This window comes from Myroides sp. C6-3 (assembly GCF_050522425.1).
Taxonomy (GTDB): Bacteria; Bacteroidota; Bacteroidia; order Flavobacteriales; family Flavobacteriaceae; genus Flavobacterium.
In genome coordinates this window covers 1-57,671 of record NZ_JBMVQP010000016.1, presented here as the reverse complement: position 1 = coordinate 57,671, position 57,671 = coordinate 1, and the positions used below count along the sequence as shown (strand labels likewise).

Sequence of the window (57,671 nt, the reverse complement as noted above, 5' to 3'; positions counted from 1 at the left end):
GCGAAACAAAAGCGTAGAAAAAGAGAAGCTATAGTGATCCTCAACACGTACCATCGGTTTGATGTAATAAGGTTGATTAAACGTGCAATTAATTACTTCTATAGCTTGATAATAAATGAGCTGAATCTCTGCAGAGGCAAAATGTGTTCTGCCTTTATCTGTATCGGTGTCAGAAGCGTTCGCTAATTCTTTAGTAAGGTGACATTTTCCATTACAAGCGAGCTCCGGTTTGTCTTTATTTACACAAAGTTCATTTTTAATATAATCATATAGTACCACATACTCCACAACAGGCAGTACCGGTTTGAAGAACATAAATAGGGATAATATGATTGTCGCAATTTTCACCTTACAAATGTCTATTATATTTTCAAAACAACAAAATTTGAGCGTGTTTCTGTGAATTATTGGATTGAAAAAGTAAATAGGACAACTAAGAGTATTACTGCTTTTGGGGTAAAGATAAAAAAAGAGGTAGAAACCCTGTGGGCTCTACCTCTTCCAGATTAAAACAATTGGTATGTTTTTTTATTTAGCTTCTAACGCTTTTAATTTATCATTCATCTCAAGTGCTCTATAAATGTTTTTCAACGTATTGATTGCCTCATCATTAGTAGGGTTAATAGTCAATACTTTTTCTAAATCATTCATAGCATCGCGATAAAGTGCTTTTTTCTCTTTTTGCAATTGCTCATATTTTTTATTATCAGCAGCAGACATCCCCAAGCTATTCATTTTGTTGGTAATTTCTTCGTCTGGTTGCAATTTAATGAAAGCCATATTTAAATATGCGTTTTCATTTTTAGGGTTGATGCGAATCGCTTGTTCGTAGTATTTTTTAGCATCTTCTATTTTACCTGCTTGGTAACTAGTAACACCTAAATTATACAATAAAACGTCATCATTCGGGTTTTTAGCCAAAGCCTCTTTTGCAATTTCTTCGTATTTCCCCATGTTGTTAGACTTCAAATACAAATCCATTTGTGTTAACATTAAGTTCGTGTCATTTGGATTTGATTTTCTAGCCTCGATTACTGCTTTTTCAGCCTCATCATATTGCCCTTCTTGGTAATAGATTAACGCTAAGTTTTTAATAATCTCAGGGCGTTTAGAATCTTCTTTTACAAATTTTGGATCAGTGTGAGAACCTTGTTTTACAAGCACATCTCTCATCTTAGAATCTTTACCAAAATTTTGAACCTCTCCTGTTGCTTTATCCACAGCAGTGTAGTAAGATTCATTTCCGTTGTATCCTAAATCGATTAATTCTTTATAGTATGAAGTCGCAGTAGAATAGTCTTTTGAGTTAATTGCTGTTGAAGCAGCGTAGTATAAATAAATCGTATCTTGTTTATTGATATCGTAAGCTTGTCTAAACTTTTTAGTAGCTCCTTTATAATTAGAAGAGTTGTTTTCCTCAATCGCTTTGTTGATTACTTTTGATGCAACAATTCCCAACTCTTCATTTGCTTGTTTAGCAAATTTATTGTTTTTGTCAATAGCTTCAATTGCTTTATAAGCACTCACCATTTTATCCACATTAGCATCAAAATCTTGCTCTTTTTCGATTTGTTGATAAGCTAAGTTTGATTTTAAATAGTAAAATTGAATTTTTTGCTCATTCGTTGCACCACCTAATACAGCTTCAACTGCATTTAACGCTGTTGTAGCTTCTGTAACATTTCCTTTTTTTACAGCTTTCTCAGCGTCTTTTAGCTCTTTCTTTTGAGCCATAGATAGCCCAGAGATCATTAGGGCAGCCGCTAAATAAACATATTTTTTATTCATAACTCTGTCGTTTTTATTGTTTTATTCTTGATCTTCTTCTGTTTGTTCATTCACATCTTCTGTAACATCTAACACGCTTCCATCAATTTCCACAAATTCTTGTTCCTCTTCATCATCTTCTTTCATCACCTTACAAACTGCAGCAATTGAGTCATTGCCTTTGATGTTGATTAAACGAACTCCTTGTGTAGCGCGACCCATAACACGTAAATCAGATACACGCATGCGAATCGTTAAGCCCGATTTATTGATAATCATTAAATCATCGGCATCAGTAACCACGTTAATTGAAACCAATAATCCCGTTTTATCACTGATATTCATGGTCTTAACCCCTTTACCTCCACGGTTTGTCTCACGGTATTCTTCTAAAGCCGAACGCTTACCATATCCATTCTCAGAAACCACTAAAATCTCACTGTCTAAATCGCTAACAGATACCATTCCGATTACCTCGTCTTTGTCATCTGCTAAGGTAATTCCACGAACACCAGACGCTGTTCTTCCCATTGGGCGGGTTTTCTCCTCATCAAAGCGAACCAATTTACCAGATTTCACAGCTATTAGAACTTTACTCTTACCGTCAGTTAATTTTGCTTCTAGCAATTCATCATCTTCTTTGATCGTAATCGCGTTAATTCCATTTTGTCTTGGGCGCGAATATTGCTCTAAAGGTGTTTTCTTCACTTGACCTTGCTTGGTTGCCATGATCACATAGTGGTTGTTGATGTACTCTTCGTCTTTCAAGTCTTGTGTACAGATAAACGCCTTTACTTTATCGTCATTCTCAATGTTGATCAAGTTTTGGATGGCACGACCTTTACTAACTTTCGTACCCTCTGGAATTTCATAAACTCTCATCCAGAAACACTTTCCTTTTTGTGTAAAGAACAACATATATTGGTGGTTTGTAGCCACATACATATGTTCTAAGAAATCTTGATCTCTTGTACCTGCCGACTTTTGACCTACTCCACCTCTGTTTTGAGTTTTGTATTCAGAAAGCGGTGTACGCTTAATATAACCCGCATGTGAGATCGTAATTACGACTTGCTCATCGGCAATAAGGTCGGTAATACTTACATCTCCACCTGCATATTCAATGATTGAACGACGTTCATCACCAAATTTATTTTTTACTTCAGTTAACTCTTCTTTAATCAAGTCCATTCGCATCTCTTTACTTGCCAATAACTCTCTTAAATGATTAATTAACTTCATAATATCATCGTATTCAGCACGCAATTTATCTTGCTCTAGGCCAGTTAACTGACGAAGACGCATTTCAACAATAGCACGAGCTTGAATTTCTGATAGAGAAAAACGCTCAATTAATTTAGCTCTTGCTTCATCCGCATTACTAGAAGCGCGAATCAAGGCAATTACTTCATCAATATTATCTGATGCAATAATTAATCCCTCTAAAATATGTGCGCGTTCTTCCGCTTTTCTCAATTCAAATTGCGTACGTCTTACTACCACATCGTGTCTGTGTTCAACAAAGTGATAAATTAATTCTTTGAGATTTAATGTTTGTGGACGTCCGTCAACCAAGGCGATATTATTCACACTGAATGACGATTGCAATTGTGTATATTTATAAAGTGTATTTAATACAATGTTTGGAATAGCGTCGCGTTTTAAAACGTAAACGATACGCATTCCCTTGCGATCAGATTCATCACGGATGGTAGCAATACCCTCAATTTTCTTATCGTTTACTGCTTCTGCCGTTTTCTTGATCATTTCGGCTTTGTTCACTTGGAATGGAATCTCCGTAACTACGATACACTCTCTTCCATCAACCTCTTCAAAATTGGCTTTAGCACGCATGACAACGCGACCACGACCTGTTTTGAATGCCTCTCTAACACCTTCATAACCATAGATAATACCTCCTGTTGGGAAATCTGGTGCTTTGATGTAATTCATCAATTCATCGATCTCGATGTCGTTATTATCGATATAGGCTAATGTACCATCAATTACTTCTGAAAGATTGTGTGGAGCCATATTCGTTGCCATCCCCACTGCAATACCTGAAGCACCATTAACCAATAACGTAGGAATACGCGTAGGCATTACTTTAGGCTCTTCTAAGGTATCGTCAAAGTTTAATTGAAAATCAACAGTTTCTTTGTCGATATCGGCAAGAATCTCTTCAGACATCTTCTTCATTCTAGCCTCTGTATAACGCATTGCTGCTGGGCTATCTCCATCTACAGATCCAAAGTTACCTTGTCCATCTACAAGTAAATAACGTATGCTCCAATCTTGAGCCATACGCACCATGGCGTCATATACAGAAATATCACCGTGTGGGTGGTATTTACCTAAAACTTCCCCTACAATTCTGGCAGACTTTTTATGTGCTCTATTAGACATCACGCCTAATTCATACATACCAAATAACACTCTACGATGCACAGGTTTTAAGCCATCTCTAACATCGGGAAGGGCTCTAGATACAATCACAGACATTGAATAATCAATGTAGGCTGATTTCATCTGTTCCTCAATGTTAATAGGAATCAACTTTTCTCCTTCAGACATAAGTATATTAAATTTAAATTGTCATTATTAAACGTGCTAATATACAGATTTTATCGCGTTTTTCCATACTTAAAAGACATGAAAAACACCTTTTTTTTAATAAATATTGTTTAAAAAAGAAATGTTCAACCCCAAGAGCGCTATTGGCATTCTCTCCTATAAAAAAATCCCACCGGAAGAGATGAGATTTTTTGGTTATAATCGATTGTGTATCTGTTTAAAATAGTCAAAAGCCTTTGCCACGGATGTTCCATACCACGAAAACATTTCTCCTTCAACAAAGATCGTTTTACCGTGATGCGTAAATCGCCCTATTTCGAATGCATCTTCTTCTTGAAACGCATAAGGGATAGAGGGTAAAAATACGAGTTCTGGATCTCCTTGTATGCGTATCTTTCTGATTTCCACTTCTGGATAAGTCTCTACTCTACTCGCATAAACATTTTCAAACTGATTTAGGGTTAGTAATTCCTGTATAAAGGTTCCTTCCCCTGCTACAGTATGCGGATCTTTACCTACAAAATACGCCACTTTATACCTGGGCTTATCGCTTACAAAATCCATCAAGTCTCGTTGGCCATACTGTATTTTATCCATCCACTTGCGCGCTTCTGTGCGTTTATTGAAGAGTTGCCCTAAAGCTTCTATCATTTGTATATTTTGATCCATCGTTCGGACATTGCTGAGCCATACGGGACAAATTTCCTGTAATTGCTCTATCCTCTCCAGGGTATTCTCCTCTACATTGGCTATAATAATATCGGGATTCACCAACTTAATCTGGTCAACAGCTACGTTTTTGGTTTCTCCTACTATTGTTTTGGTAACCCTTAAATGATAGGGATGCACACACGCTGTTGTAACACCTACCAATTCATCTTCAAGTCCCAAGTCAAAAAGTGTCGCTGTAAGCGATGGAACCAAGGACACAATGCGCTTTGGCGCTTGCTCAAACCTGTGTTCACGACCAAGTTGATCCTTTACTACTAGCATAATCTCTCTTTTAAAATCTCTTGCATTTCTCTTTGCATTTTCAACGCCTCTTCTCTCGCTTTTTCTGCGAAGTCGGCTTGATTAGATGCATATATAATCCCCCTTGAAGAATTGATCAACAACCCTACATTGTCAGCTAATCCATATTGACATACCTCTTTTAGGCTACCTCCTTGTGCACCAACACCAGGTACTAACAAGAAACTATTCGGTACCACTTGGCGAATATCTTTAAAATATTCTGCTTTAGTAGCGCCTACAACATACATAAGTTGATCGGCATTTTTGTATTGTTGCGATGTTTCTATCACCTTTTTATACAAGGGTTCGCCATCTATCATTTGGGTTTGAAAATCAAAAGCACCTTCGTTTGAGGTCAACGCCAACAAAATAGTGTGTTTATTTTCAAAAGCTAAGAATGGTTCGACTGAATCTTTTCCCATATAAGGCGCAACTGTTACGCTGTCGAAAGCCATGTCTTCAAAGAAAGCTTTTGCATACATGGAAGCCGTATTGCCAATATCCCCACGTTTTGCATCTGCAATCGTAAACATAGCGGGATAGTTTTCTTTGATATAAGCAATAGTCTTTTTTAGCGATTCCCAACCTTTAATCCCATAAGCTTCAAAAAAGGCAATATTGGGTTTATAAGCGACGGCTAAATCATGAGTAGCGTCAATAATAGCTTTGTTAAAGCTAAAAATAGGATCCTCTTCTTCTAATAAAAAAGCGGGAATTTTAGTCAAATCAACGTCTAAACCTACACATAAAAAGGATTGCTTACGCTGAATTTGCTCTAGGAGTTGTTGTGTTGTCATGCTTTACTAGTTGAAAAAAAACCACACTGCCTAGTGTGGTTTCTCTTTATATTGCGGTTTAATAAACTTCGCTTTCTTTTAATTTTTCTGTATTACTTACCAACTGTAGTTCTTCTACAATTTTCTGAATCCCACCGTTCATAACACCATCTAAATCATAGAGCGTTAATCCAATGCGGTGATCTGTAACACGTCCTTGTGGATAGTTATACGTTCTGATTTTTGCAGAACGGTCTCCACTACTTACTTGAGAGTTACGTTTTTTAGCATCTTCTTCTTGCTTTTTCGCCAATTCCATTTCGTATAGACGAGAACGCAATACCGATAAAGCTTTGTCCTTATTCTTGTGCTGTGATTTCTCATCTTGACATTGTGCGACTAATCCTGTTGGAATATGCGTCATACGCACAGCAGATTTAGTTGTGTTTACTGACTGTCCTCCAGGTCCAGAGGAACAGAACAAATCAATACGCACATCATTCATATCGATATGAACGTCAAATTCTTCTGCTTCAGGCAACACCATTACGGTTGCGGCTGAAGTATGAACACGTCCTTGTGTCTCTGTCTGAGGTACACGTTGTACACGGTGAACTCCAGCTTCAAACTTCAAAGTTCCATATACATCTTCTCCGGTTACTTCGAAAATAATTTCCTTATAACCTCCTGATGTTCCTTCATTCACATCCACAATTGAAGTTCTCCACCCTCTTGACTCGCAATATTTAGTGTACATTCTGAATAAATCTCCAGCAAAAATACTAGCCTCATCTCCTCCTGTACCTGCGCGAACTTCAACCATTACGTTTTTCGCATCTTCTGGATCTTTTGGAATTAAGAGAAATTTAATCTCCTCTTCGAGTTCCGGTAAACGATCTTTCGCTTCTTCTAGCTGCATTTTGGCCATTTCTACCATTTCGGCATCGCTTCCGTCCGCTAAAATCTCATTCGCTTCTGTTATATTTCCAGTTAGACTTAAATACTCTGTTCGTTTTTCAACCAACTGTTTTAAATCTTTATATTCTTTGTTTAATTGAACATAGCGCTTCTGATCAGCAATAACATCTGGCTGAATAATCAAATCAGATACTTCGTCAAAACGTTGTTTTATAATTTGTAATCTATCTATCATATCTAGAAAAGAGATAATTTAATTGGATTGCAAAGTTAAAAAAAAAGAGGAATATATTCACATATTCCTCTTCATTTCGCTTAATTCTCTGTTTTATTTTTTAATTTCTACCGCAATATCCACGTCAGACCATGTTTTTCCTTCGTGTAGCGCGTTACAAGCTTCATGCAAAGCATTGAAAGCGTCTTGTGCAGTGAAGTCTGCTAAAATATCAATTGATCCTTTTAGTTGGACTCCACTTTCTGTAGCAACATAAGTAAATTCCTTTTCTTTTGTGATTCCATTCAATGTCAAGTTCACTAAAACTTTTCCATCTTTAAACTCACCAAAGAATCCATTGATATTCCCTACTAGCTTACTAAAGAAGTTTAAACGAAGCGTTTCATCTCTTGCAGGATCTCCAGTACTAGCTGAACTAGTAACAATTGAGAACTGTGCTCCTTTTAATCCTTCTTCTAAAGTCGCTGCCTCTTGGTTAACTTCTGATAATTTAATTTGATCAAATGTTCCTTTTACCCCAACTTTCTCTGGCGTTTTAAAAGCAGTCCATTCAACCGCGTACGTCAATTCTTTTTGTTTTGGCGTTTCTGCAGTTTGTTCTACGGTCTGCTCCTTTTGATCGGCTGATTTTTTATCTCCACATGAAATAGCAACTAAGCTAATCAAAGCCAGTGCTAAAATTGATTTTTTCATAGTATACAATTGAGTTTTGTTTTGTTGAAGCATCTAATGTACAAAAAGCATTTTACAATTTAACTGCTTCAAAAATTAAAATTTCCTTAAAAAAGAAAGATTCTTCCTTGTTCCCATCCTCAATTCTAAACAAAAATGCTAAACAAAGACAGAGTCTCCTCACACTTGGCCACGCAACAATTTATCCCTAACTGAATACGTGATAAACAAAGCTCCATCACGGTTAGCAAAAGTTTGTCCTAACCAAAATAATCAAGCACCAAGAAAAAACGGCAATCCTCAAATAACAAAAGCAGTAAACGACCGTTTACTGCTTTTGTTATTTGGAGTATATCCTTGCTTATTTTCTTTCTGGTATTTGTTTTAAAATCTCCAAAACAAAGTTCCAAAACTTTTGAAGTGACTCAATGTTTGCGCGTTCTGCAGGAGAGTGAGCTCCTTTGATTGTCGGACCAAAAGAAATCATATCCATCGTTGGATAATGCGTTCCTAAAATCCCACATTCTAAACCTGCATGACAAGCCACTACATTTGGTTTTTCATTGTGTTGTTTTTCGTAAATATCCACTAACACATCTAAAATTGCCGATTCTGGATTTGGACTCCATCCTGGGTATGAACCTGAAAACTCAACTTCACAGCCCATTAATTCAAAAGCAGAACGCAACCCATTAGCAACATCCATTTTAGATGACTCAACGGAAGAACGCGTTAAGCACTTCACTGTTAATTGTCCATTTCCTACTTCAACTTTAGCAATATTGTTTGATGCTTCTACTAAATCATCAAAATCAGGACTCATACGAAATACACCATTATGCGCAGTGTACATAGAACGAACAAAGAAATACTGAGCCATAGACGGCATCACTTTCTTAGGCGTTTCTGCTGCGTCTAATTTGTCAAAAATGATTTCTAATTCAGGATCTACAGTGTGTAATTCCGCTTTAATTTCCTCTACAATTTGAGTCATATCATACACAAACGCTTCGTCGTACATTTGAGCAATTACTACTGTTGCCACGCTCTCACGTGGAATAGCGTTGCGCAAACTTCCTCCTTTAATCGTTGCAATCTGAAGTCCAAAATTATCAAAAGAATCAAACAACAAACGGTTCATAATTTTGTTGGCATTCCCTAATCCTTTGTGAATATCCATTCCCGAATGCCCACCATTCAATCCTTTTACTGTAATTCTGTACCCTACTGCATCTTCTGGCGCATCTTCTTCATCGTATTCTGCAGAAGCCGTTACATCAATTCCTCCAGCACATCCGATATCAATTTCATCGTCTTCTTCTGTATCTAAATTTAAAAGGATTTCTCCCTCTAACAACCCACCTTTTAAGCCTTTTGCTCCAGTCATTCCCGTTTCTTCATCAATGGTAAATAACGCTTCAATTGCTGGGTGTGGGATATCATTACTTTCTAGAATCGCCATAATAGTGGCAACTCCCAATCCGTTATCTGCTCCTAAAGTTGTTCCTTTTGCACGTACCCAACCTTCTTCTACATACATCTCGATACCTTGGGTGTCAAAATCAAAATCAGTATCGTTGTTTTTTTGGTGAACCATATCCAAGTGCGATTGCATCACAATCGTTTTTCTGTTCTCCATTCCTGCTGTTGCCGGTTTTTTGATGATAACGTTACCTACTTCATCTTGGATTGTTTCTAGTCCTAATGACTTTCCGAAGTCTACCATAAAAGCAATTACGCGTTCTTCTTTTTTAGATGGACGCGGTACTGCATTTAAATCAGCAAACTTATTCCATACTTGTTTAGGTTCTAAGTTTCTTATTTCTTGGTTCATAATTTCAATATAGATTCTTATTATTCCTTGTTCTTCAAAGGTAAACTATTCTCTTTAAAAATGGGGCACTAGCTGCGTTTTTGTTCTTGATGCTTCTTTTTTTATTTAAAAACACACCAAGCAATACATTAACCAAACAACCTTAATCTACTTTAGGAGAGGTTATTGTAGTTCCAATACTAGCGAAAACCACACAAGCTACAGACAGCCATTGGATAAGACTTAATGCTTCTCCCAAAAACAACAATCCACTCAATGCAGCGAAAGCTGGGTGCAAACTCGTCAGAATACTAAAGCTCTTAGCTGGGATGCGTTTCATTGCAACTAAATCCAAGGTAAATGGCAAGGAACTAGACAGAATAGCTACGGCTAATCCCAAAAAGAAATACGGCCATGTTAGATGTACCAATCCCCCTGAAGCAATACCAAAAGGAACAATAATCATTGCGGCAAACATAGTTCCTATGGATACTGCTGTGCGACCATCAATTAGTTGTGTAACCTTACTTCCCATAACGATATAGCCCACCCAAAACATACCTGCCATAAATGCCATTCCCAATCCTAGTAGATCTACGTTATTGCTCTTCCATGGCACAATTAACATAATTCCAATACAAGCTAATAAAGCCCATAGCACATCCAATACCCTTCTCGACAAAAACAAAGCCAAGAGCAAAGGACCAACGAATTCAACTGTAACACCTAAACCTAAAGGCACCCGTTCAATAGCAAAATAAAAGAGTAAATTCATTCCTCCTATACTACATCCATAGCCTAAACAACAGAGCCATTGTTTTTTAGTTAATGATTTTAGTTTCGGTCTATTAATAAGTAGCAGTAAGATAGCTGATAGACCAATGCGCAAGGAACTTGCACCCGCTGGACCTAAGACAGGAAACAGCTTTTTTGCTAAAGACGCACCACCTTGAACACACATTATGGAAGTCAAAGCGGCCGAAATAGCAGTTTTTTTTTCACTCATTTCAAACGATTAAACACCTAAACTCTCCCTCTACTGAGGACACCGTTTACATTTCCCGCAAAAGTACTGCTTCAAACCAACTATCGCAATGGAAAATTCGTATTTATTTTAACCATAAAGCGAATTAAAATTAAAAAAACTTAACTAGCTCGAAAATTGGCATGTTGAGTAGCGGTAAAGAAATCGCAAAAAATTTGATGGATCGGTTGGTCCACTTGTGTGCCTTTAATCCCCAATTGAACGTAAACTTGAGTGAGGCTTAGTGTTAACTGTTCGACTAACACTATACCGAAACGGTGAATCTTCTCTTCTAGATTTGGCGAAACAATATCACCTGAAACTAATACACCTTCCACTTGATTCGCATAAGCTAGGGTATCTTCGAACGATTTTTCAATGTCTTGCATCACCCCTTGTACTTTCGTATGAACCACGTGTTTTTGCGCTTCTTCCATAAAGTGATGAGCTATTCCAATATAGTTAACAAGTAAGGTCAAATCAGCAAAAACGCGAAAGGGGATTTTCGTTACAATATCATCTGTATAAAAGGTATCATATACAAAGTGATGATCCGCAGGGATAGTCACCTGTTCAACTTGAAAAGAAAATGTTCCTGTTGCTTTCATTCCCATTGACTTCCAATTTGGGATGATTGTCACTTGATCTTTTGCTACGATGAAAGAACGAACTACAGGTTCTCCTTTGTCGTTTACGAGTTGTTTGCCTTGTTTAAACACATGCGCATTGAGTGTGAAGTGACTCAAATAAGGAGCTCCAGTTGCGTAATGCCACAAACCATTTATGATATAACTACCGTCTTCCTGTTTCTCTGCAGTACCACCAATCATACCGCTTCCACCAAAACAAGTGCGCTCATTGCTAAATAGTTTCTTGGCAGTTGTTGGCATCATATTGCGAGAAAAGTAATTTGCCCCCGAACACAGCGTCAACATCCAGCCTAAACTGCCATCTATCTTAGCCCATTCATATAAATGTGAAAGTCCCGTTTCGAAATCACACCCCAATCCACCATACCTTTTGGGCACCCAAATTTGGAGCCATCGTTTCTGGTAAATATATTCAATGACCTCTTTATTAATAGCTGTTGCTCCTTGCATCGCTTGTCTAACTTCACTAATTTCTAGCATAGCGTTCTTCCTTTAAGATTCGATTCCATTTAATATATCCCAAAACCGCTACCGTGAACAAAAACAGGGTAAGTCCGGCATAGAGGTATAAGTTCTTATGTAACATCAGTGGGATGGAAATCAAATTACTGATATTCAATAAAATCCAATTTTCAATTTTTCTTTTCGCCATCAACCACATTCCCGCCCAAGCAAAAGCACTCACTAGTGAGTCCCAAATAGGCACGTCAGAATCTGTGTAATGTGTGAGGAAAAACCAAAATAAACCAAAAGTAAATACGACAATTCCTAAGACAATGAATTTCTCCTGAACATTGGTTATAGTAATACGAGCTTCTTCCTTTTGTTTGCCGTATTTCCAAAAGAGCCAACCATAGATACTCATCACTAAATAGTAAAGATTGAGCGCAAACTCAGCATAGAGTTTAGCCATGATCATGACATAAAGTGTCAACGATATACCAGCAATACCAAAGAGATAGTTATTGGAATTATTTCTTGAAGCAAGTACGACTTGAATCATAGAGAAAAAGACACCGAGCCATTCGGTCCATGTAGTTTGTTGTAAGATTTCCTGCATCATATTAACTTAACGAAGTAAATGATGAGATGATAAATGGTTGATCCCTACGCTAGCATTACCTAGATCAGGTGTGGAAACAAGTTCCAGGGTATCATCTCAGCCACATCGAAATGCAGCACCCCTTTCGAGGGGCAAAGTTGACGTTTTTTTTTGACACAAAAAAATCTGATCTTCCATTCCACCACCTCTAACAAGTAAATAGCAATAACATAGTCACTTATATCACATAGCCTGTAAACTTAAAGCTCCAATGCGCTTCAGTTTTACGCGTACTTCTTCCGTCCAAGGCAAGCCAATACTCACTCGAATACAATTCTGAAACTGTCTTTGTACTGTAAACATACGTCCTGGTGCAATGCTAATTCCCTCCTTGATACATAGGTCATACAATTTAAGTGTATTGACTCCTTCTTGAAATTCCACCCATAAAGACAAACCTCCTTCTGGACGCGTAACTTTTGTTCCCTTAGGGAAATCGCGAATAATCACAGCTACAATTTTTTGATAATTGGCATACAAATTCTGCCTCAATTTGCGCAAGTGCTTTTCATATTTTCCCGATTTCATAAAATTCGCTACAGCCTCCTGTACAATAGCAGGGGAAGAAATAGCGTGAATAAGCTTTTGCTGCATCACTTGTTCTTGATATTTCCCAGCACTTACCCAGCCTACGCGATACCCAGGCGCTAGTGTTTTGGAAATAGAACTACACCAAAGTACATTACCTGTTGTATCAAAAGCTTTACAACACAGGGGGCGTTTGCCATTAAAATTCAAATCGCCATAAACATCATCTTCAATTAAAGGAATATTATGTTGAGCCAATAAGTCCACGATTTTTTTCTTATTTGCTGTAGGCATACAGCTTCCAAATGGGGTGTTGTAATTGGAAATCAGCAAACAAATATCAATAGTTGAACAAGCTTGTTCTAATGCATCAATCTTTACTCCTGTAACAGGATCCGTTGGCAACTCAACCACTTTAAATCCCAAGTCAAGCGCCAATTGAAATATACCCGGATAACATGGACTCTCGATCGCAACTGTATCTCCTGGTTTGCCTAAAGCCAACAAGCACAAAGATATCGCGTGAATACTTCCATTTGTAGTTACAATATCGTCTTCTGTCAAATTTCCTCCCCAATGCAAAGAGCGAGAAGCTATCATTCTTCTTAAGTTGCTATTTCCTCTAACGGATTCATAATCCATTCCGCCATAAGTCAACTGTTTTGTTGCTTGTATCAACTCCTTTTTCATCTGAACACTCGGTAAAAACTCCCCATACAGAGAGTTAAACGAAAACAAGGTCAACGCCTCATTTCCCATATTTGCATATACCTTATTGATGATCTTTTTGGGAACATCAATATCGGCTAAAGGTGTTGGATTACTCGCTTGTGGCAAAGGTAAGTCGGCATAATTGACGTGACTCACAAAATAACCCGATTGAGGAACAGCTAACACCAAAGATTCCGACTCTAGTTCTAAATATACGCGTTTTGCAGTATTCATGCTGATGTTGTGTGTTTTACACAACGCGCGAATCGAAGGCAAGCGATCTCCTTTTTTTAGTACGCCTTTTCGGATTTGAGTACCAAGGTTTTCTGCTAGGCGCAAATAGATGTATTTCTCATTCATATCGTAAACTGTAACCATTCAAATATACAAAACTGCGACTGTGTTTATTGTTAAATTCGGTCTACTTTTGAAAAAAAAACAAACTACATGACTACAGCTACTGTAACTCACACTTCAAACGGATGGACAAACGGCTTGATTGGCGTACTTTTATTTAGCGGTTCTATGCCCGCAACAAAGGTCGCCGTACTGAGTTTAGATCCTATTTTTGTAACTTTGGTTCGCGCTTTAATCGCGGCTCTCCTTGCTGCATTTTTCTTATTTTACCACAAAGCTTCTATTCCTACTAAGGTAGAATCGAAATCACTCATTCTCGTTTCGATTGGTGCGGTTATTGGTTTTCCTCTTTTATCTTCACTAGCCTTGCAACATATGACAGCTGCACGATCGTTAGTTTTTGTAGGAACCCTTCCATTGAGTACGGCTATTTTTGCTGTTTTACGTGGGAAAGAGAAACCTAAACCTCTTTTTTGGTTCTTTGCTTTGTTAGGCAGTGCCTTGGTTGTGGACTTTGCTTATGCTCAACATGCAACTAGTTCACTAACTGGAGATTTACTCATGCTTGCGGCCATTATTTTATGTGGTTTAGCTTATGCAGAAGGGGCTGTTTTAACTAAAAGTATGGGAGGTAGTCAAGTCATTTCCTGGGCTATTATTTACGCTTTACCCCTCTTAATTCCTGCTGTTTTTTTCTTTATTCCTTCTGATTTTCGCCCTGTACAAACAGACACTTGGATTAGCCTCTTGTATTTGGGAACCATGAGTATGTTTACTGGTTTTATCTTTTGGTATAAGGGGTTAGCACAAGGTGGTATTGCCTCTGTAGGACAACTGCAATTGCTTCAACCTTTCTTTGGTTTGGCACTCGCTGCTTTTTTCTTGAAAGAGCACATTTCGCTTGCTATGCTAGTAGTTACCCTAGGAGTAGTTGGATGTGTTGCAGCAAGTAAGCGATTTAACTGAACCAAGGGCAGCTAGAGCTGCCGTCACATATACTACTCCAATGCCATTCTTTTTGAAGGTAAATGCCAAATACGAGATAGAAAACACCACTGGAGTAAAATAAAAAGCTGATTATAGCTCCAATCTTTAAATTTTTAAATTGAAAAACAGCAAAGTCAAGCAATACACTTTTTTGTTGTATTTTTCTTTTAGTTTCAACGCGAACAAATAGGGCAAATGAGAAGCAGGTAATACAAAAATACATAAGAGAAGCTGCGGATAATCCTTGATCAACTAAGGTCGTCAATGGGTAAATAAAGCTAATTAACCCCAAACTAAGCCAAAATGTACCGGGGTGATCAATTTGCTCCTCCGTCTTTTTTTCTTGGTTTTATAAAGTTAGAATAGCCAATGATAAAGCCAATAAACCAATAGGGACATTGACTAGAAATATCACACGCCACCCCAAATCAAAAGCGTTCCACGCTATTAATAGCGCACCTAAATACTGTCCTAGTGCCGCCGTAATTCCAAAGGTGAAACTGTATAAAGCCATAACAAGTCGCTTCTCTCCTTCGTCAAATAACGTATGCAGAATCGCCAGTACTTGTGGAATCATAATCGCTCCACTTATTCCTTGTAATACCCTGCCGACTAGCATGACTTGAGTAGACTGTGCTAAGCCACAAAGAGTTGATGCGATGATAAATCCAAACAAGCCAGTTAAAGACGTTGTTTTTCGCCCGTAAATATCGCCTATTCGCCCGCCTGATATCTGAAATACGGCATAAGCACAGGTATAAAAAGAAATGATCATCTGCAACTGACTGTTACTGGAATACAAAGACTCCTGTATAGCAGGCAAAGCCAAATTGACAATATAAAAGTCTGACGGCGACAATATCGTTGCGAGTAGCAGTATAAAAAGAATAAACCATTTGTTTTTCACTCTCATCTTTTTGTAATTTCTCCCCCAATTTAGGGGTTATTAGTGCTACAAACTTCGCGAAGTTTGAACAAGTAGAACCCACGTCAAAGGGTGTAAAAACAACGAAAAAAGAAGTAATTTCCTTTAGCAGCTACAGAGAAACAACTATCTTATTTAAAATCAATATAAATACTTACTTTTGTACTAGTAACAGAGTAGGTCATGGAACAATTTAACAAATCACCCCATTTTCTCATTCAACAACAACACGTTAAGAAAGAGGAATTTCAAATGGATATTACAGAAATCCACACTCCCCTTGCGACCATTAAGCACGGGACCTATACCGCTGTTCGCGACTTTTACCACAAAGTACTTCCCACAAAAGAAGCTATTCTCAGTTGCAACTGTTTGGTTGGAAGTAGCACTACCCTCAATCACGATAACTTAGATATTGGCGAACAAGGATCTCTTTTTATTCCACGAACAAGCAGTTCCTTATGAGCATCTAATGAAAACGGATGCAAATAATAAAGGAGAGTTTTTAGAAATTGCTGTAGCTCCAAGTTTTATAGCTCAACTTTTTGTTGAAGAAAAAGAGTACTTAGCCGAATTATTGGAAGGGAAATCTCCAACATTGAGCTTTGATTTAAATCTAGCTGCACTACAAGTCTTAAAACAACTAAGCAACAATCCGTATCAAGGAAGTTTAGCCCTTCACTATCTTCACAATAAAATTGAAGAATTTCACCTTTTGCAATATCAAAATTGGCGTTATAGTCAAAAGCCGATCTCCCACGCTTTACACCCCAAAGACAAAGCTATATTACATCAGATAAAACACTATATCACAATGAATTACAATCAAAGCTTTACACTAACAGAACTCGCTCATCAAGCGGGAATTAACCAAACTAAATTAAAGCAAGGATTTAAGGCTTTGTTCGGTCAAACTACTTTTCAATACCTCCACGATTTGCGCATGCAACAAGCACTGGAACTCCTTCAAAATCAAACGCATACGATCGGAGAAATTGCTGAAATGGTGGGGTATAAACATAGCCATCACTTTACAACAGCATTTAAGAAATACTACGGATGCTTCTACTAAAATCAAGTAATTCCTTGTCTATTACTTCAGTACCATAAAAAAAACGCGCTTTGTATGCAAAGCGCGCTTTCGACGTTTATTATATTCCCCTACAAAGTAGGAACCAGTAACCCCTTACTAGTTAATTTTCTGATTGTATTAATTCAATGCGTTTAAAATAGCAATAACCTCTTGCGTTGTTCCTATTTTTAAATCTTGTGCCTTAATCTCAATCATTTGATTCTTTTCTACCTTAACTTCTTTAATTGCATACACTACTTTATTGGTGTTTCCATCTACTGAAATAAAGAAAATATAGCCTTCTAATCCAACAGGTACCCAGCCATAATGTTCAGTAAATACATCTCCTAATTCTGGGTGATTTAAGAAAACATCCAAATGCGCCAATCCTTCTTCGTTTTTAACTCCTAAGTAAACTGCAGCATTTTCGTAGTTATATCCTTGTGGTGCTTTTACGAAAAATTGCGTTTTTTCACCTTCTTCACTAGCATATTTATCGATGTTTGTCCATCCTATTTCTGAAGGTAAATCATTCCATCCATTCAAGTATAACACATAATTTTCTTCATTCTGGTCATTACCTAAGAACGCCATTTCTGTTTGAATAGGAATTTCTGTAAAAGTCAGATCGTCTTTCTCATTTATATTCCCTTGCCAAAGCAACATATCTTCTTGAAACCCTCGGGTATTCGCAACAGGAACGGTCATGTTAATTCCGTAATGCGTTACTTGTTAACCGTTTACTTTAATGTCAAAATAAAACTCACCTCCCGTAATAATAAACCCTCGATACCCCTCAACTTTAAGGCGTCCATAGTCGTCCTTTTCATATTCAAAACCTCCTCCTTCATTTCTCTCTGGATAAATTCCCATTGTCGGACGATTGGCAAGTGCCATCACTCCTTTATCATATAGCTCAATAAAAGTGCAAGTTACTTCATCACCTTCTTTTATCTCCTTATCGTTTATATACAAATAACTAACCTCTACTTTTACGCCTTTTTTACTGGTAAAAGAAAATCCTCTTTCTTCATTGAGTAAAGCGTTAATCTGTTGCTTTTCTCCTTCTAATACTTGTTTTCTTAAGTTATTAAATTCCACGGTTGACGGAACGCTAATTTCCTCTGGTCTAGGATTAGGATCTGGTGATACACTAGTGTCATCACTACTACAAGAGGTTACGACTATAGCACTGAACAACAAAACAAATGCGGTAATGACTTCAAATCTCTTTTTCATAATTTTTAATTTATTTTGATTCCAAAACTATTAAATAGTTTCTATAAAAACGAAATAAAATTATACCATAAATAACTAAACTATGCAATTACAAAAAATACAATACTAAAATTAGTTAAAATAAATAATATTCAACATTAACTAATACGCTATGGGTATAAAGAAAAAGGACGCTCTACACTCTTGCGCGACGTCCTTTTCTCCTTCTTTAGAGTTATTTCATCTTTTTTCGCGATCTTTGTACATGAAGTCAACAGCGACATTACGTATAATTTGCACCCTAGATCATGACTAAAACTGAAAAAGTAAATTTTGTTCTTGAAACGTTAGATGCCTTGTATCCGGAAATTCCGATTCCATTAGATCACAAAGATGCCTATACCCTATTAATTGCGGTACTTCTATCGGCACAATGTACGGATGAACGCGTGAATAAAATCACCCCGATCTTATTTGCTAAAGCGGATAATCCATATGATATGGTAAAGATGACCGTAGAGGAAATCCAAGAGATCATTCGTCCTTGTGGTTTGTCCCCTATGAAGAGCAAAGGAATCTATGGGTTGTCAAAAATTTTGATTGAAGAACACGGCGGTAAAGTACCTGCCGATATGGAAGCCTTAGAGCGTTTACCTGCCGTTGGACACAAAACAGCTTCAGTAGTAATGGCACAAGCCTTTGATATTCCTGCATTTCCTGTAGATACCCACATCCATCGTTTGTTATACCGTTGGGGATTTTCCAATGGAAAAAGTGTGCAACAAACCGAAAAAGACGCCAAGCGTTTATTTCCCAAAGACCAATGGAATAAGTTGCACTTGCAATTGGTATGGTACGGACGTCAATATTCTCCAGCAAGAGCTTGGAAATTAGAGCTCGATATCATCACTAGTGTAATTGGACGTAAAACAGTACTCAACGAATACTATAAAAAACAAGAAAAAAAAGCATCGAAATAATCGATGCTTTTTTTAGTTTATTTTTGATACGTCCAATTTGGCGTCCATAAAATCACTTAAAGCTAAGTGTGACCAAAACTTAGAATAGGTCAATAACTTTTCTACCAATTCAGGTTGAGGCAACATCACATCCCTTGCTTTTAAAAGAGTTTTGTAGTTTTTCTTCATAAAAAATCTATTATATTCTCTTTTAAAACGTGCAAAATGCGACTTTATTATAGACTCAATGAAATTTGTTTTTTCTCTAACATTCTTCTCAAATTAATAATAGCATAGCGCATTCTTCCTAAGGCTGTATTGATGCTGACATCGGTTGCTTCTGCAATTTCCTTAAAACTCAAATCTTGATACAAGCGCATTCGTATCACTTCTTGTTGATCTTCTGGCAATTCTAAAATTAATTGTTGTAAATCTTCCGTAATTTGATTTTGAATCAACAATTCTTCTATGGTATCACTATCGTCTTTTAAGAAAGAGAAGAAAGGTGTTTGCTCGGTATCATTGTGAATAACGGTGCGTTTTTCACGTCTATAATGATCCATGATTAAGTTATGTGCAATGCGCATAACCCAGGAGATGAACTTTCCTTCTTCGTTGTATTTTCCTAATTTAAGTGTGTTAATTACTTTTATGAATGTATCTTGAAAGATGTCATTAGTTAGTTCGACATCGTCCAATTTACTAAAAATAAATCCAAATATTTTTGCCTGATGTCTTTTAATTAAAACTTCAAGTGCCTGTTCATTGCCTTTTACATAATGCTGAACTAGCGTTGCATCTGGTAATTGAATTAATTCCATAACAAATTCCTTTTTATAGCGGTTCTATTCTGATCTAAAAAGTACTTTTGTTATATAGGCAATTGATTTTTATGTATTGAGTGACACAAATATATATAAAAATATTTGTTAAAAACAAATTAATTAAAATTATTGTTAAATAACTTAATTTTTTATTGCCTAGCCAAAGCGTTTCATAAACAAAGATAAAAGCGTATTTTTGTGTCTTAAATACAGGATACTCATATGTCTAAAATAGATTTTTCGAAACTAGATCCCAAAAAGAATATTATAATCAAAGGTGCACATCTTCACAACTTAAAGCATATTGATGTTGTGATTCCTAGAAATCAGATGGTTGTTATAACTGGTCTTTCTGGTTCAGGGAAGTCCTCTTTAGCTTTTGATACGTTATATGCGGAGGGTCAACGTCGTTATGTAGAGAGTTTGTCCTCTTATGCTCGTCAATTTTTGGGTCGTATTGATAAACCCAAAGTAGAATATATCAAGGGGATTGCTCCTGCAATTGCGATTGAACAGAAGGTCAACACGACAAATGCTCGTTCAACGGTTGGTACTTCCACGGAGATTTATGATTACATCAAGTTGTTATACGCTCGAATTGGGCGTACCTTCTCTCCTATTTCAGGACAAGAAGTAAAGAAAGATACTGTTACGGATGTTACCTCTTTGATTCAAACATTTCCTTTGGATAGCAAATGGCTTTTATTGGCGCCATTGCTTTTTGAGGAAGACCGCTCACTAGCCGAACATTTGGCTGTTTTACTAAAACAAGGCTATGCTCGTTTATGGGTTAAGGGAGAAACCGTTCGTTTGGATGAGTTTTTAAGTCTAGAAGAATCGATTATTAATCAGTTTTCGCTCACTGATATCTTATTAATTATCGACCGTATTGTTGTAAAAGATACGGACGAGTTTTTCAACCGATTGGGTGATGCGGTAGAAACGGCTTTTTTTGAAGGAAAAGGCAGTTGTTTTATACGTGCCCTAGACGGTGATACGCAGTATGAGTTTAGCAATCGATTTGAATTAGATGGTCTTACATTTTTAGAACCTAATATTCATCTCTTTAGCTTCAACAACCCTTACGGAGCTTGTCCAACGTGTGAGGGTTATGGCAATGTAATAGGTATTGACGAAGAACTTGTATTTCCAAATACGGGATTGTCTGTTTACGAAAATGCAGTATTTCCTTGGCGCGGTGAGACTATGGGATGGTATCGCGATCAATTAGTTCAACATGCCTATAAGTTTGACTTTCCTATACATCGTCCTATTTTTCAACTTACACCAGAAGAAAAAGCCCTGCTATGGGAAGGAAATGAATTCTTTACTGGCTTACATACTTTCTTTGAGGAACTTGAAGAAAAAAATTACAAAATTCAGAATCGCGTATTGCTTTCTAGATATAGAGGGAAGACCAAATGCCCGACTTGTAAAGGGAAACGCTTGAGAAAAGAAGCTAATTATGTTACGATAGGTGGTAAAACAGTTTCTGATCTTGTCGATATGCCTATTGATCAAGTAGGACACTTCTTTAAGGAATTAGAACTCAACAACTATGAGCAACAAGTTGCCAAGCGCTTGTTGATTGAGATTCACAATCGCGTAGGGTTTTTGCTCAATGTGGGCTTATCTTATCTTACCTTAAATCGAAATTCATCTACCCTATCGGGAGGAGAATCTCAACGCATTAACTTAGCTACTTCGCTTGGTAGTAGTTTGGTAGGTTCCATGTATATTCTAGACGAACCTAGTATTGGACTACACCCGAAAGACGGTGAAAAACTCATCGATGTACTTCAACAGCTCAAAGCCTTGGGCAATACGGTTATTATTGTTGAACACGACGAAGAAATCATGCAGGCGGCGGACCAAATTATTGATATTGGACCAGAAGCTGGTACGTTTGGCGGTGAACTTGTTGCACAAGGAACATTAGCGGAGGTATTAAAATCAGATTCTTTAACCGCTCAATATTTAAATGGCACAAGAGCCATTGAGGTACCAAAGAAAAGAAGACCTTATAAGCACTATATTGATATTATTGGAGCACGTGAACACAACCTAAAGAATATTGATGTTCGCCTTCCATTAGACTGTTTAACCGTGATTACTGGAGTTTCTGGTAGTGGAAAAAGTACATTAATCAAGCGTATTTTATTCCCTGCATTGCAAAAAAAATTAACGGGTTTAAGTGATAAACCTGGACAATTCACAGCATTAGAAGGAAAGTTTGATCATATTAAACAGATCGAGTATGTAGATCAGAATCCAATTGGAAGAAGTTCGCGATCAAATCCGGTGACATATATCAAGGCTTATGATGAAATTAGAGATTTATATGCCAAACAAAATACCTCAAAATTAAGAGGATATCAACCCAAACACTTTTCATTTAACGTTGATGGCGGTAGATGTGAGGTGTGTAAAGGAGAAGGAAGTGTAACCGTTGAAATGCAATTCATGGCGGATGTACACTTACCGTGTGAAGCTTGTCATGGAAAGCGCTTTAAAAAAGAAGTATTGGAAGTTAATTTTGAGGGAAAAAATATCGATGATATTTTATCCATGACAATTGACGATGCTTTAGCCTTTTTCAAACAGTACAATCAAACGAAAATTGCCACTCGCTTGCAACCACTACAAGATGTTGGATTGGGGTATGTACAATTAGGGCAATCGTCTTCAACACTTTCAGGAGGAGAAGCTCAACGCATTAAGTTAGCGTCCTTTCTATTGGCGGGATCCACACGCGAAAAAGTACTTTTTGTATTCGATGAACCAACTACAGGATTGCACTTTCACGATATTAAAAAACTTCTAACGGCATTCAATGCCTTGATCGACAAAGGTCATTCTATCTTAGTTATCGAACACAATTTAGATCTAATCAAATGTGCCGACTACATTGTAGATATTGGTCCTGAAGGCGGTGAAAACGGTGGGCAATTGATTGCCTTTGGAACACCGGAAGAAGTTGTACAATGCACTGCATCAAGTACAGGACAATACTTAAAGAATAAATTAAAATAATTTTATTAGAGACAGGAAAGAAGAGAGAAGAAAGGGGACCAAATTTTTCAATCCAAACTACTTTCTTATTACTATAAAAAAATAAAGGACGAGTTGCACACGTCCTTTATTTTTTTAATTTATCTCACTTTGGCTAGATTTGTTTTGAAGTTCGATGAATCTACGCTTCGCTCCGATTTCTCCTCTCTCTTACTTATTTTCCTCTCTTAAAAGGCTAACCAAACGCTCTGTTAATCTCTTGCGTCCAAAATACTGCAAGCCCATGGCGTGTACTTTTAATTGATTATGTTGATATTGTTCAAAATATTGAAGTAGAATTTCTCGAATTTTATCTTTTTCACTGTAAAGTGCATTTCGTCCAACATTCGTTTGTTCGATAATTTCAAAAAAGTCAGATTCCTCCGGACCAATAGCCAAAATAGGGCGTTCTGCTGCCATATACTCAAAGAGTTTCCCCGGAATAATTGCTTTTGTATCATCCGAATCAATTTCAACCAAGAGCAATACTTGAGAAGCTCGCATTTGCCTCAAAGCTTCTTCATTATCGACATATCCTCTATTATCTGTACATGCTAAGAGTTTAAATTCTTCAATTGTACGCAGCACATCATCGCTGATCTTGCCGATCAACTTCAGTTCAAATGCATCGTGAAAGGCTTTATTTTCTCTTCTCAATTCACTGATGGCCTTCCACAAAACCCTTGGATTTCGATTGGAGAGAAAAGAACCAATATGAGCCAACGTAAATTTTTCATCTAGGGGAATTTTTCCTAGATGACTAACATCATACCCATTGGTAATAATCGCAATAGGCTTATCCGTTTTAGTTTCGAATTCTCTTCGCGTTGTTTTACTTGTTACAATCAACTGATCAGCTGTGTTTAACACCTCTTTTTCAAGTGCTGCGTGTTTGCTTTTAGATTGATCTGATAGTTTAAGTTCCTTGTGGTAACCTATTGTTGTCCAGGGATCTCTAAAATCCGCAAACCATTTTACATTCAGTTTTTTCTTCAGCGCTAATCCGATCAAGTGAATACTATGAGGCGGACCAGTTGTTATGATTGTATCGATATCTGGATGCTTTTTTAAATACGCATACAAATAGGAAACAGAAGGTTTTACCCAACCGACACGCGCATCAGGAATAAACATATTTCCTCGAATCCAAAGCAGTAATTTGTCCCATTTAGATTGATTTCTCTCTTGTGGAATCATACCAGAACTCATCGTTTGAGCGCGCTGTCCACCTATTCGCTTAGCCAAGGAATACGGTTCTTTAATTTTATGCTTCAATACAGTTACCGCAGGATCAACCTCCAATTCTAACTTGGTATCAATCAGCGGATAATTAGCCCCATCGGGTACATACACGATCGGTTCTATATCAAAATCGGGTAAATACTTTACAAACTTCAACCATCGTTGTACGCCAGGTCCGCCTGCTGGTGGCCAATAGTAACAAAGGATGAGTACTTTTTTCTTTTCTTTTTTCTTTTCCATTTCAAGTCATTGACCGCATTTATTTTTCTTTTCTTTTTGTGCTTGTTCGTGCAATTGCTCCTACTGAAAGCAATACAATGAGTATGCTACTAGCCAAAGCGATTCGACTACCTGTTTGCACCACTTGAGGTTCAAAACTAAATTCGATCGTGTGCTTTCCTTTTGGAAGCTCGATGGCGCGTAAAACATAATCTACCGCTAAAATAGGCACTTCTTGCCCATCCACTTTTGCAATCCACCCGTGTGGGTAGTAAACCTCCGAAAACACAGCTAAACCATCATTAGCATTTGCTGCTTCATAGGTTAACTGATTGGCTTTATAAGATGTCAGCTTGATTGTCGCTAGCGAATCAACAACATAGGTATCAGCAAGCGATTGCTCAAAATCGCGTGTATTGAACACCGCTGTTGTTTTGGTATTAATCGTTTTCAACGCTTCCATTTCTTGATCAGCGGTAGTTACTTTTTGTACAGCCGATACAAACCAAGCATTTCCATTCGCTTCTGTATTAAGCATCGCTACGCTTCTTTCCTCTTCATCCGCCTGAATAATATACTTCACGTTCATCATATTAAAGACCGTCATTGGGTTGCTCTCCAATTGATAATCTGCTAATTGCTGAATTCTCCTAGGCTTTGCTGCATGATACCCACCTAGAGAATGATGAAAATAAGAAGCTTTAGCACTGTTCAATCCCCCTTGCGAGTCAAATACTCTGAAGTGCGTTGGATCGTTCAAAATTTGCTTATCTGCCTGTGTGATATCAAAAGGTTCCTCCATTTTTCGAGTTGAAACAAATGATTCGTCGTTGACGTATTTGCGATCTACCATTACTAAATCACCGACCAACAGTAGCCCTACTATAACTAAAGCATACCTTTCTTTTATTTTGTCTTTAGCTAAGACAAATAGAACAGCAGCCGTAGCTAAAATCAAAAGCAAAGATCGAATTAGGTCACTGGTATACATCGCTTTGCGTTCTTCAATTAAAGCACGTACAAAACCAGGTCCTACTTCTCCATAAGCCATGCGATAGTAATCGTCATTTAAACCTGAAAAAGAAAGAGTCCCTTTGATGAAGAATAGCAAGATTAACAAGCCACCTACGACCAGACTCGTTTTCTTTAGGGCTTCAATTTTTTGTTTTTGTTCGAGTTTAAAATAGTTGTATAACCCCAGTATTGCAAGTGCAGGAACACACATTTCCAAGATAACTTGGATGGAAGATACTGCTCTAAATTTGTTGTACATCGGTACAAAGTTGATAAAGAAATTCGTTACGACCGCAAAGTTTTTCCCCCACGATAGCACAAGGGCTACAAGAGCTCCAATAAAAAAAATGTATTTGAGGTTGCGTTTTTCAGTAAACATTCCCAACACAAAAAGGAAAAAAACGACAGCTCCAATATAAGCAGGTGCAGCTACGATAGGCTGATCGCCCCAATACGTTGGAGCTTGCTTACTCATTTCTTGTGCTTGTTGAGGACTTGCCCCCATCGACACGAAATATTTTGAAATAGCGTTGTCTTTGTCTAATTTTTCATTGTTTGCCCCTCCGGTTAATCGTGGAGCAATTAAATTTAAGCTTTCAAAAATACCATAGCTATAGGCTGTGATATATTCATAGCTCATTGCATTAGAAGATTCTTTTGGCGATCCATCCGGTTCCAAAGTTAATTCACTGGATCCACGAGTACTAAATTGAGTATATTCTGCTGTGGCCATGATATTGGTTGCATTAGCACCAATACTCAATATCCCAGCTCCAAGCAAGATGGCATATGCTATTCCCAAGCCTTTCCAATCCTTCTCTTTGATGTATTCCCAGGTATATACCCCTGCTAGAACAAGTAAGAAAAGCAATAAGTAATACGTCATTTGAAAGTGATTCGCACTAATTTCAAGTGCAGCTGCCACGACGGTTAAAATTCCACCTGCTACATATTTCTTTCGAAAAACCAATACTACTCCTGCAACAACTAGGGGCATATAAGCGATAGCATGTGCTTTAGCGTTGTGTCCGACACCTAAGATGATAATTAAATACGTGGAAAACCCAAAAGCTAAAGATCCAATAAAAGCCTTTAAAGGCCGAATTCCCAAAACGAGTAGTAAGCCATAGAATCCGACAAAGTACAAGAATAAGTAATCTGCAGGACGCGGTAAAAAGCGAATAGCCGTATCTAAGTGCTTAACAAAATTATAGGGGTACTTAGCGCCTAGTTGATAGGTTGGCATCCCACCAAAAGCACTATTGGTCCAATAGGGCTCTTCGTCAAATTCTGTTCTAAAATTGTTTTGCTCTTTCGCCATTCCCGTATACTGTACAATATCAGACTGATAAATGACTTTATTCTGTAAAACAGGGGAAAAATAGAGTAAAGCTACTACGATAAAACCAACCAACACCAATAGATGTGGTACATACTTTTTTACTGCATTCATGCTATAAAATTAACTTTGCTGTGAGTGAATTCTGTTCAATTAGCTAAAGTAAGTAATTTTAAGATTAGATAAGGAGTTTTGCTTTTGGCTTTTTTGTGTTTTTGCGTTTTTTCACAAGACGAGAAAATAAGTAATAAAAAATGCCCCAAAAGTGATGAACTAATTGGGGCATTTTTGCTTTATTATTTTTTTATTTTTTATCAACTTCTTCAAAGTCGATATACTCTCCAACAACTTTCGTCGAACGTGGAAATTTATCTTTTCCCGTCGATGTTTGATTATTGAAATTTGATTCTTCTTGAGTTGCGCTATTTTGTTGATAGAAATCTTGCTGTTGCTGTTGAAAATTACGTTCTACTTTTTTTGCCATTTTATAGACAAAAAGGGGAAACAAGTAACGCATCGCCAATTTAAAAGCATAATAGATCACAACTATAATGACTAATGTTCTTAAAAAACTTCCAAATGATGCTATATCCATACTTTACCTTTTTTCCAAAAATAGCAATTATTTCAATCATGCAATACTGTGAATTCTTAAATAATTGATAAATTAAACCTAGTCGTGCTCAGCCTTCCACGCTTTATACCCTCCTGCTAATTCAATCACCTCAAATCCTTCTTTTTGCATCTTTGCTGCTGCTCCTGCACTTCGCTTACCAGATTGACAGAAAATATACACGGGTTGCGTTTTATCTAACTTCTTTATTGTTGTTTCAAAGTCATCTCCTAAATAATCGATGTTCACTGCATTGAAAATTGTACCTTCTTGATACTCTTTGGGTGTACGTACATCAATTAATTGTATTTTTTTCGCTGTTATTTGCTTCTCAAATACGGTTGGACTTACTACTTCTTTTGCTTTAACTTCCTGAGCATTAACCTTAAAAAAGGAAAACATTACTAGTAATGCTGTTAAAAAACTATTTTTCATAGGGTATTTCATCTAAATATTTTTATTCAAGTGACAAATATCAGTATTATTCGATTTTGTTCCTGTTACATTTGTTACAAATATACGAAAAATGGCTACCCCTCTAATTCAAAAATACAATGTTCCAGGACCTCGATACACGAGTTATCCCACTGTTCCCTATTGGGATGAGACTACTTTTTCTCGTGAAAAGTGGCTCAAAAGTGTTAAGGAAACTTTTGACAAGACTAATTTAAGTGAAGGTATTAGTCTTTACATTCACTTGCCGTATTGTGAGAGTTTATGCACCTTTTGCGGTTGTCATAAACACATTACCAAGCGTCATGAAGTGGAAGTACCTTATATTCAAGCACTATTAAAGGAGTGGAAGCTGTATTGTGAGCTCTTAGAAGATAAACCGCGGATTAAAGAGATTCACTTAGGCGGTGGTACACCTACTTTTTTCGAACCCCGACAGTTAGAAATTTTACTAACGGGTATATTGGCTCGTGGGATAAAAGCAGAAAATTACGAATTTAGCTTTGAGGGTCACCCTAATAATACAACGAAAGAGCATTTACAAACTTTATATAACCTTGGTTTTCGAAGAGTTAGTTTTGGCGTACAAGATTATAATCGCGAGATACAGAAGGCCATAAATCGTAATCAAACGTTTCACGATGTCGCTAAAGTTACTCTTTGGGCCAAGGAAATGGGCTATACCTCTATTTCTCATGATATTATTTTTGGTTTGCCTTTTCAAAAAATAGAGCATGTTATTGATACAATTGAAAAGACCAAATCGCTTTCGCCGGATCGCTTAGCTTTTTACAGCTATGCACATGTACCGTGGATAAAAGGCAATGGGCAACGCGGTTTCAAGGATGAAGATGTACCCAAAGATGAAGAAAAGAGAAAATTATATGAAATAGGAAAAAAACTACTGGAAGAAAAAGGGTATAGCGAAATTGGGATGGATCACTTCGCCTTAAAAACAGACAGCTTATACAAGGCAATGAATACCAATGCTATTCATCGAAACTTCATGGGATATACTTCGTCTAAAACTGATTTGATGATTGGATTAGGGGTTTCCTCTATTAGTGATAGTTGGACAGCTTTTGCACAAAACGAAAAACACATTGAAACCTATTACAAATTACTCGCGCAAAATGAAATTCCTGTAGTTAAAGGTCATATTTTAAGTGAAGAAGATTTGATTATTAGAAAACATATCCTAAATTTAATGTGCAATCTTAAAACAGACATTAGCAGTGATTTAGATTTGATTAATTTCACTCCTATTTTAGAGGAGTTAAAAGAAATGGAAAAGGATCAATTAATCACCATCAAGGACCAGGTCATTACTGTAAATAAAGCAGGTCGAGCATTCGTTCGCAATATATGTATGGCATTGGATTTGCGTTTACAACGCAATAAACCAGAGCGCGCTTTGTTTTCTATGACGATTTAATTTGAATGATATGAATAAAAAATTTGAGAAAATAACCACCTATTTAGTCCTATTCCTGTTGGTTTATGGTATCTATCAATTAGACATGGAACACCTTTGGTCTATACAGGTCAATTGGTTTTCTTTTCTAGCTTTTGCAATCTTCTTGTGTTACTTAGTCTTTTCTTTAAAAAAGGCAGCCAAACAACAAGATTTACAAAAGGAAAAATAAAAGCAGCATAGGTAGTTGTTATACTATAACGCATGAACATCATACTAATGATAAAAAAAAGGAGAGCGAATGCTCTCTTTTTTTATAACTCGATTTAGTACCATTCCATTAAAGAAATTCCAACGCCAATTGTCGTTTGATTCCAGTTGTAGTCAATCAAAGATTCACCGTATCCATTATTGACAACAAAGAATGCTTTGAGGTTATTCTTAATGGGATAGGTGTACGTAAATTCATGAAATCCCTTGTAATGGTCATTTAAACGCATATTGTTTCGCATCATGAACGTAAAAACCTGTCCATTACGCTGGTACGCCACGGTTAATTCCCCCTTTCCGTAGTATTCCGTAATACTTGCATTGTCGTCACTTTTATTCTTTTCCTTCAATCGCATCCAAGGTTTAACCATAAAAGTCCAATCCTTGTATTCCATTCCCAGGTGAAAAACCAAGCGATTCCAACTTCTAGAAGTAGGCTGGCTCTTTCCATTGGATTGGTGATTAAACGCCACTCCAGCCATTTTGAATTTCAGATTATCCCAATTGAAATCCAACGGATAGTTGAAAATAACTTCTGGCTCGTAATTTAACTCGCGAAAAGGTCTTGAAACCTTTTCATTATACGCTTGCCAATTAGCCGTTTGCGTAAAAGCCAACCAAATATCACCTTTACCAAACAAAAGGCCTTCTGCTACTTTAGTTTTAAAACTCAACTGAAAGCGAATTTCTGTTTCATTGTAGTCAATCGCATCGGGTCTGCCCATATGCTCACTATAGCTAAATGGCTGAGCATTGGGTTTACTTGACCAACGAGCGGGTAAGAGATAAATAGGCTTATATGGAGAAATTGTAAAAGTATTTCCCTTAGCTGTTGGAGATAAATCCCATCGTTCAGTCAACGAGTGCACCTCTTCCGTATCGAATAAATTATCCTTGGATGGCGTTTGCCCATAAGCGCTACAAGCAGCGATTAGAGCTAATCCTAAAACTTGTCTATAGTTTCTCTCCTTCATGTGTTCCTATTAGTTAGTATCCTTTTACACGCTTGCAGCTGTTGTTATTTTAACTAAAACAAGCTACTTTGTCCATCTTCATCAATAGTGATATCTGGCATATCTTCTAACTCATAGGTCGTTGTCTCTTCCTCCTCTTCTATTTCTTCATAGGGTAAAGACTCCAAATGATCAATTTGTTTGACTTTGTCCGTCGTCAATTGATTACCTAAAGCTTTAATTCCCCTAACAGCTATAAACTGCTCTAAATCAACAACTAAACTTTCTTTCTGAACCCCTTTTACTTTTAAAAAAACAACTTCTATCCTCGGGCGATAGTCTGTTGAAACCAATTCCAATTTTGAATTCTCGTGTTCCGAAATAAAGATTTCCTCTCTATTTTCATTTTCGACAACGAAGCGTTTCACATAGTATCTCGTTTTCTCACCATCGTAGTAAACAGCAGAAATAGGTTTTGTTGGCTTCCATTTTTCCAAGACAATCATATCCTCTTCAAAATGTGTAGTTAATTCAGGAATGACGGTTTTCAGCTTACCGCTTTGCGTGATAATCAGCAGTCGATCTTCCGGCTTAAATTCACCTAATAGCTCTCCTCTACCTTCTACGTTTAATCGTCTAACTGTATCATCATACCAAATTTTGCGCGGACGCAACGTGGAGATTCCCTTTTCTTTAAGTTCAATTTTTTTAATGGCATATTTTGTCACCAAATTTCCTTTGGCAATACGCCCTTTGATCAGTAATTCGGCAAAGTCTAGATCAAACTTTAACTTCTTCACATTGCTCAATTGACGCAACAATATGGTTACCACTTCTGCTTCGCCATTGGGATTAGCAGAAAAATACAAGACTTGAGAACCTGGATTACCTTGAGTCAAATCATACACTTTATCACGTGTAATACTCATCACATTAAAGCGTTTGATATAAGAAGGTCCAGATTTCCCATCGCGGTAAATCAAGTTGTAAATGGTTCGTTTATCATTTTTTGCAAATACATCAATATGGATAATATCCTTACCAACGAAGCGTTTTTCTTCTACTTTGGAAATTACCATAGAACCATCGCGTAAAAAGACGATGATGTCATCGATATCCGAACAGTCACAAACATATTCATCTTTGCGCAGTGAAGTACCGAAAAACCCTTCTTGTCTATTGACATACAGTTTAGTATTTCTCAAAACTACTTTAGTAGCTTCGATGGTATCAAAACTTCTCAATTCTGTTTTGCGTTCTTTGCCTTTACCATACTTCTCTTTTAAATTAGTAAAGTACTTAATGGCAAAATCAACGAGGTGCTCTAAATTGTATTTTACTTGTTCGATATCACCTTCCAGTGATTCGATTTGTTGATTGGCTTTATCAATGTCAAAACGCGAAATACGCTTGATTCGAATTTCCGTTAATCGAATAATATCTTCTTGAGTAACAGCTCTTTTCAGGTTAACCACAAACGGCTTTAATCCTTCATCAATAGCTGAAAGCACCCCTTCCCAAGTTTCTTCCTCCTCAATAGCGCGGTAGATTCTGTTTTCGATGAATATGCGCTCTAAGGATAAGAAATGCCATCTCTCTTCTAGTTCATCAAGTTCAATTTCAAGCTCTTGTTTAAGCAAATCCACCGTTTGATGCGTAGAGCGTTTTAGCATTTCCGAAACTCCAATAAAGAGGGGTTTATTGTCTTGAATAATACAAGCCAATGGAGCGATCGATGTTTCACAAGCAGTAAATGCATACAAAGCATCAATCGTTTTATCTGGAGAAGTTCCCGCAGGCAGGTGAATGAGAATTTCAACACTTGCTGCTGTGTTATCTTCAATTTTTCTAATTTTCAGCTTCCCTTTTTCGTTCGCTTTTAGTATGCTATCAATCAACGAGGTAGTAGTTGTTGAAAACGGAATTTGAGTAATGACTAAGGTATTTTTATCCAGCTGAGAAATTCGCGCACGCACGCGAACACGCCCACCTCTTAACCCATCGTTATACGCAGAAACATCTGCGATTCCCTCCGTTGGAAAATCGGGAAACAAGGTAAAAGGTTTGCCTTTTAATATTTTTATTGAGGCATCAATGAGCTCTAAAAAGTTGTGTGGCAACACTTTGGTTGACAATCCCACTGCAATTCCCTCTGCTCCTTGTGCTAGTAGCAAAGGAAACTTAACCGGTAAATTGATTGGTTCATTGCGACGACCATCATAAGAAGATTGCCAATGTGTAATTTTAGGTGAATACAATACTTCTAGGGCAAACTTACTCAAACGCGCTTCAATATAACGCGAAGCAGCAGCACCGTCACCCGTTAAGATATTCCCCCAGTTTCCTTGCATGTCGATCAACAACTCCTTTTGCCCCAATTGCACCATAGCATCGCCAATACTCGCATCACCATGTGGGTGATATTGCATGGTATGCCCCACAATATTAGCTACCTTGTTGTATCGACCATCATCTAACTCCTTCATTGAATGCATAATACGGCGTTGAACAGGTTTAAAACCATCCTCAATTGCCGGTACAGCACGTTCTAAGATTACATAAGAAGCATAGTCCAAAAACCATTCTTTGTACATGCCTGTAACCTTGGTAATCGTCTCTTTTTCTTCTTCTTCCTCCTGTAATTCCGTATGATCTTCTACAAAATCCTCCTTTTCGAGGTTATTGGGTTGGATATCGTCCTTTAGGTTATTGTCATTCAAATTATCTTCCGTACTCATAGCTTATTCTTCTACAACATCAAGTTCAACTTTCAAATTATCGATAATAAATTCCTGTCTATCTGGTGTATTTTTGCCCATATAGAATTCTAACATCTTTTCGATAGACATCGATTTATCAAGCATTACAGGATCTAGGCGTATACTCTCACCAATAAAGTGCTGAAACTCGTCTGGTGAAATTTCCCCCAACCCTTTAAATCGCGTGATTTCCGGTTTGGGTTTTAATTTTTCGATCGCTGCTACGCGTTCTTCCTCACTATAACAATAGATCGTTTCTTTTTTATTTCTCACGCGGAAAAGTGGTGTTTGCAAAATATACAAATGTCCTTCTTTAATCAATTCAGGGAAAAACTGCAAAAAGAACGTAATCAACAACAGGCGGATGTGCATACCATCGACATCGGCATCCGTTGCGATTACAATATTGTTGTAGCGCAAGCTTTCAAAATCTTCTTCAATATCCAAAGCAGCTTGCAACAGGTTAAACTCTTCATTTTCGTACACAATTTTTTTGGTCATTCCATACGAATTCAAAGGTTTACCACGCAAACTAAATACCGCTTGTGTATTGACATCTCTAGATTTTGTAATCGATCCAGAGGCAGAGTCTCCCTCTGTAATAAAAAGGGTACTCTCTAAATATCTTGGGTTCTTGATATCGGTAAAGTGCACGCGACAATCGCGCAATTTACGGTTGTGTAAACTGGCTTTTTTCGCACGTTCTTTGGCAATTTTACGAATTCCAGACAATTCTTTGCGTTCGCGTTCTGCTTGTAAAATCTTGCGCAACAAAGCATCAGCAATATCTGGATTTTTATGTAAAAAGTTGTCCAACTGCGTCTTAACGAAGTCATTGACAAATGTACGCACCGTAGGTAAATCAGGTCCCATATCCGTAGATCCCAATTTCGTTTTAGTCTGCGATTCAAATACAGGTTCTTCAACTTTCACAGAAATCGCTGCAACGATAGACTTGCGAATATCGGACGCTTCAAAATTTTTGTTGTAAAATTCTTTTAACGTACGAACCAATGCTTCTCTAAATGCACCTAAATGTGTACCTCCTTGTGTAGTATTTTGTCCATTAACAAACGAATAATACTCCTCCGAATACTGTGTTTTACTATGGGTAATCGCCACCTCAATATCATCCCCTGTTAGATGGATGATTGGATACACTTGATCTTCTACATCGATATTTTCATTCAATAAGTCTTTTAATCCATTTTCTGAATAAAACTTCTCTCCATTGAAGATGATCGTTAGTCCTTTGTTTAGGTAACAGTAATTTTTGAGCATACGCTCAATATACTCCTTGCGATACTTGTAGTTTTTAAAAATTTTCTCATCCGCAACGAAGGATACCTTTGTACCTTTTCGCTTGGTTGTTTCGACCAACTCCTCCTCGTTTACTAAATTACCCGCAGAAAAGTCAGCTGCTTTTTGTTGATTCTCTCGAACGGATACAACGCGAAAATAGGTAGACAAGGCATTGACTGCTTTTGTACCAACTCCATTTAGACCAACTGATTTTTTAAATGCTTTGGAATCATACTTACCCCCGGTATTCATTTTCGATACAACATCGATTACTTTTCCCAAGGGAATACCCCGTCCGAAGTCACGAACAGTAACCATTTTGTCTTTTAGTGTAACTTCAATAGTCTTACCTGTGCCCATCACAAACTCATCAATACTATTGTCGATTACCTCTTTAATTAGAATATAAATCCCATCATCAGGGGACGATCCATCACCAAGTTTACCGATATACATACCCGGACGCATACGGATATGTTCTTTCCAGTCTAAAGAACGAATATTGTCTTCAGTATATTGATTTTGATTCTGCATATAAATTGTTGGAATTTGTGCTAAAATACTACTATTTAAGGTAAAATAAAAATGATAAAAATTTGTAAATACCGTTTTTTCGCCTGTTAAACTTTCTATTCTTCAAGCTTTTTGATGGCATTTTTATCAATTTCTAAAGAAAACTCACCGGGTCTAATTCGTTTACCAAATAACAAGGCGTAATTTTTGGTAAATTCGGCTCCAAAATAGAGAATCATCGCTGAATAATAAACCCAAACCAGCATGATAATGATTGATCCTGCGGCACCATATAAAGACGATTTTGCTGTTGTGCCCAAATAAACACCGATACCAAATTTACCAACCATGAACAACACAGCTGTAAAAGCAGCACCAACGAAAGCATCCTTTAGTCGAAGGACCCCATTGGGTAAGGTTTTAAAAATCACAACAAACAAAAGCGTAATAATTAAAAAGACAATAACATTATTGACCACTTGAACCAAATAAATGGTGGATTCAGCAAAATAGGTTGTCAGGTACTCAAAGAGGATACTCGCAAGCGAATTGATCAACAAGCTAACGAGTAGCAAAAAACCAACAGATCCAATCATAGCAAAAGAGAGCAACCTATTTTTCAGTAAGCGAATCATGCTTTTCTCAGGCTTTGCTACGAATCCCCAAATGTAATTAATCGAACTTTGAATTTCAGCAAACACACCTGAAGCAGTAAACAACAACATGGCCACACCAATAATTGTGGGCAATATACCTGATCGGTTGATTGTGACATTATTCATTGCTCCTTCTACTTCTTTAGCAGTATTAGGCCCTACTAACTCACCTACTTGTTGATAAAAAAAAGCAGAAACGTCTTTTTCTTCCAAAAAGAACCCCGAGGCAGAGACAATTAAAATAATTAAAGGAGGTAAAGCAAAAATGGTATAGTACGACAAAGCAGCACTAAATGTAGTTGCTCGATCATCTAAAAAGTCTACGACTGAATTTTTGAATAAAAGCCCAATCTTCTTAAAAGGTATTCGTTGTATCATATTTATTTATAATGCCTAAATATTCCTTGATCGTGTAAGGTCCATAAGGCTGCATTTTGATTTATTCTTTTTAATCCTTGGTTAACCCAGGTATTGCAGGTGTAAAACAAGCTATAACTTCCCTTGGCTTCGTAAAACATGTCTGATTTTCCATACCCTATCGCCTCAATCACTTTGTAGCGCTCTTGTTCCGCTTGAAAGCTAGCGTCAATATAATGTACTAATGCGAGGTATTCGTCTCTCGTTAAGGTTAACTGTACCGTATCTTCTCCTTCTACAAAATAACGATAAGCCGTTACGTGCATTGCTGCATCACCCGTACCTGAAATTGCGCGCAGGGCAGTCGTCAAGCGAAGATCACCCCAGCTTGGAGTATCTAAATAAAACCCGCGATCTCCCCATCCAAAAGCCAACCACTGCGTTCGATTTGAAGGCAACTCGAGTTTTGTTCGCCAATCCATCACTGGATTCACTAGGGGCACAACAAAATCGGTGTGCACGCCATTCGTAGACAAAAAGACGAGTACCTTGTCTTCTGCGGGTTGACTCTCCTTTTTACTTCCAATAACTGGTATCAAAGCCAATGCATAAAAAAGGACTACATACATCAGAACAAATGTAAAAAAACACAGGGTAAACACCCTGATAAAGTGTGCTATTTTTTTTAGCATATTCTAACAATCAAAACTTAAATATACAAAAAAAGAGAGGTTTTAGTAAACCTCTCTTTTTTTTAATTCCGATCTCTTTATGCTTATACGTTAAAGCGGAAGTGCATTACATCACCGTCTTTTACGATATATTCTTTTCCTTCCACTCTTAATTTTCCAGCTTCTTTTACTTTAGCCTCAGAACCAAACGCCACATAGTCGTTATATGCAATTACTTCAGCGCGAATGAATCCTTTTTCGAAGTCTGAGTGAATAACTCCAGCTGCTTGTGGTGCTGTATCCCCAACGTTAATCGTCCAAGCTCTTACCTCTTTTACTCCAGCTGTAAAATACGTTTGTAAATTCAGTAATTTATAAGCGGAGCGAATTAATTTTGACGAACCTGGCTCTTCTAATCCCAAATCTTCTAAGAACATTTGACGCTCTTCAAACGTTTCAAGTTCTGTAATATCCGCTTCTGTACCAACGGCTAAAACAATTACTTCAGCATTTTCGTCCTTAACCAATTCTTTTACTTGCTCTACATAAGCATTTCCAGATACAGCTGCTCCTTCATCGACGTTACAAACGTACAATACCGGTTTCGTTGTAATTAACTGGAATGCCTCCAACAGCACTTCCTCGTCTTGATTCTTCGCTTCAATGGTACGAGCTGATTTCCCAGCCAACAGCGTTTCTCTAATACGATCTAATAAATCTGCTTCTACTTGCGCTTCTTTATTTCCTGTTTTAGCTGCCTTTTTAACTTTTTCTAATCGTTTTTCAACTGTTTCTAAGTCTTTCAACTGCAGCTCAATATCAATGGTTTCTTTATCTCGAATTGGATTTACCTTTCCATCCACGTGTACGATATTATCATTGTCAAAACAACGTAAAACATGGATAATTGCATTACACTCGCGAATATTTCCTAAAAATTGGTTCCCCAATCCTTCACCTTTACTTGCACCTTTTACTAATCCAGCGATATCAACGATTTCTACTGTTGCTGGTAAAACTCGCTCTGGATTCACCAACTCTTCTAATTTTAATAAACGAGGATCTGGCACGTTTACAACTCCAACATTGGGTTCGATTGTACAGAATGGGAAGTTAGCACTTTGTGCTTTAGCGTTTGATAAACAATTAAATAGTGTTGATTTTCCAACATTTGGCAATCCTACAATACCTGCTTTCATATTTTTAGTAACTTATTGTCTTTTTATAATGGTTGCAAATATATTCAAATTTTACATAAATTCTTCTATTCTCCTCCACATTAAAAGAGAGAATAACTTCAAAAGCGTACTATTCTCACTTTTGGGGCACAAGTTTCTTAACTAAGAGAAAGATTGTACTTTTGCGTTAAACTAAATCGATCATTTATGTTACTTGAATCCCTTGAGATAAAAGAAATACAAAACAAACAATACCCTATGCATTTGCTTTTATTAGCAGACGAAACAGTGGAAGCTATTGAACAATATTTATACGAGAGTCGAGTGTACAGTGTGTGGAAAGACGAAGAAGAGCTTGCTGTTTTCTGTCTATATACACAAAATTCCACTTGCCTAGAAATAAAAAACATAGCGGTGAGTACGGCGTATCAAAACCAGCACATTGGCAGTTTTCTACTTCAGCAGATCAAGTTACTAGCCAAGCAACAAAGGTATGAAACCCTGCTTGTAGGGACATCCGATACGGGAGAGGATCAAATCCGCTTTTACAAACGCAATGGATTTGTACCGCACGAAGTACGCAAAAACTTCTTTCTCGATCACTATCCTGAACCCCTATTTGAAAATGGCAAACAAATGAAAGATATGATTGTATTGCAGTTTGCTCTTTGAACATCTTGCAAAATCCTGAATACTAAACTACCCTAAACAAAAAAAGCTATCGCAATGCGATAGCTTTCTTTATATTACTAGAAACTGTTAATCTTCTTCGTCAGCAATTTCTAAATCCTTCAATGCATCTAATGAATCATCTGCAGGATCTACAAAATCATCTTCATCTTCGTCATCGAAGTTTTCGATACGATCGGCTAACTTAGTACTTACTTTAACTAGATAGATGGTGTCTTCTGTTCTCACTTCAACAGCCTCAACAGTTTCGTTTTTAATATTTTTAAAACGAATAATATCTGAATCGTCATAACCATCAGGAAATTTCTCCACTAAAAGTGTCAAAATTTCGTTTGTTAATTTCGCGTAATCAACAATTACTCTCTTCATTTTATATTTATTGCTTTATTTCGTTTTCAAATGTAATAGCTAAATCCTAATTAACAAATAAAATGCCAATTATTTTATTGAGATTTTTTTCTATTCATTACTGACCTAAAATGTATGCAAACACTAATGGAGCCACAATTGTTGCATCTGATTCAATTACGTATTTCGGTGTATCTACGTCTAATTTACCCCATGTAATCTTCTCGTTTGGCACTGCACCTGAGTAAGATCCATACGATGTCGTAGAGTCAGAGATTTGACAGAAGTACGCCCAGAATGGAACATCTTCCCATTCTAAGTCTTGATACATCATTGGTACAACACAGATAGGGAAATCTCCAGAGATACCCCCTGCGATTTGGAAGAATCCAACTCCTTTACCACCTGAATTAGCACGGTACCACTCTGTTAAGTAGATCATGTACTCAATTCCTGATTTTACAGTATGTACGTTTAATTTTCCTTTGATTACGTTTGACGTAAAGATATTACCACAAGTTGAATCTTCCCACCCTGGAACAACGATAGGTAAGTTTTTCTCAGCAGCAGCAACAATCCAAGAATCTTTAGGATCGATTTCGTAGTATTGCTCTAATACTCCAGAGTTCACTACTTGGTATAAGAATTCGTGTGGGAAATAACGCTCTCCTTTTGCTTCAGCAGCGTGCCATACGTCTTCCAAGTGTTTTTGTAAACGACGGAATGCTTCTTCTTCAGGAATACAAGTATCTGTTACTCGGTTATAGTGATTGTCTAACAATTCTCTTTCTTGCTCTGGTGTTAAATCTCTGTAGTTTGGCACGCGTTTATAGTGCGAGTGCGCTACTAAGTTCATCACATCCTCTTCTAGGTTTGCCCCTGTACAAGAAATAAAGTGAACTTTATCTTGACGGATCATTTCAGCTAATGAAATCCCTAATTCAGCAGTACTCATTGCACCCCCCATAGAGATTAACATTTTACCTCCTTCTGCTAAATGCAATTCGTATCCTTTTGCAGCATCTACTAATGCAGCTGCATTAAAGTGTCTATATTGATGCTCAATAAACTGACTAATTGGTCCTTTACTCATTTTATTAATCTTTTAATTTTAGTGTTTATTTATTTCTGTTGTAACCTAATATTTCTAAAACTTCATCTGCCGTTTGTTGTTCAGAGAACAATTCAGATGCGATAATTCCATTTTCATCCTTGTCAATTAGAATGTGTTTCGGTTGCGGAATCAGACAGTGGTGAATACCACCAAACCCACCAATTGTATCTTGATAAGCCCCTGTATTAAAGAAACCAATATACAATGGTTTTTCTTTATTGTACTTCGGCAAATAAATAGCGTTTAAGTTTTGCTCTGAATTGTAGTAATCATCGCTATCACACGTTAATCCACCTAACAAAATACGCTCATAAGCATCGTTCCAACGATTAATAGGCAACATAATAAATCTTTTGTTAATTGCCCAAGAATCTGGTAAAGTTGTGATGAAAGAAGAGTCAATCATATTCCACTTCTCTCTGTCATTTTGTTGTTTTTGGTATAGAATTTCGTAAATAGCTCCTCCACTCTCTCCAACGGTATAAGAGCCGAACTCTGTAAAGATATTAGGTACATCTACCTCTGCTTCCTCACAAACAATCTTAATTTGGTTGATAATTTCGTCTACCATATATTGGTAGTCAAATTCAAAAGCCAAAGAATCTTTGATTGGGAAACCACCACCAATGTTCAAGCTATCTAAAGTCGGACATTCTTTTTTCAAGGTAATATACACTTTCAAACACTTCACCAACTCATTCCAGTAGTAAGCTGTATCACGAATCCCCGTGTTGATAAAAAAGTGTAACATTTTCAATTCCACTTTCGGATTTTCAGCGATTTGCTTTCTGTAGAAAGGCAAAATACTCTTATAACCAATTCCCAAACGAGAGGTATAAAATTCAAATTTTGGAGACTCCTCAGAAGCGATTCGAATACCAATTTTAAATTTCTTTTCGATCTGATCTTGCAATAATTCCAACTCCTCGTAATTATCGATAATTGGAATTGTTTTCTCGTGCTTATTGTTGATCAAATTCGCTATGTTATCAATGTATTGAGAACGCTTGAATCCATTGCAAATCACAAAGGTATCTTTGTTTATTTTTCCTGTTTCCAGTAATTTCTCAACAATATTAACGTCAAATGCGGAAGATGTTTCTACGTGAATATCATTTTTAAATGCCTCATTCAACACATAAGAAAAATGCGAGCTTTTGGTACAATAGCAGTAGTAGTAATTTCCTTTGTATTTGTTTTTTTCCATCGCCTTTCTAAAGATCCCTTTAGCTTTAGCAATGTTGTCTGAAATCTTAGGTAAATAAGTAAACTTCAAAGGAGTGCCGTATTTTTCAACTAACCCCATTAAATCAATATTGTGAAATTGAAGATTATCTTTGTTTAATTTAAACTCCTCTTGAGGAAAATAAAAAGTCTGATTGATTAAATCAACGTATTTTGTGTTCATTTGAAAAGTCAATTTTAAAAGTTATTATTATTTTAATTTAAACGGTAATGAAACCGCTTTTCAAACTCTAATATTGGCAAATACTATGGGAAGCTTATGTCGAAAACGAAACGAGTTCAACGCTTCTTTAAAATATTTAATCATTGTATATACAAAATTAGCCTTTTGTTTTCTGACAAAACGCTTGATGTTTCTCCGAGATGAGACACATAATCTAATATATAAAACATCTATTTTCACGAGGGCAAATGTAACAAAATATTAAATCCAAATCTTAAAAAGACATTTAAAATAATCACTATTTTAAATAATCCTCAAATCCTTTAAGAATCAAATCCTTACTCACTTCCTGATCATAAAAAGCAGTGCCAATATTCGCCAATAAAACCATTCGAATCTCCCCTGCTCTATTTTTTTTATCAAACTTCAACCACGTGAGGATTTCTTCTATGTCAGCTTTGGAAAATATTTCTTTCCCATAAATATATTGAATTGATTCTTTGATTTCTTGATAAACTGCCGAATTTAACCCTAAAATAACAGTTGACAGATACGCTTCAATGATCATTCCCACAGCAACAGCCTCTCCATGTAACATACGTTCTTTTATTGGATTTGACAAATAATAGCTTTCTACTGCATGTCCGATCGTATGCCCAAAGTTGAGTATTTTGCGTACGCCAGCTTCTTTTGGATCCTCTTGTACAATTTGGCATTTAATCACGACAGAGTGGTAAATCAAGGTTTCAATCGCTCCAAAATCAACTTGAGCGATGTCTTTTAAATGATTAAAATAGCTTAGATCACAGATGAGTCCGTGTTTGAGCATTTCGGCATAACCTGATTTCAGTTCTCTTGGATCTAGTGTTTCGAGATATAATGCGTCGATAATAACCATTTTAGGCATGGTAAACGAGCCTATGCAGTTTTTAGTCCCTTGTAGATCAATTCCCGTTTTTCCACCTACGGAGGCATCCACCATGGCCAATAAGGTAGTTGGGACCACAAAACAATCAATACCGCGCATATAAACAGAAGCGATAAAGCCCCCCAGATCAGAAACGACACCCCCTCCAACGGTAATCACAGCACTATGTCTATCTACCCCAAGCTCGAGCATGGCTTCCCAAACGCCTTGACAAGTAGCTAGGTTTTTTGCTTCTTCACCTGCTTCTATTTCGACAATTTCGAAAGGAATCATTGTAGGTAAATGAGCCAAGAAGTGAGGCATACACAGTTCATTACACGTTGAATCAGTAAGGATCAATAGTTTACTGTATTGCTTTTCATTTAAATACGCACCTAAAATAGCATATTGTTCAACGCCAAAATAAATAGGGTAATCTGGTGTTTCTACTTTTATCATTTACTTTCTATTTATAGACAAAGTAAAGGAGAAAAAATTGAATTAAAAGTAAAAGAGTAACTATATTTGCCTAACATTTATTATTACCAAATAATGAAAAACTTATTTAACAATACAGAAGTAGCATTCGCACTTAAGAATAATAGTGAGTTGAAGAGAGCTCATTTTTTATTCAAAATGATTAGCAAACCCGTTCTTGTAAAAATGGGTTCATCCTTAGCTAATTTTGCCATCAAAACCCATTTACCAGTTACAGGCTTAATTCGTTCGACGGTTTTCGACCATTTTTGTGGAGGAATCAACGAGGAGGATTGTTTAAGCGTTGTGGATAAGATGTATAATCAAGGTAGAGTTGCATCGGTGTTGGATTATTCTGTAGAGGGAAAAGAGACAGAGGAGCAATTTGATGCGGCCTTAAACATGACCATCAAGACTATTGAATTGGCCAAAGGAAGACCAGATGCGATTCCCTTTGCTGTTTTCAAACCAACTGGGTTTGGTCGTTTTGATATGTTTGTCAAAAAAGGAGAAGGAAAGCCTTTCACTGCTGAAGAGGAAAAAGAATGGGAACGCATTGTTTATCGCTTCAACATGGCTTGTAAATTTGCCTATGATCACGATGTGTTGTTGTTAATTGACGCGGAACACAGCTGGATGCAAGACGCAGCAGATGCTATTGTACTTGATATGATGCGCAAGTACAACAAAGAAAAAGCGCTAATCTACAATACGGCGCAAATGTATCGTTGGGATCGTTTACAGTTCTTAAAAGATCTACACGTTATTGCGCAAGCGGAGGGATTCCACATTGGAATGAAAGTAGTTCGCGGAGCTTATATGGAAATTGAAAGAGAACGCGCAGCAGAAAAAGGATACCAATCGCCTATTTGTGTGGACAAAAACGCAACGGATATCAATTACGATGCAGGAGTTACTTTTATGTTAGAGAACATGGATTGCATGGCGTTATTTGCTGGTACGCACAACGAAAACAGTTCGAAATTAGTTATTGAACTAATGGAGAAACACCAAATTGCTCACCACGACAAACGATTGTTCTTTGGACAATTATACGGAATGAGTGACAACATTAGCTTTAACTTAGCTAAAGCGAACTACAATGTGGCAAAATACTTGCCTTTTGGTCCTGTTCGCGATGTGATTCCATACCTAATTCGACGTGCTCAAGAGAACACTTCGGTAAAAGGTCAAACGAATCGCGAGTTGGATTTAATCGAAACAGAAATGAAAAGACGCAAAATTTAATTGCGAGATAAATAAAAAAAAGGGAACGCTAATGTTCCCTTTTTTATTTGATTTTATATTTTTTAGAACTTAAAGCCTAATCCAAAACTCACGTTATAGTTGTATTGTTCTCTTAGTTCTAACTTTTCATGGTGAATGCTCACTAATCCAAAATACCCGCGAATATCAAAGTAAAAATTTTCGGTCACTTGAAATCCACCACCTAAGAGAAGACCAAAGTCAAAAGGACTTGAATCATCCCAACGCGAAGTTTTGATTCCATTTATCTCCTCTCTTGCTTCTACCAAAATAGCCCCTTGTATTCCTCCTTGAAGATAGAATTCACTAAGGTAAACTTTAGTCATATAAGACAACGCGAGATAGTTCATGATTATGCGATCATTTTGTCTCGGATTAAAAAGTGTTCCATGATCTTTCAATCGAACTCCCATTTGCGTATAGATCAAATCAAGTTGGAAAGAAGCTTTTTCTTCCAGAAAAGACTCAAAAGTAACTCCCGTGTAAAAACCTCCCTTTTGTCTTGCACTATTTTCTTTGCTGATTCTGCTGTGGTTATACCCCCCTACAAATCCGAAATAACTCTTTTTCCCCTTCTTGTTCTCCTCTATTTCGCCGATTTCTTGGTATGTACTAAGTTCTTGAGCCTGAGCAAACGAAGAAAACAAACCGATAACACTCAATAAGATAAGCTTTCTCATCTGTATTTTATTTAAATTTTTAGTTTTTTTAAACGACCAAAGTTATCTCTTATTTGCTAATTTACCCTTTATTTATCATAAAAAAACACAATTTTTAGGTGGCTTCCTGTTTTTAAAAGAAGAGGAAATAAGGTTGGGAAGTTATGATTTGCTTTTCAATTGAATTACCTTTGTCTTTTAATTAAGCCACTGTTATGAGAGAATTTCCTTGTATTTTGTTGTCTACTGATTCAATAGCGAGTGCTACTGCTCTAGCCGTTGTTCATTCTAATATTTCTGTAATCAATTACTTGCGTCATGCAGAAGTAGGCGATGATGAATTACATCCGGATGCTTTTGCAAGTTATTGTGTGGATTACTACTACAATACGGTAAAAAATGAGGGACTTGCATCTTTCATCCACAAAACCCAATGGGATTTAGATGTAGTTGAAATTATTCACGCTGGTTTATTGGCTATGGAGGCTACGGAGCACTTGGCTTATTTTGAAAAGCAAATGCGCCAAATGAAGCTTTTTAGCAAGATTAAACTTGGTAAGTTTCTACAACAACCCTTGGATAAAGGTCAGGAGATTGCAAAGCTATTGGAAGACAAAAATTTTCCAACCGAAGACTTAACAAAGGTCAACGCGACATGGCTTAAGCAACACCCCGATACACAACTTGTTTCTATTGAGGAAATGCAGGAGATTATTAACGATTTCTTACAGGTAGACTAGGATTCAATAGGGAATCAATCCCTTCGTGTACTTACAAATTACGTCTATACTCATCGGGAGTCACGTGTAAGTATTTTTTAAAGAAGCGCGTAAAGTAAGAGCTATCCTTAAAATTCAAACGAAAAGCGATTTCACTTGCTGATAAATTAGTTGAGATAAGCAAACGCTTACTTTCAAGGAGAATTCGATCGCGAATTAAGTCGCCAGCAGACTTCCCTCTCATCTTGCGGCAGATGCTATTCAAATAATTTGGGGTAACTAATAAGTATTTCGCATATTCTTTTGGAAACTTGTATTCATAAAAATGATTTTCGATCAACTGTTCAAATTGTTCAATCAAAATATTAGAATTGACACTTTCGTTTTTCACTTCATTTTTTCGATCTATTTTTCTCTTGCAAATCAAGAGTATTTCCATTAAATAGATGCGAATCAAGTTGATATGCTTATTTATTTCAACTTTTAATTCATGTCGTATATTTTGAATGGCATCATCAATTCGATGCCAAGAACTCTTGTGTTCTTGAATATTATGAGAGGTAAAACGGTTGAAAAAAGACAGATCTTGAATGAATTGATGATTCGTAATAAACTTGGTTAAAAAAGTGGAAGTAAAATTGATCACATAACCTTTAACGTTTCGATTAAAGTTCCAGCGATGCTGTTGAAAATTACGCACAAAACAAATATCTCCTTTCTTTACTTCAAATGCCTCTAAGTCTGCATAGTAAATTCCCTCACCCTCTGTAATGTAGATTACTTTTAGAAAATCTTTTTTACTCAAGGCTTCGATATAAGTACTTCCTAGCTGAAGCGCTTGATCAATTTCCATCAGCATGAAATCGTGTTTGTTTCCGTAACTGTCAAACAACGCATAAGTATCAAATGTGTTATTTTTCATTTTATAGCAATTTTTTTACATAAATTTAATAAAAAAAATCTAAATAACAGCCAATAAAATACTGTATAAGTTTATTTTTAAGATAAATAAGCATTTTAAACACGCTTAATATTCGTTATTTAACTCCTGTTATTTTCATTTTTTAAGTAGTATGTCTTCTGAATCCCTTAGTAATCGTCACTTAAGGAAATTCGTATAAAAAAACAATTCAGCTGTTCTAAGGGGGGAACAGCTGAATCTTTTTCTTCTTAAAATAGATTTTTAAAAAGATTTTTGTCACGACTATAGGACTAGTTTTATTGTATGTGTTATATCGCTAGGATAATAAATTCACTTCGTCTATTGGCTTGATGTTCTGCTTCTGAGCAACGAACGCCATTACTACAATGATTGAGTAGTTGTGTTTCGCCATAGCCTTGTCCTGTTAATCGATTGCGTTCTATTCCTTGTTCATTCATCCACTGAATCGTTGCTTGGACGCGACGATCCGATAAACTCAGGTTATATTGATCGTTTCCTCTACTATCTGTATGGGAGCGAACATCAATTCTCATGGTAGGATAAGCGCGCATTACTTCGACAATTTTCATTAATTCGACGGCTGCATCTCTGCGAATAGTTGCCTGATCAAAATCAAAATAGATTGGTTTCAATTGCAGTCGCTTGAATAAATCATCGTTCACTTGCAGTGGTTTTTCCGTGCGTTCTAATCCTATATCTACCTTTTTAGGTTCTGTTTCTTCTTTTATAGTAAAGGCAATTTCTACCGTATTATAAGCTGTTTTTTCTGCTTTGATACGATATTTCACTCCACAATCTAAATCTACAATGCGGTATTCTCCTTTTGCATTTGTTCGAAGTGTGTCCGTGTGTTGGTACAGGGCATCAGATAGAACAATACTGGCATCCGCTAAGATTTCATTCGTATCTAAATCGTATACTTTTCCTTCAATTGTTTGTTTACATTGGATTGGAGCGAATAAATAGATATTATCGGAGCCTTTATCACTTGGGCGATTGGAGCTGATAAATCCTTTTTTCTCTTCTATATCATAAAAGAATCCGAAGTCATCCATACTACTATTGATAGGTTCTCCCATATTGATAACCGGACCAAAACTACCATTGGGAAACAACTGAGAAACAAAAACGTCCATTCCTCCTAACCCTGGATGTCCGTCTGAGGCAAAATACAGCTTATTTTCAGCAGAGATAAAAGGAAAACTTTCCCTACCTTCTGTATTGATTATTTTTCCTAAATTTTCCACGGCACCATATCCTCCATTAGCAAACAATGCGACGCGATATAAGTCAGATTGACCAATAGTTCCCTTTCGATCGGAGGCAAAATACAGCCATTTATCATCTGGTGTTAAAGCGGGATGGGCAGTATTGAAATTATCCGAATTGATCGGTAATTCCACTACTTGTCCCCACGACCCATCCGCTTGTTTAACAGCCTTATATATTTTTAACGATGAATTATGCGCTTTATTTTGCTTGCTTTTCCCACTGGGTTTGGTATTATTTCTAGTAAAAAACATGCTCTTGCCATCTTTTGTAAAAACGGCTGTAGCATCGTTGACGTACACATCATCACCTAAGGGAAATTGCTCTGGTGATGCGAGTCCATTTTTATCGATAACCGCTGTATACAAGCGCGTATAGCTTTCATTGGTCCACGAGTGAATTTTATTTTTACTTTGTTGCGGTGTTTCTCTTGCTGAAGTAAACACCAGTTTATTTCCTAATACCGTTGCTCCATAGTCAGAATAGTCGCTATTGATCTTGAGTAATCGAATATCATATCGACTGGAATTATTTTCAATAGCAGCTAAATACGCTCTGTTTCTGTTATACTCCCTTACTCTTCCATCTTCTTTTTCAAGGAGCGCAAACTGGTTCATCAATTCTTGAGATTTTTCATAATTTTGAACTGCTCTAAGCGTTTGGCTATAGCGATAATAGTATTCAGAAGGCAATCGTGCCAAATCTTTGTTGTCATATTTTCCCTCGAAAAGTTCAGTATACCACTTATTTGCTTCTACAAGCTTTCCATTAAAGTAATAAGCGTCCGCAAGATTTTGGAGCACTGAACTATTGACATAGCCATTTTCGGCTATACGTTCGTATATTTCGATAGCGTTAATATATGCCGTTTGATCAAAACTTTTATCGGCTTGTTTCTCTTTTCTAATTTGACCATATCCTAGATTCACCACGGTTAACGTTAGTGTGAGTAAACCCATTTGTATCATTTGTTTCACCATAATGCTGATTTTAGAAGAACCTCGGCGCGGCAACGCGTTTGAAGCTGTTAAACAAACTAAAGCGCAGAAAGATTTCGTGTGAACCTGAATTGTAACGGGCTAACTTACTGGTTTCTGCATCATAACTATATCCTACAAAAATTTGCTCTGAAACTTGGAATCCCGCCAATGCACTAACAGAGGCATCCCAACGATAAGCAGCACCTAATGTAAACTTATCTGAGAACATGAAATTGGCACTAACATCTACTTGCAAAGGAGAACCTTGCTCCATTTTAATCATCGTGGCAGGTTTAAATTTCAAGTTTGAATTCAGGTCAAATACATATCCACCTGTTAAATAGAGGTGCATTTTTTGACGGAGTGTTTGCACATCATTGTCATCATAACGCGTTCTAGTTAATAGATTGGGTGCTGATAATCCAACATAGGCTTTATCTGAATACAAAAACAATCCAGCGCCTATATTGGGGGTAAATTCGTTTTTAATATCATCCGCTGACACAGGATCAGTTGGGTTGTAAATGTGTAATTTACTGTAATTTACATCAAGTAAGTTCGCTGATCCCTTTAACCCGAATGCCAGTTTATACTGATGATTGATATCAACCGCATAGGATAAATCTACCGATAGCGTATTGTCATCCATTACCCCTAAATGATCATTGGTAAAGTTTACCCCCAAACCAAGTCCTGATTCTCCCAAAGGTGTATTAACTGAAAGTGTTGCTGTTTTTGGTGCACCTTCTAATCCCACCCATTGTGTGCGGTACAAGCCAAAAATATGTACGCCTTCTCTACTCCCCGCATACGCAGGATTGATATTGGAATGATTATACATGTATTGGGTATATTGTGGATCTTGCTGCCCATAAGTTTGCGTGATTCCCAACAAACCTAAGCTGACAAGCCATACCTTTCGTGTTGTTTTTTTTAGTCTCATTTGCTCCTGATTTAATTGGTCTCTAAATGTAAATTAGCTGCTTTTTTAATCATGCGACTTCCATTAGCATCTTTATACTCATAGGTAACGATGTAATAATACGTACCACTCGGTAATTTTTTCTTGCGATCTACTGTAATCTTACCCTCTGAATACCCTCTAAATACATTTGTACTTCCATCACCTAGAGCATCGTAATTTGTTGTTTCAAATACTTTTACTCCCCAACGGTTGTAAATTTCAACGCGATTATTCGGGTATTTTACGATATTGTCAATAATGAAATAATCATTTTTCCCATCGCCATCTGGTGTAACTAAATTATAGATCACCACATCGCCATCGAGAATCCAATCTTCTTTGACTGTACCCAGCGTAAAGTAGCCGAAGTCTTTTATTTTTGTTGGTGTTGTTACGGTGCGTGTAGACATATCCACTACCCCGCCTTCATCTACCCAAAGTTGTTGTTCTTCATCCCAACGAATGATGTGAAGATCGTTTTCTGGGTTAGCCATCATCGTCGGTAACGTTGTGCGCTCATCCCATGTTAGACTCAAAATAACAGTTTCGTCTTTCTTTAATTTTCCTTCTAGTTTCCAATATTCATTGGTATTTACCTCTTTGACTACTCCCGTTTTCGCTTGACGTTCAGCAAAAAAAGAGGTATCTTTTAGTTTATACTCCCCAACAACGGCGTCGAGGATATCTTGTGGCGCTCCTATACCCGCTGCTCTAAAATAGGTCTGATCCCCTATGGGATAGTCAAAATATTCTTTCCCTATCTTTTCCACTTTACCTTCAGCATGCGAACGATCGCTTGCATTAGAAGCTAAAGCTCCCTGGTGGAACGTTAGCATTCCGTATGAGGATTGGTGGATCGGATTAATCGTTTCATCTATTTTTAGAATACCTTCGTCAAAAGTAAGCGTGCCGTAAACATCCAGATTGTTTTTCAAATCAAAAGCAACAACTGGCGTCTTACTACTTAGTTCGAGGTCAAAAAATTCAGTAATCGCATTTCCACTAATCAATTGTTCCCCTTCTTCCTGACTTTCTCGACGGAAAACAACTGTGCTATTTTGGGCTTTTTTACCTTGCTTGCTAAAGCTAAATTGCCCGTCGTTATTGAAGTTTTGGAAAAAAAAGACCGTACCATCATTGACTACTCTCCCTTTTTCGGTATTGGAAAAATCAAAATGCGTTGCAATCGTTTGATCGGGTGCCACAAACATGACTCCCGTATTTACAACGATATTTTGTTCGCCATTCTGGGCCTGCACAACACAGCCCAAAAAACTAACAACTAGACTTATACTATATTTTATCTTTTTCATCGTATGATTTTTTACCTGTATTTTTAACGTAATACCTATTATTTTATTATAATTTTTTAAAAATTAATTAACTTTCCAAAAAGACCATTCGTTTCCATTAAAAATACATAGCATTTTAGACACGGTATCGAAAACCATAGTACCTGCTTGAGGACTCAAAAGATTTAAATGCGGACTTTCCATTTTAGGTAGCACCATAGCTTTTGTTGTGGTTTCCAGTACTAGAACACCTTGTGCCGTGGAGGAACTACTGCCAATTACGGTAGGTGTTACCGTTGCATCTTCGGCAAACGACGCTTGCGTACTCAAGTCGACCTGTCCTTCGTGAATCGATAAATCTACCCAACCTGGACTTGTTCCTCCTTTAAAGTATTTGACTTTTTTATCTTTCGAATCAAAAATTAAGGTACCTCCTACTGGCGAGACAACTTGATTTTCTTCGAGTACCCATGGCAGGATAATTCCTCTTTTGTCTTCCCCCTTAAAATCTAGGATAACCGTTTCGTTCTCAGCTGTTTTCTTACCTATAGTTGTTTGTCCGAAGGCCGTTCCCATTCCCAAAATCAAGCAACATCCCCATCCGAGTATACTTTTATATTTTATTTTCTCCATAGCAATTTCATTTTAAGTTGGTGGAAAAAGACTCATTCATATGGTCTTTTTCCACCTTGATTAACTATTCATCCACACAACCTTGGTCTAAACAACCCCAAGTTGTACCATTAAACATTTTCAGACAGTGCATTGTTGTATCATAAACCAACATTCCTTCAACTGGTGAGAGTTGCATGATTTGCGTTGTGGTTAAACGCGAAATCACAAATCCTTTTGTTTTAGATTCTAACACGATAAAGGCATTTCCTCTTGCTGGAATCCAACTTTTATCTGGTCTATTCAATGTTGTTATCGCTAAATAGCCTGCTGAATCGAGGATATCTCCATTATCACCTAGTACAGGATCATAGTAGCAAACTACACAATACCCTAGCTCCAATGAACCATAAGCTTTAGACGTAATTGCATTTAGACAAACATCGTCCGATTCGTTAATGAAATCAAAATCAATAAACAATGGTGATTCGATTTGGCCTAACGAAGGATCTAACGGATCAATATCTACGCTAACTAAATTCGCTTCTGTGGGTGCTTTAACCTTAAAGGAAATAGTGTGTTCTCCAGGAGGCAAAACAAAGTCCTCAATCAAGATACTTCCCGCTTCAGCTGTATCGACTAGAACAGTTCCTGTTAGGCTTATCGTAGAAGAGGTTAATGAATTATTGACATAACTAAATTCCTCGTTATAGTCTAATTCAAGTAACATATCCTCTACGTTGAAAGCGTTCGCATTCTTTACTTTTATGAATACAGTGACTACCTCATTTTCGCTATAACATCCTTTATCTGCGGTTGTACTTACGACCTCAATAGGCAGGGGTCTTGCTGTCGGATCACCTGTAGCGATTGTTCGGGTTGGTTGACAGCCTTCTAACAAGCGATCACAGCTTAGTAGTTCTACTGTTCCCTGTCCTCCCGTTAGCGGTTGATAGCTTAATACTCCTCTATTTTCATAAGTTCCTGGTTGAGCATCAAGTTCAAAGACGGCTTTCGCCCTAAACGTTAACACCGAGGTACCTGGTACGGTTAAATTTTGAATATTTAAGGTGCGGCTTTGTTCGTAAGCATTCACTGTAGCTTGTGCTAGGGCTATTTCATCTATGGATAGCGATTCTCCTACCCATTGCATGCCCGCTGGTAAAACATCAGCGAAATTTACTTGATAAGGCGCACAGTTTGTGTTGGTTATGCGGAACGTATAGACTGCTTCCTCACACAACAAGATTTCTGGTGGCCCTTGTTTGGTAAAGATCAAGCCCTCTTCATTTGGTTCTGGTTCTGGTGGTAGACAATAGAATTCTATAGGTCCTACTCCTATACGCATTGTTCCAGAACCATTACGCCCTGTAAATTTGTGTACAACATAGATTTTTTCTACAGGTACATCAAATTCTACATACATTCTACCTTTAGGCGAGGCATAACTAGAGGATGTATATCCCTTGGCTTTATTTCCCGTAATGCGATATGAATTCTTTTTAGCAGTATAACTCAACTTCGGCATAACGATACCGCTACCACAAACACCATACACCTCTACATCCGAGAATCGACTGCCATAGCGATCAATTTCAAAGATTTCAAAAGTTGAGGCTGCTGCTCGAAGGGCTCCGTTTTGTTTCAACGTCACTTCTGTAACCATTTTATTATCTCCTGTTCCTCTACGTCTGTATTCGCGTAGTGATTTAAGTGATGATGGTCGCGGATAGTGACTTCTCAATGCTGCGGGTGATTCAATTGACACTTTAACATCAGCTGTAAATCCATCACCTAAATTATACGAATTGGAAGTAGAACCTTTCGCCCAATTGGTTTTGGTAAACTCCAATTTCTTAACACCACTAAAATCACATGATTCACAAATACCCGGAAGGGTTTTTCCTGCAAATGTAAAATAGGTATTTTGATCTTTAGGGAATTTATAATTCACCTGATGTCCATCGAATAGATAATCCATTGGAATCACGCGGTCCCATTGGTTATTTGCTATTTTAGTTGGAGAATCCGCAATAAGTAAAAACACCTGCCAATTGCCTCCATTATATGGAAACGTTGACGTAGCGGCACGCACAAGAACACTCTGATCGAAATCCGTATTATCGACCATCCAGATTCTACCGTTTAACTTGGAATCCATTTCACCGCAAATCTCTTGATTTCCAGCAAAAGAATATGTGGATAAAGCTCCATTGTTATGTCCCCAGGTAAGTGCTGTTCTATCTTTTTTAATTACACCTAATACGGGATCACTTCCCAACTTCGTTCCCACTCCCATGTGAACAATCGACCCTACGTCTGTAGATTTTGCTTGATAGTTGTATAAATCGGCATCATCATCTCGTACAACGGAAGCTACATTGTGGTGGAAGTTTCGATTAGCAGTACTATTTCCATTCCAAATGGATGTATTATCAGAAAGTAGGTAGTTGAAGTTTTCAGCTCCAAACATTCCTAGCTTAATAGTAATGGCGTATTTGATGCCCAAGTAAGAATTAATTCTCTCTTTCTCATTGTCTGTTAATACTCCCTCGTATAGGATCACTTCAGGCATCATTCCTTTTAAGGTGTAGGTTTTAGAGGAACTTCCCAATCCTAACATCCCCGGTCCATTCATTAAAACGTTATTATATTTATGGGTTACTGTTTCAGAGTGTCCTCCATCAAATTCAAAGGTCACACTTGCTCCCACCTTCCAATGATATCCGGCAATAGTTGTTGCTCCAGGATTAAATAATCGACTCGGGCTATTGGTTAACCCGGAAGAACCAATACGTCCTAATCCATCGATATTGCTCGAACCTCCTTTATATACTCCAAAAGACGGTCTTCTGGCGTTGGTTCCAATCGTTTGTTGACCAAATCCAATAAAATAGGATCTTGATGAGCTTTCAAAATCGTGATTTACTACAGCATAAAAAGCGACATCATCGGGTACAGCCCTTGACATAGCCGCCTTATCTGTAATCATATAGTCTTCCCATTTTCGGAAATAGGGCGTTGGATGGAAGTTTGTTTGCTCTTCATTTGCTAAGTATAAAGGAGCTGATCCATTCGCACCTCTTTTTCTATATGTTGTTCCCATACCAGAGTGATCCACCCAGTTAATCACCTCTCCTCGATTATCGACCGAAATCGTGTCTTCTTTAGAGGCGTTTAACCACATTCTCAATCCATTGCTTACTCCACCAGGAGCAACAAATTCAGAGGTAAAACCAATGTAATCTCCATCGTTAATGACCACATTATTTGCCACACCATCGACTACTTTGTAAATGCGCGATTGGCTTGGTGGAAAATTTGGATTGGTACTCACCAACAACCAAGTTCCGATTCCTAAACGTGCATTCACCGTATAAGAACTTTGTCCTGTAGCTTTGGCTCGAAGTTTATAGTTAAATAAAGTAGTTAGTTTTTCTTGTTTCACAACTCCTGTTACAGGGTCTGTATGCACCTGCAGAGTGTAATTCATAAAACTCGTTCCCGCCAAGTGGCTGTAAGGCACACTTCCATCTAGTCCATTTGCTCCAAACATCAAGGCATTTTTATCTGCTAAGGTGGATGGATTTTCTTCGTTGGTTTCATGAAACTCCCCCAATGATACGGCTAAAACAGCATTATCTGTACTCATGGCTTGTCTTTGATACAATCCACTTTGATCATCTCTTGCTAGACCGAAAACATCATTTCCATAGTCATAATATCCTGGTAAAATACTACTATAAACAAGGGTTCCATTGGATAGGATATAGTTACCTTCAAAATTTACCCCATATTTAATACCTAAATGCGTATTGATTTTGCGCAGTTCATCCGCAGTTAAAACTGCTCCATCTGTTCCTGCTGGTTTTGACAACACAATGACTTCCATGATTTCACCATAGTAGTAGTACGGATTAGTAGTTCCTGCACTCGTTCCTCCAATTACGCTTTTTGTTTGTGCAGTGGCCATGGTTCGTCCAGCCATGGTTGAGGTACTCTCTACACCATTGAGTATCTGACTTTGAGGTGTGTTCCTTTTATTCGGTATCATGGCAATTCCTATACCATAGATATTCCCGTCATTACTATGCGTATATGAGCTCCCTCTCGTTTTATGCCATAAGCGTTGAGCCGTTGAACCTGTACCTGCTGTCCAACCGTAATTATCTCCACTAGAGGTACTATTCAAGGTGAATACCGGGGCATATTTTAACGAACCGGAAAAAGATTCATTTTCTAAACGAGAAATCCAAATGACAAAATAAGATTTATCAGGATCCATCTGAAAATTTCCAACTGATTCTAATCTTCGTCTTTCATTCGTAGCATTCGATGCGTCTTCGTCATTGTAAAACTCTACTGCGGGATGAAAATTCATCGCCGATTTAATAAATCTAGGGTAAGAACCAGTGGAGTTTGTAAAATGTCTTGCATTTCCCGATTGATCCATCCAAATTGACACATCATCTCCATCTTGTACCGTTGTAGTGGTCAATTTATCTGCTTTTAACCAATATTCTATCGTTGTTCCTGTTACTCCTCCTGGAGTCTGAGCCATAACCAACATAGAACATAGGAAAAACAGTATTATATATACTTTTTTCATATATTTTTCTTTATAATCCTTGCTGAAAAAGAATCTCAGCAAGGATCCAATTACTACTGTTGCTTATTTTTTCTCTAGCATTTGTTCTACTTTTTCTAAGCGTTCTAAGACTGTTTGCTGTTCTTTTTTCAATTGATCAATTTGCTCTTGTTGCTCAATGGTATGTAAAAACAACTCTTCTACTTTTTCTAATAGCTCCACGGATAAATTGGTTAAATCAAATCCATATCCTTTGTCATTTTTACTCAAATCACTAATTGGTGTTACTCCAGGTAAGTGGTGATTTTCTTTCACAAAGTTTGCAATGTCCTTCAGACTATTAAACTCATAAGTTAATTTGATGTCTGAGCTTCCGGTAAAGTATTTTTCAAATACGTAATCCGCATAAACGGAATTGGTTGTGATAAACTTTCCTGTTGATACCACATCCCCAGCAACATATAGTTTTGCTGTTGGTTCTGTACTTGGAATTTCATTTGTCCCAACAGCTACTGTACCCATTTGGAAAATATTTTGGGTATTTAATGTTGCGACTGTTGTTGTTCCTTGAATCAACCAAGGAGAGGTTGATATTACAGCAGGATTAGCCCATCCTGGAACGCTATTCGAATCTGTCACCAACACTTGGTTAGCGGCTGGTGAAGCAGCTAAATCTTCTGGGAGAATCGTTCCATTTTTAATATGGCTTGTGTTGATTCCGTTAGCAGCTACTTGAATTGTCGCTTCTTTTAAAAGCACTCCAGCCCCATCTGTTACAGTAATCGAACTGTCTGATTTCAATTCTTTACCAGCTGTAATCTTGCTTACATCAACATCTGGCGTACCAGGTACCCATGATGTTCCATTAAACACTAAGGCTTGTCCATTCGTTACTGTATCCGCAACGACTGGTTTTCCTTGAATATTCGACAATTGATTCGCTCCAACTGTTCCGGTTACGTCTCCTACTAAAGTACCTCCTCCTAAATCAATTTCCTCTTGTTCTCCATCTTCTTTGATTTGGTAGTATTTATTTTCTGTACTATTGTACACTACGTTTCCGTATTTGCCTTTCAATTTATTCACAATAGCTGTAACGAAAGCAGTGCTGCTTGCAATTTCACTTGCAGCTAGTTCTACTTTATTTCCATCAGAATCAGTAATCGTCAACGTATCGTTCACTAAAGTGAAACTTGAGTTGGTCGTATTGATTGAAGACCAATCTATAGTTCCTTGACTACCATCTTCTTTGATGTAGTAGAATACGTTGTTCGTCTCATCGTAGAATACGTTTCCGTATTTGCC

Annotated in this window: 47 protein-coding genes and 2 pseudogenes (1 of these 49 running past the window's edge); 10 read left to right on the top strand and 39 right to left on the bottom strand. The window is 37.2% G+C overall.

All coding sequences use genetic code 11. The features are described 5' to 3' along the window. The 12 genes from ACPDG9_RS08635 to ACPDG9_RS08580 form a co-directional block, all read right to left on the bottom strand. Window positions 1-315, bottom strand: partial view of a hypothetical protein gene (locus ACPDG9_RS08635; RefSeq protein WP_430527359.1) — the 5' portion only. 15 nt of this gene lie to the left of the window's left edge; the window shows 315 of its 330 coding nt (coding positions 1-315); it begins with the start codon at window positions 313-315; its stop codon lies off the left edge, out of view. 213 nt (window positions 316-528) lie between these two features. Then, the gene (locus ACPDG9_RS08630) at window positions 529-1,788 is read right to left on the bottom strand and encodes a tetratricopeptide repeat protein (RefSeq protein WP_430527358.1); all 1,260 of its coding nucleotides are present in this window, start codon (window positions 1,786-1,788) and stop codon (window positions 529-531) included. 21 nt (window positions 1,789-1,809) lie between these two features. After that, complete coding sequence (gyrA, locus tag ACPDG9_RS08625; protein WP_430527357.1) at window positions 1,810-4,341, bottom strand: DNA gyrase subunit A; 2,532 nt, start codon at window positions 4,339-4,341, stop codon at window positions 1,810-1,812. 195 nt (window positions 4,342-4,536) lie between these two features. Continuing rightward, window positions 4,537-5,334, bottom strand: a complete 798-nt coding sequence (locus ACPDG9_RS08620) for an ABC transporter substrate-binding protein (RefSeq protein ID WP_430527356.1) — start codon at window positions 5,332-5,334, stop codon at window positions 4,537-4,539. Continuing rightward, window positions 5,328-6,152 carry an orotidine-5'-phosphate decarboxylase gene (gene pyrF, locus ACPDG9_RS08615; RefSeq protein ID WP_430527355.1) on the bottom strand — a complete coding sequence of 275 codons (825 nt, stop codon included), beginning with the start codon at window positions 6,150-6,152 and terminating at the stop codon, window positions 5,328-5,330. Before pyrF ends, ACPDG9_RS08620 begins: the two co-directional genes overlap by 7 nt. A gap of 58 nt (window positions 6,153-6,210) precedes the next feature. Further along, window positions 6,211-7,284 carry a peptide chain release factor 1 gene (prfA, locus tag ACPDG9_RS08610; RefSeq protein ID WP_430527354.1) on the bottom strand — a complete coding sequence of 358 codons (1,074 nt, stop codon included), beginning with the start codon at window positions 7,282-7,284 and terminating at the stop codon, window positions 6,211-6,213. Between the two features lie 93 nt (window positions 7,285-7,377). Further along, on the bottom strand, window positions 7,378-7,977 hold the full coding sequence (locus ACPDG9_RS08605) for a YceI family protein (RefSeq protein WP_430527353.1): 600 nt from the start codon (window positions 7,975-7,977) through the stop codon (window positions 7,378-7,380). A 340-nt stretch (window positions 7,978-8,317) separates the two neighbouring features. Continuing rightward, window positions 8,318-9,790 (bottom strand): aminoacyl-histidine dipeptidase, encoded by a 1,473-nt coding sequence (locus tag ACPDG9_RS08600; protein ID WP_430527352.1) that lies wholly within the window; start codon window positions 9,788-9,790, stop codon window positions 8,318-8,320. A gap of 142 nt (window positions 9,791-9,932) precedes the next feature. Next, window positions 9,933-10,775 carry an EamA family transporter gene (locus tag ACPDG9_RS08595; RefSeq protein ID WP_430527351.1) on the bottom strand — a complete coding sequence of 281 codons (843 nt, stop codon included), beginning with the start codon at window positions 10,773-10,775 and terminating at the stop codon, window positions 9,933-9,935. Window positions 10,776-10,915: 140 nt separating this feature from the next. Then, complete coding sequence (locus ACPDG9_RS08590; protein ID WP_430527350.1) at window positions 10,916-11,923, bottom strand: hypothetical protein; 1,008 nt, start codon at window positions 11,921-11,923, stop codon at window positions 10,916-10,918. Further along, window positions 11,910-12,506: a nicotinamide riboside transporter PnuC gene (gene pnuC, locus ACPDG9_RS08585; RefSeq protein ID WP_430527349.1), complete on the bottom strand. Its 597-nt coding sequence runs from the start codon at window positions 12,504-12,506 to the stop codon at window positions 11,910-11,912. Before pnuC ends, ACPDG9_RS08590 begins: the two co-directional genes overlap by 14 nt. A 222-nt stretch (window positions 12,507-12,728) precedes the next feature. Then, window positions 12,729-14,144, bottom strand: coding sequence for a PLP-dependent aminotransferase family protein (locus ACPDG9_RS08580; RefSeq protein ID WP_430527348.1), 1,416 nt, complete (start codon window positions 14,142-14,144; stop codon window positions 12,729-12,731). Window positions 14,145-14,231: 87 nt separating this feature from the next. Here ACPDG9_RS08580 and ACPDG9_RS08575 point away from each other — a divergent pair, with 87 nt between their 5' ends. After that, on the top strand, window positions 14,232-15,107 hold the full coding sequence (locus ACPDG9_RS08575) for a DMT family transporter (RefSeq protein ID WP_430527347.1): 876 nt from the start codon (window positions 14,232-14,234) through the stop codon (window positions 15,105-15,107). Window positions 15,108-15,477: 370 nt separating this feature from the next. On the opposite strand, the gene ACPDG9_RS08570 is transcribed toward ACPDG9_RS08575, so the two are convergent. Further along, window positions 15,478-16,041 (bottom strand): MFS transporter, encoded by a 564-nt coding sequence (locus tag ACPDG9_RS08570; protein WP_430527346.1) that lies wholly within the window; start codon window positions 16,039-16,041, stop codon window positions 15,478-15,480. A 195-nt stretch (window positions 16,042-16,236) separates the two neighbouring features. Between ACPDG9_RS08570 and ACPDG9_RS08565 the strand changes: the two genes are divergently transcribed. Together ACPDG9_RS08565 and ACPDG9_RS08560 are read left to right on the top strand one after the other, a co-directional pair. Beyond that, entirely contained in the window at window positions 16,237-16,518 is a 282-nt protein-coding gene (locus ACPDG9_RS08565) for a hypothetical protein (RefSeq protein ID WP_430527345.1), read from the top strand. Further along, entirely contained in the window at window positions 16,469-17,125 is a 657-nt protein-coding gene (locus ACPDG9_RS08560; RefSeq protein WP_430527344.1) for a helix-turn-helix transcriptional regulator, read from the top strand. The genes ACPDG9_RS08565 and ACPDG9_RS08560 overlap by 50 nt, the downstream gene beginning before the upstream one ends. Before the next feature lie 138 nt (window positions 17,126-17,263). On the opposite strand, the gene ACPDG9_RS08555 is transcribed toward ACPDG9_RS08560, so the two are convergent. After that, on the bottom strand, window positions 17,264-17,833 hold the full coding sequence (locus tag ACPDG9_RS08555; RefSeq protein WP_430527343.1) for a hypothetical protein: 570 nt from the start codon (window positions 17,831-17,833) through the stop codon (window positions 17,264-17,266). 24 nt (window positions 17,834-17,857) lie between these two features. Beyond that, window positions 17,858-18,364, bottom strand: coding sequence for a hypothetical protein (locus ACPDG9_RS08550; protein WP_430527342.1), 507 nt, complete (start codon window positions 18,362-18,364; stop codon window positions 17,858-17,860). 287 nt (window positions 18,365-18,651) lie between these two features. On the opposite strand from ACPDG9_RS08550, the gene ACPDG9_RS08545 reads away from it, so the two are divergent. Beyond that, complete coding sequence (locus ACPDG9_RS08545; RefSeq protein WP_430527341.1) at window positions 18,652-19,323, top strand: endonuclease III domain-containing protein; 672 nt, start codon at window positions 18,652-18,654, stop codon at window positions 19,321-19,323. 12 nt (window positions 19,324-19,335) lie between these two features. Here ACPDG9_RS08545 and ACPDG9_RS08540 read toward each other — a convergent pair whose 3' ends face one another. After that, complete coding sequence (locus tag ACPDG9_RS08540; protein WP_430527340.1) at window positions 19,336-19,491, bottom strand: hypothetical protein; 156 nt, start codon at window positions 19,489-19,491, stop codon at window positions 19,336-19,338. A gap of 47 nt (window positions 19,492-19,538) precedes the next feature. Further along, window positions 19,539-20,123, bottom strand: a complete 585-nt coding sequence (locus tag ACPDG9_RS08535) for an RNA polymerase sigma factor (RefSeq protein WP_430527339.1) — start codon at window positions 20,121-20,123, stop codon at window positions 19,539-19,541. Window positions 20,124-20,348: 225 nt separating this feature from the next. On the opposite strand from ACPDG9_RS08535, the gene uvrA reads away from it, so the two are divergent. Then, window positions 20,349-23,159 carry an excinuclease ABC subunit UvrA gene (uvrA, locus tag ACPDG9_RS08530; protein ID WP_430527338.1) on the top strand — a complete coding sequence of 937 codons (2,811 nt, stop codon included), beginning with the start codon at window positions 20,349-20,351 and terminating at the stop codon, window positions 23,157-23,159. Window positions 23,160-23,348: 189 nt separating this feature from the next. Here uvrA and ACPDG9_RS08525 read toward each other — a convergent pair whose 3' ends face one another. From ACPDG9_RS08525 to ACPDG9_RS08510, 4 genes are all read right to left on the bottom strand, one after another. Continuing rightward, on the bottom strand, window positions 23,349-24,659 hold the full coding sequence (locus tag ACPDG9_RS08525; RefSeq protein ID WP_430527337.1) for a glycosyltransferase family 4 protein: 1,311 nt from the start codon (window positions 24,657-24,659) through the stop codon (window positions 23,349-23,351). Between the two features lie 19 nt (window positions 24,660-24,678). Next, window positions 24,679-27,105: a YfhO family protein gene (locus ACPDG9_RS08520; protein WP_430527336.1), complete on the bottom strand. Its 2,427-nt coding sequence runs from the start codon at window positions 27,103-27,105 to the stop codon at window positions 24,679-24,681. Window positions 27,106-27,295: 190 nt separating this feature from the next. Then, window positions 27,296-27,586, bottom strand: a complete 291-nt coding sequence (locus ACPDG9_RS08515; protein WP_430527335.1) for a DUF4834 family protein — start codon at window positions 27,584-27,586, stop codon at window positions 27,296-27,298. A 78-nt stretch (window positions 27,587-27,664) separates the two neighbouring features. Next, entirely contained in the window at window positions 27,665-28,051 is a 387-nt protein-coding gene (locus ACPDG9_RS08510) for a rhodanese-like domain-containing protein (RefSeq protein WP_430527334.1), read from the bottom strand. A 79-nt stretch (window positions 28,052-28,130) separates the two neighbouring features. Between ACPDG9_RS08510 and hemN the strand changes: the two genes are divergently transcribed. Both hemN and ACPDG9_RS08500 read left to right on the top strand, forming a co-directional pair. Beyond that, a complete protein-coding gene (gene hemN / locus ACPDG9_RS08505) occupies window positions 28,131-29,492 on the top strand; it encodes an oxygen-independent coproporphyrinogen III oxidase (RefSeq protein ID WP_430527333.1) in 1,362 nt (453 codons plus the stop codon). A 10-nt stretch (window positions 29,493-29,502) separates the two neighbouring features. Continuing rightward, window positions 29,503-29,703 (top strand): hypothetical protein, encoded by a 201-nt coding sequence (locus ACPDG9_RS08500; RefSeq protein ID WP_430527332.1) that lies wholly within the window; start codon window positions 29,503-29,505, stop codon window positions 29,701-29,703. Between the two features lie 94 nt (window positions 29,704-29,797). Here ACPDG9_RS08500 and ACPDG9_RS08495 read toward each other — a convergent pair whose 3' ends face one another. From ACPDG9_RS08495 to ychF, 6 genes are all read right to left on the bottom strand, one after another. Continuing rightward, window positions 29,798-30,715: a phospholipase A gene (locus ACPDG9_RS08495; RefSeq protein WP_430527331.1), complete on the bottom strand. Its 918-nt coding sequence runs from the start codon at window positions 30,713-30,715 to the stop codon at window positions 29,798-29,800. Between the two features lie 53 nt (window positions 30,716-30,768). Then, window positions 30,769-33,432 (bottom strand): DNA gyrase/topoisomerase IV subunit A, encoded by a 2,664-nt coding sequence (locus ACPDG9_RS08490; protein ID WP_430527330.1) that lies wholly within the window; start codon window positions 33,430-33,432, stop codon window positions 30,769-30,771. A 3-nt stretch (window positions 33,433-33,435) separates the two neighbouring features. Then, window positions 33,436-35,289, bottom strand: coding sequence for a DNA topoisomerase IV subunit B (locus ACPDG9_RS08485; RefSeq protein ID WP_430527329.1), 1,854 nt, complete (start codon window positions 35,287-35,289; stop codon window positions 33,436-33,438). 95 nt (window positions 35,290-35,384) lie between these two features. Then, on the bottom strand, window positions 35,385-36,299 hold the full coding sequence (locus ACPDG9_RS08480) for a YihY/virulence factor BrkB family protein (RefSeq protein WP_430527376.1): 915 nt from the start codon (window positions 36,297-36,299) through the stop codon (window positions 35,385-35,387). A 5-nt stretch (window positions 36,300-36,304) separates the two neighbouring features. After that, window positions 36,305-36,910 (bottom strand): DUF2459 domain-containing protein, encoded by a 606-nt coding sequence (locus ACPDG9_RS08475; RefSeq protein ID WP_430527328.1) that lies wholly within the window; start codon window positions 36,908-36,910, stop codon window positions 36,305-36,307. Between the two features lie 146 nt (window positions 36,911-37,056). Further along, the gene (ychF, locus tag ACPDG9_RS08470; RefSeq protein WP_430527327.1) at window positions 37,057-38,151 is read right to left on the bottom strand and encodes a redox-regulated ATPase YchF; all 1,095 of its coding nucleotides are present in this window, start codon (window positions 38,149-38,151) and stop codon (window positions 37,057-37,059) included. 186 nt (window positions 38,152-38,337) lie between these two features. Here ychF and ACPDG9_RS08465 point away from each other — a divergent pair, with 186 nt between their 5' ends. After that, on the top strand, window positions 38,338-38,802 hold the full coding sequence (locus ACPDG9_RS08465; RefSeq protein ID WP_430527326.1) for a GNAT family N-acetyltransferase: 465 nt from the start codon (window positions 38,338-38,340) through the stop codon (window positions 38,800-38,802). Window positions 38,803-38,892: 90 nt separating this feature from the next. Here the strand turns inward: ACPDG9_RS08465 and ACPDG9_RS08460 are convergent. The 4 genes and pseudogenes from ACPDG9_RS08460 to aroB form a co-directional block, all read right to left on the bottom strand. Continuing rightward, window positions 38,893-39,189, bottom strand: a pseudogene (locus ACPDG9_RS08460) (DNA primase); the annotation flags it as partial. A 97-nt stretch (window positions 39,190-39,286) separates the two neighbouring features. Beyond that, window positions 39,287-40,261: a deoxyhypusine synthase family protein gene (locus tag ACPDG9_RS08455; protein WP_182646765.1), complete on the bottom strand. Its 975-nt coding sequence runs from the start codon at window positions 40,259-40,261 to the stop codon at window positions 39,287-39,289. Window positions 40,262-40,286: 25 nt separating this feature from the next. Further along, on the bottom strand, window positions 40,287-41,690 hold the full coding sequence (locus tag ACPDG9_RS08450) for an arginine decarboxylase (protein WP_430527325.1): 1,404 nt from the start codon (window positions 41,688-41,690) through the stop codon (window positions 40,287-40,289). A 298-nt stretch (window positions 41,691-41,988) separates the two neighbouring features. Further along, window positions 41,989-43,056, bottom strand: coding sequence for a 3-dehydroquinate synthase (gene aroB / locus ACPDG9_RS08445; RefSeq protein WP_430527324.1), 1,068 nt, complete (start codon window positions 43,054-43,056; stop codon window positions 41,989-41,991). Window positions 43,057-43,149: 93 nt separating this feature from the next. On the opposite strand from aroB, the gene ACPDG9_RS08440 reads away from it, so the two are divergent. Continuing rightward, window positions 43,150-44,322 (top strand): proline dehydrogenase family protein, encoded by a 1,173-nt coding sequence (locus ACPDG9_RS08440; RefSeq protein ID WP_430527323.1) that lies wholly within the window; start codon window positions 43,150-43,152, stop codon window positions 44,320-44,322. 62 nt (window positions 44,323-44,384) lie between these two features. Here ACPDG9_RS08440 and ACPDG9_RS08435 read toward each other — a convergent pair whose 3' ends face one another. Next, window positions 44,385-45,020 carry an outer membrane beta-barrel protein gene (locus tag ACPDG9_RS08435; protein ID WP_430527322.1) on the bottom strand — a complete coding sequence of 212 codons (636 nt, stop codon included), beginning with the start codon at window positions 45,018-45,020 and terminating at the stop codon, window positions 44,385-44,387. Between the two features lie 194 nt (window positions 45,021-45,214). On the opposite strand from ACPDG9_RS08435, the gene ACPDG9_RS08430 reads away from it, so the two are divergent. Beyond that, the gene (locus ACPDG9_RS08430; protein ID WP_430527321.1) at window positions 45,215-45,739 is read left to right on the top strand and encodes a DMP19 family protein; all 525 of its coding nucleotides are present in this window, start codon (window positions 45,215-45,217) and stop codon (window positions 45,737-45,739) included. A gap of 31 nt (window positions 45,740-45,770) precedes the next feature. Here ACPDG9_RS08430 and ACPDG9_RS08425 read toward each other — a convergent pair whose 3' ends face one another. From ACPDG9_RS08425 to ACPDG9_RS08395, 7 genes and pseudogenes are all read right to left on the bottom strand, one after another. Next, entirely contained in the window at window positions 45,771-46,640 is an 870-nt protein-coding gene (locus ACPDG9_RS08425) for an AraC family transcriptional regulator (RefSeq protein ID WP_430527320.1), read from the bottom strand. Window positions 46,641-46,948: 308 nt separating this feature from the next. Beyond that, entirely contained in the window at window positions 46,949-48,910 is a 1,962-nt protein-coding gene (locus tag ACPDG9_RS08420) for an OmpA family protein (RefSeq protein ID WP_430527319.1), read from the bottom strand. 10 nt (window positions 48,911-48,920) lie between these two features. Then, entirely contained in the window at window positions 48,921-49,853 is a 933-nt protein-coding gene (locus ACPDG9_RS08415) for a PorP/SprF family type IX secretion system membrane protein (protein WP_430527318.1), read from the bottom strand. An 11-nt stretch (window positions 49,854-49,864) separates the two neighbouring features. Further along, window positions 49,865-51,187 carry a gliding motility-associated C-terminal domain-containing protein gene (locus tag ACPDG9_RS08410; protein WP_430527317.1) on the bottom strand — a complete coding sequence of 441 codons (1,323 nt, stop codon included), beginning with the start codon at window positions 51,185-51,187 and terminating at the stop codon, window positions 49,865-49,867. Window positions 51,188-51,250: 63 nt separating this feature from the next. After that, window positions 51,251-51,799 carry a hypothetical protein gene (locus tag ACPDG9_RS08405; protein WP_430527316.1) on the bottom strand — a complete coding sequence of 183 codons (549 nt, stop codon included), beginning with the start codon at window positions 51,797-51,799 and terminating at the stop codon, window positions 51,251-51,253. Window positions 51,800-51,863: 64 nt separating this feature from the next. Next, window positions 51,864-56,387, bottom strand: a complete 4,524-nt coding sequence (locus ACPDG9_RS08400) for a hypothetical protein (RefSeq protein WP_430527315.1) — start codon at window positions 56,385-56,387, stop codon at window positions 51,864-51,866. Window positions 56,388-56,450: 63 nt separating this feature from the next. Then, window positions 56,451-57,671 (bottom strand): annotated as a pseudogene (locus ACPDG9_RS08395) (hypothetical protein); the annotation flags it as partial.

Bases quoted from the DNA above. Each gene is read 5' to 3' on its own strand.
- pyrF (WP_430527355.1), bottom strand. From the start codon at position 6,152: ATGACAACACAACAACTCCTAGAGCAAATTCAGCGTAAGCAATCCTTT.
- ACPDG9_RS08490 (WP_430527330.1), bottom strand. From the start codon at position 33,432: ATGAGTACGGAAGATAATTTGAATGACAATAACCTAAAGGACGATATC.
- ACPDG9_RS08420 (WP_430527319.1), bottom strand. From the start codon at position 48,910: ATGGTGAAACAAATGATACAAATGGGTTTACTCACACTAACGTTAACC.
- uvrA (WP_430527338.1), top strand. From the start codon at position 20,349: ATGTCTAAAATAGATTTTTCGAAACTAGATCCCAAAAAGAATATTATA.
- ACPDG9_RS08600 (WP_430527352.1), bottom strand. From the start codon at position 9,790: ATGAACCAAGAAATAAGAAACTTAGAACCTAAACAAGTATGGAATAAG.
- ACPDG9_RS08590 (WP_430527350.1), bottom strand. From the start codon at position 11,923: ATGCTAGAAATTAGTGAAGTTAGACAAGCGATGCAAGGAGCAACAGCT.
- ACPDG9_RS08485 (WP_430527329.1), bottom strand. From the start codon at position 35,289: ATGCAGAATCAAAATCAATATACTGAAGACAATATTCGTTCTTTAGAC.
- ACPDG9_RS08430 (WP_430527321.1), top strand. From the start codon at position 45,215: ATGAGAGAATTTCCTTGTATTTTGTTGTCTACTGATTCAATAGCGAGT.
- ACPDG9_RS08620 (WP_430527356.1), bottom strand. From the start codon at position 5,334: ATGCTAGTAGTAAAGGATCAACTTGGTCGTGAACACAGGTTTGAGCAA.
- hemN (WP_430527333.1), top strand. From the start codon at position 28,131: ATGGCTACCCCTCTAATTCAAAAATACAATGTTCCAGGACCTCGATAC.
- pnuC (WP_430527349.1), bottom strand. From the start codon at position 12,506: ATGATGCAGGAAATCTTACAACAAACTACATGGACCGAATGGCTCGGT.
- ACPDG9_RS08515 (WP_430527335.1), bottom strand. From the start codon at position 27,586: ATGGATATAGCATCATTTGGAAGTTTTTTAAGAACATTAGTCATTATA.
- ychF (WP_430527327.1), bottom strand. From the start codon at position 38,151: ATGAAAGCAGGTATTGTAGGATTGCCAAATGTTGGAAAATCAACACTA.
- ACPDG9_RS08425 (WP_430527320.1), bottom strand. From the start codon at position 46,640: ATGAAAAATAACACATTTGATACTTATGCGTTGTTTGACAGTTACGGA.
- ACPDG9_RS08410 (WP_430527317.1), bottom strand. From the start codon at position 51,187: ATGAAAAAGATAAAATATAGTATAAGTCTAGTTGTTAGTTTTTTGGGC.
- ACPDG9_RS08510 (WP_430527334.1), bottom strand. From the start codon at position 28,051: ATGAAATACCCTATGAAAAATAGTTTTTTAACAGCATTACTAGTAATG.
- prfA (WP_430527354.1), bottom strand. From the start codon at position 7,284: ATGATAGATAGATTACAAATTATAAAACAACGTTTTGACGAAGTATCT.
- ACPDG9_RS08400 (WP_430527315.1), bottom strand. From the start codon at position 56,387: ATGAAAAAAGTATATATAATACTGTTTTTCCTATGTTCTATGTTGGTT.
- ACPDG9_RS08630 (WP_430527358.1), bottom strand. From the start codon at position 1,788: ATGAATAAAAAATATGTTTATTTAGCGGCTGCCCTAATGATCTCTGGG.
- ACPDG9_RS08440 (WP_430527323.1), top strand. From the start codon at position 43,150: ATGAAAAACTTATTTAACAATACAGAAGTAGCATTCGCACTTAAGAAT.
- ACPDG9_RS08570 (WP_430527346.1), bottom strand. From the start codon at position 16,041: ATGAGAGTGAAAAACAAATGGTTTATTCTTTTTATACTGCTACTCGCA.
- ACPDG9_RS08595 (WP_430527351.1), bottom strand. From the start codon at position 10,775: ATGAGTGAAAAAAAAACTGCTATTTCGGCCGCTTTGACTTCCATAATG.
- aroB (WP_430527324.1), bottom strand. From the start codon at position 43,056: ATGATAAAAGTAGAAACACCAGATTACCCTATTTATTTTGGCGTTGAA.
- ACPDG9_RS08540 (WP_430527340.1), bottom strand. From the start codon at position 19,491: ATGAAGAAAAACTACAAAACTCTTTTAAAAGCAAGGGATGTGATGTTG.
- ACPDG9_RS08465 (WP_430527326.1), top strand. From the start codon at position 38,338: ATGTTACTTGAATCCCTTGAGATAAAAGAAATACAAAACAAACAATAC.
- ACPDG9_RS08545 (WP_430527341.1), top strand. From the start codon at position 18,652: ATGACTAAAACTGAAAAAGTAAATTTTGTTCTTGAAACGTTAGATGCC.
- ACPDG9_RS08520 (WP_430527336.1), bottom strand. From the start codon at position 27,105: ATGAATGCAGTAAAAAAGTATGTACCACATCTATTGGTGTTGGTTGGT.
- ACPDG9_RS08555 (WP_430527343.1), bottom strand. From the start codon at position 17,833: ATGACCGTTCCTGTTGCGAATACCCGAGGGTTTCAAGAAGATATGTTG.
- ACPDG9_RS08405 (WP_430527316.1), bottom strand. From the start codon at position 51,799: ATGGAGAAAATAAAATATAAAAGTATACTCGGATGGGGATGTTGCTTG.
- gyrA (WP_430527357.1), bottom strand. From the start codon at position 4,341: ATGTCTGAAGGAGAAAAGTTGATTCCTATTAACATTGAGGAACAGATG.
- ACPDG9_RS08605 (WP_430527353.1), bottom strand. From the start codon at position 7,977: ATGAAAAAATCAATTTTAGCACTGGCTTTGATTAGCTTAGTTGCTATT.
- ACPDG9_RS08450 (WP_430527325.1), bottom strand. From the start codon at position 41,690: ATGAACACAAAATACGTTGATTTAATCAATCAGACTTTTTATTTTCCT.
- ACPDG9_RS08575 (WP_430527347.1), top strand. From the start codon at position 14,232: ATGACTACAGCTACTGTAACTCACACTTCAAACGGATGGACAAACGGC.
- ACPDG9_RS08565 (WP_430527345.1), top strand. From the start codon at position 16,237: ATGGAACAATTTAACAAATCACCCCATTTTCTCATTCAACAACAACAC.
- ACPDG9_RS08500 (WP_430527332.1), top strand. From the start codon at position 29,503: ATGAATAAAAAATTTGAGAAAATAACCACCTATTTAGTCCTATTCCTG.
- ACPDG9_RS08535 (WP_430527339.1), bottom strand. From the start codon at position 20,123: ATGGAATTAATTCAATTACCAGATGCAACGCTAGTTCAGCATTATGTA.
- ACPDG9_RS08415 (WP_430527318.1), bottom strand. From the start codon at position 49,853: ATGAGACTAAAAAAAACAACACGAAAGGTATGGCTTGTCAGCTTAGGT.
- ACPDG9_RS08435 (WP_430527322.1), bottom strand. From the start codon at position 45,020: ATGAGAAAGCTTATCTTATTGAGTGTTATCGGTTTGTTTTCTTCGTTT.
- ACPDG9_RS08475 (WP_430527328.1), bottom strand. From the start codon at position 36,910: ATGTATGTAGTCCTTTTTTATGCATTGGCTTTGATACCAGTTATTGGA.
- ACPDG9_RS08495 (WP_430527331.1), bottom strand. From the start codon at position 30,715: ATGAAGGAGAGAAACTATAGACAAGTTTTAGGATTAGCTCTAATCGCT.
- ACPDG9_RS08580 (WP_430527348.1), bottom strand. From the start codon at position 14,144: ATGAATGAGAAATACATCTATTTGCGCCTAGCAGAAAACCTTGGTACT.
- ACPDG9_RS08550 (WP_430527342.1), bottom strand. From the start codon at position 18,364: ATGAAAAAGAGATTTGAAGTCATTACCGCATTTGTTTTGTTGTTCAGT.
- ACPDG9_RS08525 (WP_430527337.1), bottom strand. From the start codon at position 24,659: ATGGAAAAGAAAAAAGAAAAGAAAAAAGTACTCATCCTTTGTTACTAT.
- ACPDG9_RS08455 (WP_182646765.1), bottom strand. From the start codon at position 40,261: ATGAGTAAAGGACCAATTAGTCAGTTTATTGAGCATCAATATAGACAC.